The sequence below is a fragment of the Streptomyces sp. NPDC014870 genome (assembly GCF_043081505.1).
GTDB lineage: Bacteria > Actinomycetota > Actinomycetes > Streptomycetales > Streptomycetaceae > Streptomyces.
In genome coordinates this window covers 1-57,671 of sequence record NZ_JBIBWQ010000003.1, presented here as the reverse complement: position 1 = coordinate 57,671, position 57,671 = coordinate 1, and the positions used below count along the sequence as shown (strand labels likewise).

General features: G+C 72.2%; 38 protein-coding genes, 6 tRNA genes, 1 rRNA gene and 1 riboswitch (1 of these 46 running past the window's edge). Of the genes, 27 read left to right on the top strand and 18 right to left on the bottom strand.

The genetic code is table 11. The features are described 5' to 3' along the window. On the bottom strand, nt 1-138 hold the 5' end (the start) of the coding sequence (locus ACF09C_RS08745; RefSeq protein ID WP_392090386.1) for a sulfatase-like hydrolase/transferase. It extends 1,284 nt beyond the left edge of the window; only the first 138 of its 1,422 coding nucleotides appear in the window; its start codon is at nt 136-138; its stop codon lies off the left edge, out of view. Between the two features lie 220 nt (nt 139-358). Beyond that, nucleotides 359-451, bottom strand: a complete 93-nt coding sequence (locus ACF09C_RS08740) for a putative leader peptide (RefSeq protein WP_361849886.1) — start codon at nt 449-451, stop codon at nt 359-361. 500 nt (nt 452-951) lie between these two features. Here ACF09C_RS08740 and purF point away from each other — a divergent pair, with 500 nt between their 5' ends. Continuing rightward, complete coding sequence (purF, locus tag ACF09C_RS08735) at nt 952-2,478, top strand: amidophosphoribosyltransferase (RefSeq protein ID WP_362426274.1); 1,527 nt, start codon at nt 952-954, stop codon at nt 2,476-2,478. A 34-nt stretch (nt 2,479-2,512) separates the two neighbouring features. After that, nucleotides 2,513-3,580 carry a phosphoribosylformylglycinamidine cyclo-ligase gene (gene purM / locus ACF09C_RS08730; RefSeq protein ID WP_392090382.1) on the top strand — a complete coding sequence of 356 codons (1,068 nt, stop codon included), beginning with the start codon at nt 2,513-2,515 and terminating at the stop codon, nt 3,578-3,580. A gap of 133 nt (nt 3,581-3,713) precedes the next feature. On the opposite strand, the gene ACF09C_RS08725 is transcribed toward purM, so the two are convergent. Continuing rightward, entirely contained in the window at nt 3,714-3,971 is a 258-nt protein-coding gene (locus ACF09C_RS08725; RefSeq protein WP_260230816.1) for a DUF3073 domain-containing protein, read from the bottom strand. A gap of 343 nt (nt 3,972-4,314) precedes the next feature. After that, entirely contained in the window at nt 4,315-5,409 is a 1,095-nt protein-coding gene (locus ACF09C_RS08720) for a Leu/Phe/Val dehydrogenase (RefSeq protein WP_392090380.1), read from the bottom strand. 159 nt (nt 5,410-5,568) lie between these two features. Here ACF09C_RS08720 and ACF09C_RS08715 point away from each other — a divergent pair, with 159 nt between their 5' ends. Beyond that, nucleotides 5,569-6,444: a hypothetical protein gene (locus ACF09C_RS08715; protein ID WP_392090377.1), complete on the top strand. Its 876-nt coding sequence runs from the start codon at nt 5,569-5,571 to the stop codon at nt 6,442-6,444. 548 nt (nt 6,445-6,992) lie between these two features. Then, nucleotides 6,993-7,199 carry a developmental transcriptional regulator BldC gene (bldC, locus tag ACF09C_RS08710; protein WP_003949541.1) on the top strand — a complete coding sequence of 69 codons (207 nt, stop codon included), beginning with the start codon at nt 6,993-6,995 and terminating at the stop codon, nt 7,197-7,199. Nucleotides 7,200-7,542: 343 nt separating this feature from the next. Here bldC and ACF09C_RS08705 read toward each other — a convergent pair whose 3' ends face one another. The 3 genes from ACF09C_RS08705 to hrpA all read right to left on the bottom strand — a co-directional run bounded on the left by ACF09C_RS08705 (nt 7,543) and on the right by hrpA (nt 12,024). Next, nucleotides 7,543-7,725 (bottom strand): DUF6274 family protein, encoded by a 183-nt coding sequence (locus ACF09C_RS08705; RefSeq protein ID WP_392090374.1) that lies wholly within the window; start codon nt 7,723-7,725, stop codon nt 7,543-7,545. A gap of 129 nt (nt 7,726-7,854) precedes the next feature. After that, nucleotides 7,855-7,928 (bottom strand) — tRNA-Asp (locus tag ACF09C_RS08700). 103 nt (nt 7,929-8,031) lie between these two features. Further along, complete coding sequence (gene hrpA, locus ACF09C_RS08695; RefSeq protein ID WP_392090372.1) at nt 8,032-12,024, bottom strand: ATP-dependent RNA helicase HrpA; 3,993 nt, start codon at nt 12,022-12,024, stop codon at nt 8,032-8,034. A gap of 139 nt (nt 12,025-12,163) precedes the next feature. On the opposite strand from hrpA, the gene ACF09C_RS08690 reads away from it, so the two are divergent. The 3 genes from ACF09C_RS08690 to ACF09C_RS08680 are packed head-to-tail and all read left to right on the top strand — an operon-like array spanning nt 12,164 to nt 14,175. Further along, complete coding sequence (locus tag ACF09C_RS08690; RefSeq protein ID WP_392090369.1) at nt 12,164-12,529, top strand: hypothetical protein; 366 nt, start codon at nt 12,164-12,166, stop codon at nt 12,527-12,529. A 57-nt stretch (nt 12,530-12,586) separates the two neighbouring features. After that, complete coding sequence (locus ACF09C_RS08685; protein ID WP_392090367.1) at nt 12,587-13,345, top strand: DsbA family protein; 759 nt, start codon at nt 12,587-12,589, stop codon at nt 13,343-13,345. After that, entirely contained in the window at nt 13,342-14,175 is an 834-nt protein-coding gene (locus ACF09C_RS08680; RefSeq protein ID WP_392090364.1) for a cytochrome c biogenesis CcdA family protein, read from the top strand. Before ACF09C_RS08685 ends, ACF09C_RS08680 begins: the two co-directional genes overlap by 4 nt. Before the next feature lie 98 nt (nt 14,176-14,273). On the opposite strand, the gene ACF09C_RS08675 is transcribed toward ACF09C_RS08680, so the two are convergent. From ACF09C_RS08675 to ACF09C_RS08665, 3 genes are all read right to left on the bottom strand, one after another. Next, nucleotides 14,274-14,347, bottom strand: a tRNA-Phe gene (locus tag ACF09C_RS08675). Between the two features lie 22 nt (nt 14,348-14,369). Next, nucleotides 14,370-14,443 (bottom strand) — tRNA-Asp (locus ACF09C_RS08670). A gap of 40 nt (nt 14,444-14,483) precedes the next feature. Then, a tRNA-Glu gene (locus ACF09C_RS08665) sits at nt 14,484-14,556 on the bottom strand. 104 nt (nt 14,557-14,660) lie between these two features. On the opposite strand from ACF09C_RS08665, the gene ACF09C_RS08660 reads away from it, so the two are divergent. From ACF09C_RS08660 to ACF09C_RS08625, 8 genes are all read left to right on the top strand, one after another. Continuing rightward, nucleotides 14,661-15,011 carry a metallopeptidase family protein gene (locus ACF09C_RS08660; protein WP_260230806.1) on the top strand — a complete coding sequence of 117 codons (351 nt, stop codon included), beginning with the start codon at nt 14,661-14,663 and terminating at the stop codon, nt 15,009-15,011. A gap of 243 nt (nt 15,012-15,254) precedes the next feature. Beyond that, the gene (locus ACF09C_RS08655; protein WP_392090361.1) at nt 15,255-15,782 is read left to right on the top strand and encodes a hypothetical protein; all 528 of its coding nucleotides are present in this window, start codon (nt 15,255-15,257) and stop codon (nt 15,780-15,782) included. Between the two features lie 248 nt (nt 15,783-16,030). Then, nucleotides 16,031-18,340: a DEAD/DEAH box helicase gene (locus ACF09C_RS08650; RefSeq protein WP_392090359.1), complete on the top strand. Its 2,310-nt coding sequence runs from the start codon at nt 16,031-16,033 to the stop codon at nt 18,338-18,340. A 246-nt stretch (nt 18,341-18,586) separates the two neighbouring features. After that, the gene (locus ACF09C_RS08645) at nt 18,587-21,670 is read left to right on the top strand and encodes an FG-GAP-like repeat-containing protein (RefSeq protein ID WP_392090356.1); all 3,084 of its coding nucleotides are present in this window, start codon (nt 18,587-18,589) and stop codon (nt 21,668-21,670) included. Nucleotides 21,671-21,928: 258 nt separating this feature from the next. Further along, nucleotides 21,929-25,099 (top strand): FG-GAP-like repeat-containing protein, encoded by a 3,171-nt coding sequence (locus tag ACF09C_RS08640; RefSeq protein WP_392090353.1) that lies wholly within the window; start codon nt 21,929-21,931, stop codon nt 25,097-25,099. Between the two features lie 127 nt (nt 25,100-25,226). Then, nucleotides 25,227-25,299: transfer RNA gene (locus ACF09C_RS08635), tRNA-Lys, on the top strand. Nucleotides 25,300-25,413: 114 nt separating this feature from the next. Further along, entirely contained in the window at nt 25,414-27,087 is a 1,674-nt protein-coding gene (locus ACF09C_RS08630; protein WP_392090351.1) for a DUF2079 domain-containing protein, read from the top strand. Nucleotides 27,088-27,125: 38 nt separating this feature from the next. Then, the gene (locus ACF09C_RS08625; protein WP_392090348.1) at nt 27,126-30,137 is read left to right on the top strand and encodes a LuxR C-terminal-related transcriptional regulator; all 3,012 of its coding nucleotides are present in this window, start codon (nt 27,126-27,128) and stop codon (nt 30,135-30,137) included. On the opposite strand, the gene sigJ is transcribed toward ACF09C_RS08625, so the two are convergent. Next, nucleotides 30,134-31,024 carry an RNA polymerase sigma factor SigJ gene (sigJ, locus tag ACF09C_RS08620; RefSeq protein ID WP_392090345.1) on the bottom strand — a complete coding sequence of 297 codons (891 nt, stop codon included), beginning with the start codon at nt 31,022-31,024 and terminating at the stop codon, nt 30,134-30,136. The two genes, ACF09C_RS08625 and sigJ, sit on opposite strands and share 4 nt — an antisense overlap. Nucleotides 31,025-31,315: 291 nt before the next feature. Between sigJ and ACF09C_RS08615 the strand changes: the two genes are divergently transcribed. The 5 genes from ACF09C_RS08615 to ACF09C_RS08595 all read left to right on the top strand — a co-directional run bounded on the left by ACF09C_RS08615 (nt 31,316) and on the right by ACF09C_RS08595 (nt 36,024). Next, nucleotides 31,316-31,795, top strand: a complete 480-nt coding sequence (locus ACF09C_RS08615; RefSeq protein ID WP_392090342.1) for a rhodanese-like domain-containing protein — start codon at nt 31,316-31,318, stop codon at nt 31,793-31,795. A 63-nt stretch (nt 31,796-31,858) separates the two neighbouring features. Then, a tRNA-Met gene (locus ACF09C_RS08610) sits at nt 31,859-31,932 on the top strand. Nucleotides 31,933-32,244: 312 nt separating this feature from the next. Then, complete coding sequence (locus ACF09C_RS08605; protein ID WP_392090339.1) at nt 32,245-33,414, top strand: PP2C family protein-serine/threonine phosphatase; 1,170 nt, start codon at nt 32,245-32,247, stop codon at nt 33,412-33,414. Between the two features lie 247 nt (nt 33,415-33,661). After that, a riboswitch (cyclic di-AMP (ydaO/yuaA leader) is annotated at nt 33,662-33,809 on the top strand. Nucleotides 33,810-33,820: 11 nt separating this feature from the next. Next, complete coding sequence (locus ACF09C_RS08600) at nt 33,821-34,909, top strand: M23 family metallopeptidase (RefSeq protein WP_392090336.1); 1,089 nt, start codon at nt 33,821-33,823, stop codon at nt 34,907-34,909. 143 nt (nt 34,910-35,052) lie between these two features. Further along, entirely contained in the window at nt 35,053-36,024 is a 972-nt protein-coding gene (locus ACF09C_RS08595) for an aldo/keto reductase (protein WP_392090334.1), read from the top strand. A 16-nt stretch (nt 36,025-36,040) separates the two neighbouring features. On the opposite strand, the gene ACF09C_RS08590 is transcribed toward ACF09C_RS08595, so the two are convergent. From ACF09C_RS08590 to ACF09C_RS08575, 4 genes are all read right to left on the bottom strand, one after another. Continuing rightward, complete coding sequence (locus ACF09C_RS08590) at nt 36,041-37,354, bottom strand: PrsW family intramembrane metalloprotease (protein WP_392090331.1); 1,314 nt, start codon at nt 37,352-37,354, stop codon at nt 36,041-36,043. A 157-nt stretch (nt 37,355-37,511) separates the two neighbouring features. Beyond that, complete coding sequence (gene trmB / locus ACF09C_RS08585) at nt 37,512-38,315, bottom strand: tRNA (guanosine(46)-N7)-methyltransferase TrmB (protein WP_392090328.1); 804 nt, start codon at nt 38,313-38,315, stop codon at nt 37,512-37,514. Nucleotides 38,316-38,447: 132 nt separating this feature from the next. After that, nucleotides 38,448-39,644 carry an L-2-hydroxyglutarate oxidase gene (gene lhgO, locus ACF09C_RS08580; protein WP_362427489.1) on the bottom strand — a complete coding sequence of 399 codons (1,197 nt, stop codon included), beginning with the start codon at nt 39,642-39,644 and terminating at the stop codon, nt 38,448-38,450. Between the two features lie 114 nt (nt 39,645-39,758). Next, nucleotides 39,759-41,207, bottom strand: coding sequence for an MFS transporter (locus tag ACF09C_RS08575; RefSeq protein ID WP_392090325.1), 1,449 nt, complete (start codon nt 41,205-41,207; stop codon nt 39,759-39,761). Nucleotides 41,208-41,839: 632 nt separating this feature from the next. On the opposite strand from ACF09C_RS08575, the gene ACF09C_RS08570 reads away from it, so the two are divergent. The 3 genes from ACF09C_RS08570 (at nt 41,840) to ACF09C_RS08560 (ending at nt 48,242) form a co-directional block, all read left to right on the top strand. Beyond that, nucleotides 41,840-44,005: an asparagine synthase-related protein gene (locus tag ACF09C_RS08570; RefSeq protein ID WP_392090322.1), complete on the top strand. Its 2,166-nt coding sequence runs from the start codon at nt 41,840-41,842 to the stop codon at nt 44,003-44,005. Between the two features lie 102 nt (nt 44,006-44,107). Further along, a complete protein-coding gene (locus tag ACF09C_RS08565) occupies nt 44,108-44,680 on the top strand; it encodes a Uma2 family endonuclease (RefSeq protein ID WP_392090320.1) in 573 nt (190 codons plus the stop codon). Nucleotides 44,681-44,909: 229 nt separating this feature from the next. Then, nucleotides 44,910-48,242 carry a BTAD domain-containing putative transcriptional regulator gene (locus ACF09C_RS08560; RefSeq protein WP_392090317.1) on the top strand — a complete coding sequence of 1,111 codons (3,333 nt, stop codon included), beginning with the start codon at nt 44,910-44,912 and terminating at the stop codon, nt 48,240-48,242. 79 nt (nt 48,243-48,321) lie between these two features. Here ACF09C_RS08560 and ACF09C_RS08555 read toward each other — a convergent pair whose 3' ends face one another. Together ACF09C_RS08555 and ACF09C_RS08550 are read right to left on the bottom strand one after the other, a co-directional pair. Beyond that, the gene (locus tag ACF09C_RS08555) at nt 48,322-50,334 is read right to left on the bottom strand and encodes a sigma-70 family RNA polymerase sigma factor (RefSeq protein WP_392090314.1); all 2,013 of its coding nucleotides are present in this window, start codon (nt 50,332-50,334) and stop codon (nt 48,322-48,324) included. Between the two features lie 248 nt (nt 50,335-50,582). Beyond that, nucleotides 50,583-51,416 carry a TetR/AcrR family transcriptional regulator gene (locus ACF09C_RS08550; protein ID WP_392091361.1) on the bottom strand — a complete coding sequence of 278 codons (834 nt, stop codon included), beginning with the start codon at nt 51,414-51,416 and terminating at the stop codon, nt 50,583-50,585. Nucleotides 51,417-51,818: 402 nt separating this feature from the next. Between ACF09C_RS08550 and ACF09C_RS08545 the strand changes: the two genes are divergently transcribed. Together ACF09C_RS08545 and ACF09C_RS08540 are read left to right on the top strand one after the other, a co-directional pair. Next, nucleotides 51,819-53,171 (top strand): NAD(P)/FAD-dependent oxidoreductase, encoded by a 1,353-nt coding sequence (locus ACF09C_RS08545; protein WP_392091360.1) that lies wholly within the window; start codon nt 51,819-51,821, stop codon nt 53,169-53,171. Nucleotides 53,172-53,276: 105 nt separating this feature from the next. Next, nucleotides 53,277-54,911 carry a SpoIIE family protein phosphatase gene (locus tag ACF09C_RS08540; protein WP_392090311.1) on the top strand — a complete coding sequence of 545 codons (1,635 nt, stop codon included), beginning with the start codon at nt 53,277-53,279 and terminating at the stop codon, nt 54,909-54,911. Nucleotides 54,912-54,936: 25 nt separating this feature from the next. Here the strand turns inward: ACF09C_RS08540 and ACF09C_RS08535 are convergent, their stop codons facing one another. Further along, on the bottom strand, nt 54,937-56,214 hold the full coding sequence (locus ACF09C_RS08535) for an MFS transporter (protein WP_392091359.1): 1,278 nt from the start codon (nt 56,212-56,214) through the stop codon (nt 54,937-54,939). A gap of 143 nt (nt 56,215-56,357) precedes the next feature. Between ACF09C_RS08535 and ACF09C_RS08530 the strand changes: the two genes are divergently transcribed. After that, nucleotides 56,358-56,924: a MarR family winged helix-turn-helix transcriptional regulator gene (locus tag ACF09C_RS08530; RefSeq protein ID WP_392090308.1), complete on the top strand. Its 567-nt coding sequence runs from the start codon at nt 56,358-56,360 to the stop codon at nt 56,922-56,924. A gap of 657 nt (nt 56,925-57,581) precedes the next feature. Next, nucleotides 57,582-57,671 (top strand): 16S ribosomal RNA (locus ACF09C_RS08525); the annotation flags it as partial.

Genomic DNA, 57,671 nt, shown 5'->3' with positions numbered 1-57,671 from the left:
CCGTTCCTCGGCGGCCGGGGCCTGCGCGGTCCCGGCCTGCGCGGTTCCGGTTCTGGCGCCGAGCGCGCCGACCGCGGCCGCCCCGACGGCGGCGCCGCCGAGGGCGCGTCGGGACAGGGGTGTCTTGGGCGTGGGCATGGAGGCTCCTTGGAAGGTGCGGTACGCGTGAAGGGAGTGCGGGCGCGCGAGGGCGCGTGGCGGCGCGGCCCGACCCGGACGGGGGCGTGGCTGGGCGGCGCGGAGTGCTGAGGGGGGTGGGGGCCGTTCCGCCTGGATCAGGCCGGATCAGGGCGTGGTGCCGGGAGCCGTGAGCCCGGCCCGACGAGATCCGAACGAAGGGGCCTAGGGCTTTCCGCCCCTAGGCGCAGCGACAGAGCGCGCCGGCGACACGGACCAGGTCGACGTGTCGGCGCGCCACGAGGGTGACCGAGCGGTCACGCAGAGGCTGCATGGGGCTGGAGCCTGGCCGAACCGGCCGACCGCTGTCAACGCCCGTCCCGCTCCCTGGGACGCCCGTCTCAGGAACGACCCGGGCCTGACCGAAGGTCGCCGGGCCTTGCGCAGCCGCCACCGGCCGGGCGCGCCTGTCGCGCGGCTCGCGGGGCGGCTCGCGGGCCGTGCCTTCCGCGGTTGCCGTGTCGCCGCCGTGTCTTCGCCCCAGGCGGAGGCGTCTGCGTACCCCGTCCCGACGCCGTTCCGGCACCCGCCGGACGCCCTCCCGTTGCGAACTCCGTCACACCCGGAGCCTCCCGGGCTCGCGGCTACCCGTCGGTAGCGCGTGTCGCGGTCCCCGTCGCCGGCCCCTCGGAGCCCTTCTGCCCCTTGGCCACCGAGGCCCTCGTGGGTAGCTCCGCCCAGCCTTGTTGATCAGCTCGTGCGATCACACCAATCGGGGACCCCGTCGAATTCCCCAATTCGGACCAGTGGTCGACCTCCCCTACACTCGGGAACGTGCCACGTGGTGACGGTCGACTCAATCACGATCTGCTTCCCGGTGAGAAGGGCCCCCAGGACGCTTGCGGCGTCTTCGGTGTCTGGGCTCCGGGTGAAGAGGTCGCAAAGCTCACGTACTTCGGGCTCTACGCCCTCCAGCATCGGGGCCAGGAATCCGCGGGTATCGCGGTCAGCAACGGCTCCCAGATCCTCGTCTTCAAGGACATGGGACTGGTGTCCCAGGTCTTCGACGAGACCTCTCTCGGTTCGCTCCAGGGTCATATCGCGGTCGGTCACGCCCGCTACTCGACCACCGGTGCCTCCGTGTGGGAGAACGCGCAGCCGACGTTCAGGGCGACCGCCCACGGCTCCATCGCGCTCGGCCACAACGGCAACCTGGTGAACACGGCCCAGCTCGCCGAGATGGTCGCCGACCTGCCCAAGCAGGAAGGCCGCACGACCCGCGTCGCGGCCACCAACGACACCGACCTGCTCACGGCGCTGCTCGCCGCGCAGGTCGACGAGGACGGCAAGCCGCTCACCATCGAGCAGGGCGCCGCGAAGATCCTCCCCGAGGTCCGGGGTGCCTTCTCCCTCGTCTTCATGGACGAGCACACGCTCTACGCGGCCCGCGACCCGCAGGGCATCCGCCCGCTGGTCCTCGGCCGTCTCGAGCGCGGCTGGGTCGTCGCCTCCGAGTCCGCCGCCCTCGACATCTGCGGCGCCAGCTACGTCCGCGAGGTCGAGCCGGGCGAGATGATCGCGATCGACGAGAACGGCATCCGTACCTCGCGATTCGCGGAAGCGAAGCCCAAGGGCTGTGTCTTCGAGTACGTGTACCTGGCCCGCCCGGACACCGACATCGCCGGCCGCAACGTCTACCTCTCTCGCGTCGAGATGGGCCGTCGCCTCGCCAAGGAGGCACCCGTCGAGGCCGATCTGGTCATAGCGACGCCGGAGTCCGGCACGCCGGCCGCGATCGGATACGCAGAGGCCTCCGGCATCCCGTTCGGCGCCGGTCTGGTGAAGAACGCCTACGTGGGCCGCACCTTCATCCAGCCCTCGCAGACCATTCGCCAGCTGGGTATCCGGCTGAAGCTGAACCCGCTCAAGGAAGTCATCAAGGGCAAGCGCCTGGTGGTCGTCGACGACTCGATCGTCCGCGGCAACACCCAGCGCGCGCTCGTCCGGATGCTCCGCGAGGCGGGCGCCGCCGAGGTCCACATCCGGATCTCCTCCCCGCCCGTGAAGTGGCCGTGCTTCTTCGGCATCGACTTCGCGACCCGCGCGGAGCTGATCGCCAACGGCATGTCCGTCGAGGAGATCGGCACCTCGCTCGGCGCGGACTCGCTCTCGTACATCTCCCTCGACGGGATGATCGAGGCGACCACCATCGCCAAGCCGAACCTCTGCCGGGCCTGCTTCGACGGGGAGTACCCGATGGAGCTCCCGGACCCCGAGCTGCTCGGCAAGCAGCTCCTGGAGACCGAACTCGCCGCCGGTCCGGCCGCCACGGCCGCCGCCGACGCGCTGCGCCGCCCGTAACACCCCCGTCGTACCGACACGAAAGTTCCCAGCCATGCCTGAGACCACCGGTGCCTCCTACGCTTCCGCGGGCGTCGACATCGAGGCGGGTGATCGCGCCGTCGAGCTCATGAAGCAGTGGGTGAAGAAGACCCAGCGCCCCGAGGTCCTCGGTGGCCTCGGCGGCTTCGCCGGCCTCTTCGACGCCTCCGCGCTCAAGCGCTACGAGCGTCCGCTGCTCGCCTCCGCCACCGACGGCGTCGGCACGAAGGTCGACATCGCCCGCCAGATGGGCGTCTACGACACCATCGGCCACGACCTGGTCGCGATGGTCATGGACGACATCGTCGTCTGCGGTGCCGAGCCGCTCTTCATGACCGACTACATCTGCGTCGGCAAGGTCCACCCCGAGCGGGTCGCCGCGATCGTCAAGGGCATCGCCGAGGGCTGTGTCCTCGCCGGCACCGCCCTCGTCGGCGGCGAGACCGCCGAGCACCCCGGCCTGCTCGGCCCGGACGACTTCGACGTCGCAGGCGCCGGTACGGGCGTGGTGGAGGCGGACCGTCTCCTCGGCCCCGATCGCATCCGTACGGGTGACGCCGTCATCGCGATGGAGTCCTCAGGCCTTCACTCCAACGGGTACTCGCTCGTCCGCCACGTCCTCTTCGACCGGGCCGGCATGAGCCTCGACCAGCGTGTCGAGGAGCTCGGCCGGACCCTGGGCGAGGAGCTCCTGGAGCCGACGAAGATCTACTCGCTGGACTGCCTGGCGCTCACCCGGACGGCCGAGGTGCACGCTTTCAGCCACATCACGGGCGGCGGCCTGGTCGCCAACCTGGCGCGGGTGATCCCGGACGGGCTGCACGCCGTGGTCGACCGTTCGACCTGGGCGCCGGGCGCGATCTTCGACCTCGTCGGCAAGGCCGGACAGGTCGAGCGCCTCGAGCTGGAGAAGACCCTGAACATGGGCGTCGGCATGATGGCCGTCGTCCCGGCCGAGTCCGTGGAGGTCGCCCTGGCCACCCTGGAGGACCGGGGTGTCGGGGCCTGGGTCGCGGGTGAGATCACCGAGCGCGGCGACCACACGACGGGCGCGGAGCTGGTCGGCGACTACGCGGTCTGATCCGGCACGGTGGGTGGGCACCGCCCCACCCACCGTCCCGCGCACACCTCGCGGATCCGCACGGAGACGCACAGAAACCCGGTCCGGGTGATCCGGACCGGGTTCGGTGTTGTTCAGCGCTCTTTTTAAGAGGTCAAGCGCGACGCCGGGACGACGCGTCGGGACCGGACTCGTCGTCCTCGTCCTCGTCGTCCGTGTTGTAGAGATCCGCGTACTGCGCGTACGGGTCGTCTTCCTCGTCGTCGTCCTCGAACGGCTCGCCATTCGGCGGCTGGCTCGAAGTCGAAGCGCCCAGCTCGTTGGCCAGACGCGACAGGTCAGTCCCGCCGCTGCTGTACTTCAGCTGGCGGGCGACCTTCGTCTGCTTGGCCTTTGCCCGGCCGCGCCCCATGGCTCGACCCCCTCGGTGACGGGGCTCGACGGCCCCAGAGTCTTGACACGCGTTCATGAGTCGGAACGGGCTCTCGGAGGAGAGACCGGTCCGTAGGGCTTCAACGGTACCTGCTTCCGTGGCCATACGGTACGCCGCACGCATCACATGCCTCGGTACAGAACCTTCGAGGAGCCCTGTCCTCGCTGGTCAATCGCGATTTTAACCTCTTCTTGAGGGCCGACCCGCCGACCGGGGTGAGTCATCTCTCGATTGGGGTGAACCTACAAGGTTCACCCCTCCGAGCCCCGCAGGGTCCCCGGTCGGGTCCGGCGGACCGGCCCCGTCAAGAATCGGCCACCGATCAGCCGCGGCGGGCGTCCGCCATCCGCTGCTCGGCGATCCGGTCGGCGGCCGCGGCCGGCGGGATGCCGTCCGACTTCGCACGCGCGAAGATCTCCAGGGTGGTGTCGAAGATCTTCGTGGCCTTCGCCTTGCACCGGTCGAAGTCGAAGCCGTGCAGCTCGTCGGCGACCTGGATCACGCCACCGGCGTTGACCACGTAGTCGGGCGCGTAGAGGATCCCGCGGTCGGCGAGGTCCTTCTCGACACCCGGGTGGGCGAGCTGGTTGTTGGCCGCACCGCAGACGATCTTCGCGGTGAGGACCGGCACGGTCTCGTCGTTCAGGGCGCCGCCCAGCGCGCACGGGGCGTAGATCTCCAGGCCCTCGACGCGGATCAGGGCGTCGGTGTCCGCGACGACCTTGACCTGGGGGTGCTTGTCGGTGATCCGGCGCACCGACTCCTCGCGCACGTCCGTGATGTACACCTCGGCGCCGTCCTCCAGGAGGTGCTCGACGAGGTAGTGGCCGACCTTGCCGACGCCCGCGACGCCGACCTTGCGGTCGCGGAGCGTGGGGTCGCCCCAGAGGGTCTGGGCGGAGGCGCGCATGCCCTGGAAGACGCCGAAGGCGGTGAGGACGGAGGAGTCGCCGGCGCCGCCGTTATCGGGGGAGCGGCCGGTGGTCCACTGGTTGGTGCGGGCCACGACGTCCATGTCGGCGACGTAGGTGCCGACGTCGCAGGCCGTCACGTAGCGGCCGCCGAGGGAGGCGACCATGCGGCCGTAGGCGAGCAGCAGCTCCTCGCTCTTGATCTTCTCGGGGTCGCCGATGATCACGGCCTTGCCGCCGCCGTGGTCGAGGCCGGCCATGGCGTTCTTGTACGACATGCCCCGGGCGAGGTTCAGCGCGTCGGCGACGGCCTCGGCCTCGGTGGCGTAGGGGTAGAACCGGGTGCCGCCGAGGGCGGGGCCCAGGGCGGTGGAGTGGAGGGCGATGACGGCCTTGAGGCCGGAGGCGCGGTCCTGGCAGAGCACGACTTGCTCGTGGCCACCCTGCTCCGAGTGGAACAGAGTGTGCAGTACGTCAGCAGCAGGAACGCCGGTCACATCGGTCACGGTGGTGACTCCCAAGTACGAAGCGGCGGTTACGCCGGCCCCTCCATGCGGGTGGTGGCGGGACCGGTTCGGCAGAAGGGTAAGTCCTACGCGGGCGTAGATCCGCCCCAGTGCGCAGGATCACCCCCTCCCGGAGTACCTCCGTGGAAGGATCGCGACATGTCGGTCGCCTCCAGGGTCCTCGTTCCGTACGCCTCCTATCTGCGCATCTACGAGCCTCTGGGGGCCTTCCCCGAGCCGGAGCGCGGGCACTGGGCGCGGTACGCCCGAAGAGACCGGACGCCGACGGCCCAGGACGAACTGCGTCGGTCGTTGGCGGACTTGCTGCCGACGCCGCCGGTCCCGGTGCCGGTCGAGGAGAGCTCGGACGCGTTCGTCGCCGAGGTCGACGGGGTGGTGGTGGTCTGCCCGTGGCGGACCCGGATGCGGGCCCTGCTGGCCGTGGAGGAGCTGGGGCGGCCGCGGGACGCCGAGCCGGGGCGGCCGCCGCTGCCGGCGCCGGTGCTCGACGCGATGCTGCCGCCGGTGGTGCGCGCCCAGGTGGCGGCGGACCACGAGCGCTGGCGGGAGCGGAACCCGGACGCCCGGCCGTGGATCCGTACGGCGGTCTGGCAGGTGCCGGTGCGCTGGTTCACGCTCTTCTCGGACGAGGAGCGGGAGTACGTGCCCGGGGACCGGGCGCGGGGTGTGGCGCCGGTCATGCGCTACCGGACGCCGATGGTGCAGGCGCGGCGGCGCCTCGCGCGGGCGCTGCGGGCGCTGCGGGAGGCGATCGACGAGGGCCCGATGACCGAGGGCCTGGTCGAGGTGGGCCGGTGGCTGGAGGAGTTCCATCCGCGCTCCCTGGTGGAGCTGGACTACGGCGGCCTGGTGCACGCGATGTCGGCGGAGCGGCTGGCGGCGGACCGGTCGGCGGCCGACGCGGCCGAGGGGATCGCGGCGCTCAGGGACGGGGACGGGGAGGCCGCGAGCGAGGCGTACGGGCGGCTCGCGGAGCGCTGGCGGGAGATCCGAAACCTGCAGTTCGCCAACTGACCATCGACAGGACATGCCGGCCTGATGTAAATGATCATTAAGCGGCTTGTGTGTCCGGCGGGACGTTGGTGGGTGGACGTCGGGACGTAGGTGGGGAAAGTGTTGGGACGTAGGTCCCGATCCGGGCCTTTGGCTCAAGCGTGACGGACAGCACTTACTGCGCCCTTGCGTCCTTCACCCTCCCTCGTGCCAAAATAGGACAAGGAGTCCGGGGAGGGTTCCTTCCGTCCAACTATGGGCGGAACGCTCAGCATTGCACTCTATGGGGGGTCTGAGGACTCCTGATCGCTCTGTGACTGATCGTCACAGTGGCGTGACTGTCCGTTATGGCATGGTCCATCGACTTCCGCCGCTGATGAACACCTGCGAGGGCAATTCCATCGGTTTGGCCGACGTGGCTGGACGGATGGTGTAGTTGTAGTGCCGAGGACAAGCCGTTCGTCCTATAACCGACTCGGCCCGCTTCTGCCATTTCGGGCAACGCGGGCCAAGGTGCAGAATTTAGAGGAAAGAACCGAGATGGTTCGGTTCTCCCGAGGAGGCCGCTCATGACCGCTCGCACCCCTGATGCCGAGCCGCTGCTGACCCCCGCCGAGGTTGCCACGATGTTCCGTGTGGACCCGAAGACGGTGACCCGTTGGGCCAAGGCAGGAAAGCTCACGTCCATCCGCACGCTGGGTGGACACCGCCGCTACCGCGAGGCTGAGGTCCGCGCCCTGCTCGCGGGCATTCCGCAGCAGCGCAGCGAGGCCTGAGGTACGCGCAACACCCTGTAGCACCGGGCAATTCCGGGTCCCCCAACCTGGACCGCCCACCCAAGCTCTGCCGACCAGGCGCCTGCCCCAACAGGCTCTTCGTCATCGATCGCGCTGGACTCCGCCGGGTCCAGCGCGATCTTTTTTGTGCCGGCTCCCAGCCCCTGAAGTGCGGTGCAATTGCACATATTAAATGGGGCTCATGTAGGGAGGGTGTAAGCGCGGGGGTGTGTGAAACGTTTTCGGTGACTCCCGTCACACTGGCGAGGACTTGCCAAAGCGCGGCGAAGCACTGTCCAAGTACAGCCTGCCACTGCCGGGGTGGTCGCCAACGAGCCGTTGGTCATGGGCCGGTGGGACTTTCGTCCTCGGTCTCCTCGCCGGCCCGGTCCAGCTCCATGGCGAGCCGCTGGAGGCGGTGGCAGACCGAGCAGTGGCGGGTGAGGTGTCCGTGGCGGGACGCGGCCGCCAGATGGGCGCGCAGCAGCGCCCGTATCTCGTGCCTCGCTGCCGACGCCGCGGCCATGCGTGACCACCTCCGGTCCGGGCCCCCATTTCCCTGATGTCTGGGGTACCGGGGTCCGGGCGACGCCGTCAATACACCGGGCGGAAACGAAGAAGACCCGCACCGTTCGGTGCGGGTCTTCTCGGAAAGCGATCCTGACGGGACTTGAACCCGCGACCTCCACCTTGACAGGGTGGCGAGCTAACCAACTGCTCCACAGGACCTTGCTTCGCAGCCCTCAGCGGGGGCTGCGAAGAAGACTGTACAGCAGGTCAGAGGGTCTGGTCGAACCGGCGCAAGGCGACACCCCCTGGGGGCCTGCCCCGACTACGGCGCGGCCGCGTCGATCGCCTTCACGATCCGCTTGTCGGAGACCGGGTGCGCCGTGCCCAGGGCGTGGGCGAAGTAGCTGACCCGGAGCTCCTCGATCATCCAGCGGATGTCGGTGACCTCCTTCGGCACCGGGCGTCCCTGCGGGAGCTGTTCGAGCAGCCAGGCGTACTCGTCGAGCATCTCGTGGACCTTCTCCATGCGGGTGGTGTCCCGCTGCACGCCGGTCGGCATCTGCTGGAGCCGGCGGTCCACGGCCACCAGGTAGCGCATCAGGTCCGGCAGCCGCCTCAGCCCCGTCCTGGTGACGAAGCCGGCGGGCATCAGCCAGGCGAGCTGCTTGCGCACGTCCGCCAGGTTGTTGATGAGCGCCGGGCTGTTCGTCGCCTTCAGCCGGCGCTCGCAGGCCTGCCAGGCGGCCAGGATCTGCTGGACCTGGTCCACGGTCCGCATGGTGGTGTCCACGAGGTCGGCGCGGACCTTGTCGTACAGCTTCCGGAAGGACTCCTCGTCCCAGACCGGGCCGCCGTGGTCGGCGATCAGCTTGTCCGCCGCGGCGGTCGCGCAGTCGTCGAAGAGCGCCTGGATCGAGCCGTGCGGGTTCCTGGAGAGGGCCAGCTTCTGCTGGTTGGTGAGCTTGTCCGAGGCGAACTTCGCCGGGTTCACCGGGATGTTCAGGAGGATCAGCTTCCGCGTCCCCTGCCACATCGCCCGCTCCTGCTCGGCCTCCGTGTCGAAGAGCCGTACGGAGACGGTGTCGCCCGCGTCCACGAGCGCCGGGTACGCCTTGACCCGGTTGGCCGGCATGGGGGTCCCTCCTGCTCGAACGGAGCTGAGAGCTTGGGGGAGGGTCTCGAAGACCTTCGTGAGCGTGCCGATGGTCCAGTCGGTGAGCCCCGTGCGCTCCAGGGACTGCCCGGAGCCGTCAGGGCCGCTCGTGGCGGCCGCGGCGGCCTTGGAGAGGGCCTGGCGGGCCTTGGGGCGCAGCTTCAGCTTCAGCGCCTCCAGGTCCTTGTCCTCGGCCAGCTTGCGGCGCCGCTCGTCGACGATCCGGAAGGTGATCTTCAGGTGGTCGGCGATCCGGGACAGGTCGAAGTCGTCCGGGGAGACCGGGACGCCGACCATCCGGTGCAGCTCGCGGGCGAGCGTCACCGGCAGCGGCTCCTGGAGGGGGACGGCCGAGTCAAGGAAGCGGGCCGCGAAGTTCGGCGCCGGCACGTAGTTGCGGCGGATCGGCTTCGGGAGCGAGCGGATGAGCTCGGTGACGATCTCCTCGCGCAGGCCCGGGATCTGCCAGTCGAAGCCCTCGTCCGTGACCTGGTTGAGCACCTGGAGCGGGATGTGGACGGTCACGCCGTCGGCGTCCGCGCCCGGCTCGAACTGGTACGTCACCCGGAACTTCAGCGGCCCCTGCCGCCAGGAGTCCGGATAGTCGGCCTTGGTGACCCCGGCGGCCTTCTCGTTGATGAGCATCTCGCGCTCGAAGTCGAGGAACTCCGGCTCCTCGTGCCGCTTGTGCTTCCACCACGAGTCGAAGTGCGCTCCGGACACCACGTGTTCGGGGACACGCTTGTCGTAGAAGTCGAAGAGCGTCTCGTCGTCGACCAGGATGTCCCGCCGCCTGGCGCGGTGCTCCAGCTCCTCGACCTCGGTGAGGAGCTTGCGGTTGTCGGCGAAGAACTTGTGGTGCGTGCGCCAGTCGCCCTCGACGAGCGCGTTGCGGATGAACAGGTCGCGGGAGGCCTCGGGGTCGATCCGCCCGTAGTTCACCTTGCGGTCGGTGACGATCGGCACGCCGTAGAGGGTGACCTTCTCGATCGCCATCACGGCCGCCTGGTCCTTCTCCCAGTGCGGCTCGCTGTACGTCTTCTTGATCAGGTGCTGGGCGAGCGGCTCGATCCACTCGGGCTCGATCCGCGCGTTGACCCGCGCCCACAGCCGCGAGGTCTCCACCAGCTCGGCGGACATGATGAAGCGCGGGGGCTTCTTGAAGAGCGCGGAGCCCGGGAAGACCGCGAACTTGGCGCTCCGGGCGCCGAGGTACTCGTTCTTCGCGCCCTCCTTCACGTCCTTCATGCCGATGTGCGAGAGCAGACCGGCGAGGAGCGAGGTGTGGACGGACTGCTCGGGGGCGTCCTCCTCGTTGAGGTGGATGCCCATCTGCTTGGCGACCGTCCGCAGCTGGGCGTAGATGTCCTGCCACTCGCGGATGCGCAGGAAGTTCAGGTACTCCGCCTTGCACATCCGGCGGAAGGAGCTGGAACCGCGCTCCTTCTGCTGCTCGCGGATGTACCGCCAGAGGTTGAGGAAGGCGAGGAAGTCGCTCGTCTCGTCCTTGAAGCGGGCGTGCTGCTGGTCGGCCTGGGCCTGCTTCTCGGCGGGGCGCTCGCGCGGGTCCTGGATGGAGAGCGCGGCGGCGATCACCATGACCTCGCGTACGCAGCCGTTCTTGTCGGCCTCCAGGACCATGCGGGCCAGGCGGGGGTCGACGGGCAGCTGGGAGAGCTTGCGGCCCGCCTGCGTGAGCCGCTGCCCCTTCTTCCCCTCGCCGGGGGACTTCTCCGTCGTGTCGATCGCGCCCAGCTCCTGGAGGAGCTGCACGCCGTCGCGGATGTTGCGGTGGTCCGGCGGGTCGATGAAGGGGAACTTCTCGATCTCGCCGAGGCCGGCCGCGGTCATCTGGAGGATGACGGACGCCAGGTTGGTCCGCAGGATCTCGGCGTCCGTGAACTCCGGGCGGGAGAGGAAGTCGTCCTCGGAGTACAGCCGGACGCAGATGCCGTCGGACGTACGGCCGCAGCGGCCCTTGCGCTGGTTGGCGCTGGCCTGGCTGACCGCCTCGATCGGCAGCCGCTGGACCTTGGTCCGGTGGGAGTAGCGGGAGATGCGGGCCGTGCCCGGGTCGATCACGTACTTGATGCCCGGGACGGTCAGCGAGGTCTCGGCCACGTTCGTGGCGAGGACGATCCGGCGGCCGGTGTGGGCCTGGAAGACGCGGTGCTGCTCGGCGTGGGAGAGCCGGGCGTAGAGGGGGAGTACCTCGGTGTTGCGGAGCTGCTTCTTCAGCAGCGCGTCCGCGGTGTCGCGGATCTCCCGCTCGCCGGAGAGGAAGACGAGGATGTCGCCGGGGCCCTCGGCCTGCAGCTCGTCGACGGCGTCGCAGATCGCGGTGATCTGGTCGCGGTCGGCCTCCTCCGAGTCCTCCTCCAGGAGCGGGCGGTAGCGCACCTCGACCGGGTACGTACGGCCGCTGACCTCGACGATCGGCGCGTCGCCGAAGTGGCGGGAGAAGCGCTCGGGGTCGATGGTCGCGGAGGTGATGACGACCTTGAGGTCGGGGCGCTTGGGCAGCAGCTGGGCCAGATAGCCGAGCAGGAAGTCGATGTTGAGGGACCGCTCGTGGGCCTCGTCGATGATGATCGTGTCGTAGGCGCGCAGCTCGCGGTCCGTCTGGATCTCGGCGAGCAGGATGCCGTCCGTCATCAGCTTCACGAAGGTCGCGTCGGGGTTCACCTGGTCGGTGAAGCGGACCTTCCAGCCGACGGCCTCGCCCAGCGGGGTCTTCAGCTCCTCGGCGACCCGCTCGGCGACCGTGCGGGCCGCGATCCGGCGGGGCTGGGTGTGGCCGATCATGCCCCGGACGCCCCGGCCGAGCTCCATACAGATCTTGGGGATCTGCGTGGTCTTTCCGGATCCCGTCTCACCGGCGACGATCACGACCTGGTGGTCGCGTATCGCCTCCAGGATCTCGTCCTTCTTCTGCGAGACGGGCAGCTGCTCGGGGTACGTGACCGCGGGCATGCGGGCGGCCCGGCCGTCGACGCGCTCCTTGGCCTTGCCGGCCTCGGCGGCGATCTCGTCCAGGACGGCCTCACGGGCCTCGGGCTTGCGGATGCGGCGGGCGCCCTCGAGGCGGCGGCCGAGCCGGTGGGCGTCCCGCAGCGAGACCTCGGCCAGGACGGACTGGAGGGCGGCGAAGGAAGTAGACATACGGAATCCAGGATCGCACCCCGGGCGGAGAACGGGCGAACCGATTTCCCTGCGGTGCGACGGGTGGGGCGACCCGTGGGGTGGCCGTGGGGCGACACGTAATATTTCGGGCACGTCGAGCCGAGAGGTCCCCCGCCCCATGTCCCGCACCGCCCCCACCGCCCGCGCGCTCGCGGCGCTCGCCGCGCTGGTGGGCGTGGTCCTCGGGCTGCTGGGCTGCGGCGGAGGTACGGCGGCGGTGGCGGCGGAGCCGTCTCCCGTGGTGGTCGCGGGGAGCGCCTCGCCCGGCTGCGGCCAGGGCACGAGCCTCGACGGTGCCGCCCGGCCGGCCACCCCGCCGCGTCCGAGCGGCTTCGGCGAGCTGCTGCCCGTGCTGGCCGGGGAACGGGCCGCCGGGACCGGGGCCTGGGGCTGTGACCAGGACATACGTGAGCTGCTCCCGGGGCCGGAGCCGCCGGAGCTCGTACCTCCGTCACCTGTGGAGCTGTCGATCCTGCGCGTCTAGAGGACTGGCCGTCCGCGTGTCGTCCACCCTCTTCTCCCTGTTCAGGAGCGTTTCCGCATGTCCAAGTCCAAGCCGATCATGATCATCTCCGGGGTTGCCCTGGCCGCCGTGCTTGCCGGGGTCGTCTCGTTCACCGCGGGTGCGCCCGACTCCGGCGGCTCGTCCGGTTCCTCGGCCGCCGCCGAGGTCTCCGCGGAGCCCGGTGGGCCCGTCTACCCCGAGCTGGAGGCCTACGCCCGCCGCGACGCCGCCGACAAGCTCGCCCTGGGCCGGGCCGACGCGCCCGTGGTGCTCATCGAGTACGCCGACTTCAAGTGCGGCTACTGCGGGAAGTTCGCCCGGGACACCGAGCCCGAGCTGATGAAGAAGTACGTCGACAACGGCACCCTGCGTATCGAGTGGCGGAACTTCCCGATCTTCGGCGAGGAGTCCGATGCCGCTGCCCGGGCGTCGTGGGCGGCGGGGCAGCAGGGCCGGTTCTGGGAGTTCCACAAGGCCGCGTACGCCGAGGGCGCCAAGGAGAAGGGCTTCGGCAAGGACCGGCTCGACGCGCTCGCGAAGGAGGCCGGGGTCCCCGACCTCGCGCGGTTCGCCAAGGACACGGACGGCGCGGCGGCCCGTGCGGCGGTGAGCAAGGACCAGGAGCAGGGCTACTCGCTGGGCGCCACCTCCACCCCGTCGTTCCTGGTCAACGGGCGGCCGATCGCCGGCGCGCAGCCGATGGAGACGTTCGTGGAGGCGATCGAGGCGGCGGCGAAGACGGCGAAGACGGCGAAGGCGGGGAAGTCGGCGAAGCCGTCCGAGGCCGGCCGATGACCTCCGACATCGGCTATCTGGCCGCCTTCCTCGGCGGCCTCCTCGCCCTCCTCAGCCCGTGCAGCGCCCTGCTGCTCCCGGCCTTCTTCGCGTACTCCATCGACTCGACGAGCCGGCTGCTCGCCCGTACGGGCATCTTCTACGCCGGTCTCGCGACCACGCTCGTCCCGCTCGGCGCGGCCGGCTCGTTCGCCGGGCGGCTCTTCTACGGCCACCGGGACCTGCTGGTGGCCGTCGGAGGCTGGACGATCATCGCGCTCGGCGTCCTCCAGATCCTCGGCATGGGCTTCGCCTCACGCAGGATCGCCGAGGTCAGCGGCCGGATCCGCCCCACGACGGCGGTCTCCGTCTACGCCCTCGGCCTGGTCTACGGCCTCGCCGGCTTCTGCGCGGGCCCGATCCTCGGCAGTGTCCTGACGGTGGCGGCGCTGAGCGGCAGCCCGGCGTACGGCGGCCTGCTGCTCGCGGTGTACGCGCTGGGCATGGCGGTGCCGCTGTTCCTGCTGGCGCTGCTCTGGGAGCGGTACGAACTGGGCCGGCGGCGGTGGCTGCGGGGCCGTACGGTCCGGGCCGGCCGGTTCGAGCTGCACACGACCTCGCTGCTGTCGGGGTTGTTCTTCGTGGTGCTCGGCGCGGTCTTCCTGCTCTTCGACGGCACGACGGCCCTGCCCGGGCTGCTGTCGGTGGACGACTCGTTCGCGGTGGAGGAGCGGGTGGCCTCGGTGGGCCGTTCGGTGCCGGACTGGGCGCTGCTCGTGGCGGTGGTCGCCGTGGTCGCGGTGGTGCTCGCGGTGCGCGGGTGGCGCGGACGGCGGGGCCGGGAGGCCTGACGGGGCGGGGGTACGGGCTGAGGCTCGTACCCCCTTCGTCGTATCGTCCGCGCGTACACGAAGAAGGCCCCGTTCTTTCGAACGGGGCCTTCTCTTTGTGGCTGGGGCCGGGGTCGAACCGGCGACCTATCGCTTTTCAGGCGATCGCTCGTACCAACTGAGCTACCCAGCCACGAAGCTGTTTCCAGCTTCAGCGACTCTGACGGGACTTGAACCCGCGACCTCCACCTTGACAGGGTGGCGAGCTAACCAACTGCTCCACAGAGCCAAGCTTGTGCGCGATCACTAGTCTCGCACACGGTACTGCGTGCCCCCAACGGGATTCGAACCCGTGCTACCGCCTTGAAAGGGCGGCGTCCTGGGCCACTAGACGATGAGGGCTAGAGGCTCACCTGCGCGCTTCGCAGCGCGTCGGGGACGTGAGAAGCATATGGGATGGCGGCCGCTATCGCCAAAACGGTTTCACCTGGGGGGACAATGGCCGGGTGCTGGAGATGACGCGCGAGGAGTTCGAGGAGCTTGTCGCCGAGGCCCTGGACCGGATCCCGCCGGAGCTGACGCGACTGATGGACAACGTCGCGGTGTTCGTCGAGGACGAACCCGCGCCGGACGACCCGGAGCTGCTCGGGCTGTACGAGGGGACTCCGCTGACGGACCGGGGCGAGTGGTACGCGGGGGTGCTGCCGGACCGGATCACGATCTACCGGGGGCCGACGCTGCGGATGTGCGAGTCGCGGGAGGACGTGGTGGCGGAGACCGAGATCACCGTCGTCCACGAGATCGCCCACCACTTCGGCATCGACGACGAGCGGCTGCACGCGCTCGGCTACGGCTGACGGCCGGTCCGCCGGGCGCGGTGCGATCGGTGGGCGGCCATCGGGGTCGGTGATCGGGGCAGTGCTTGCCGCGGGGGCGTGTCCCTTGCGGTGCAAAGGGAGTTGGGCAGCGAAACGCGGTCTTCCGCCCGCTGTTCCCACCCTTTGTGTCCTGGAGGTGCCTCCGTGCGCCAATTGCCCACCCGTGTGCGATGGGTCGCGACCGCTCTGGCGGTGGCGGCCTGTGCCGGTCTGAGCGGCTGCATGAGCGTGAGTGACGAGGGTGCGAAGCCGGCGCCCAGCAAGTCCGCGGGGAAGCAGGGGGAGGACGCCGGCTCCGGCGAGGGCTCCGGCGGCTCCGGCGGCCATGGCGGGACCGGTCGGGGCGCGGCCGGGAAGAGCGGGCCCGACGCGGCCGGGGCGGGCACGGAGTCCCCGGTGCCGAGCGACTCGCCGTCGGCCTCGGGGGAGCCCCCCGTGGAGGCTCAGGCGGGCGGGGCATCGGGCGGCAAGCCGAAGCCGGCCGGCCAGGAGCCGGGCGGTCCCGGCGGCGGGTCGGGTGGGCCGAGCGCGCCGGGTGGCGAGGTCACGCCACCGGTCGATCCGCCGGAGCCGACGCCCGAGCCGACCGTGGAGCCGAGCCCGAGCCCCACTCCGGAGCCGACGCCCGACCCGACGGACTCGCCGACGGCGACGCCGGGCGCGGACACCCACATGGGTGCCATGCGGGCGGCGGACGGGCCGGGTGCGCCGGTGGAGCCGGAGGCTTCGCCGCAGGTCGGACCGGCGTGAGGGCCGGTGCGGGGCCCCGTGCGAAGGCGGGTGCGAGGGCCGGTGTGACGCAGTCCGGTTTGCCATAGGTGGGGGAGGGTGCGTATGGTGGTAGATCGTTTGATCCCATTGCCCGGCGCCGACACAGAAGAGCGCCGCGTGGCGCGTACTCTCCCTAGCCGTGGCTGGACCGCATTGAGGCGGTCGATTTGCGAGATTCACGGAGTTGACGGGCGCGTGCCGAGACTCCGGAAGGTTTCGCATTTCGCATGTCCATTTTCAGTCCTGACCACGCCGTCATGCCCGAGAACGACGAGATCGTCGAGGCCGTAGAGGCCACCGAGCTCGTCGAGAACGTCGAGACGGTCGACAACGACACCGACGCCGACAACGACATCGACGCCGCTGAGGCCGAGGCCGAGGCCTCCGAGCCCACCGTCACCTTCGCCGACCTGGGCCTGCCCGAGGGCGTCGTGCGCAAGCTCGCGCAGAACGGTGTGACCACCCCCTTCCCGATCCAGGCCGCGACCATCCCGGACGCCCTGGCCGGCAAGGACATCCTCGGCCGTGGCCGTACCGGCTCCGGCAAGACCCTCTCCTTCGGTCTGCCGACCCTGGCGCAGCTCGCCGGCGGCCACACCGAGAAGAAGAAGCCCCGCGCGGTCATCCTCACCCCGACCCGTGAGCTCGCGATGCAGGTCGCGGACGCCCTCCAGCCGTACGGCGACGTGCTCGGCCTGAAGATCAAGGTCGTCTGCGGCGGTACGTCCATGGGCAACCAGATCTACGCCCTGGAGCGCGGCGTCGACATCCTCGTCGCCACCCCGGGCCGCCTGCGCGACATCATCAACCGTGGCGCCTGCTCCCTGGAGAACGTCCAGGTCGCCGTCCTCGACGAGGCCGACCAGATGTCCGACCTGGGCTTCCTGCCCGAGGTCACCGAGCTGCTCGACCAGGTTCCGGCCGGCGGCCAGCGGATGCTGTTCTCGGCCACGATGGAGAACGAGATCTCCACGCTGGTCAAGCGCTACCTCGTCGACCCGGTCAGCCACGAGGTCGACAGCGCCCAGGGCAACGTCTCGACGATGTCCCACCACGTCCTCGTCGTGAAGCCGAAGGACAAGGCGCCGGTCACGGCCGCCATCGCCGCCCGCAAGGGCCGCACCATCATCTTCGTCCGCACCCAGCTTGGCGCCGACCGGATCGCCGAGCAGCTCGTCGAGGCCGGCGTGAAGGCGGACGCGCTGCATGGCGGTATGACGCAGGGCGCCCGTACCCGCGTGCTCGCCGACTTCAAGGACGGCTACGTCAACGCGCTGGTCGCCACCGACGTCGCCGCCCGCGGTATCCACGTCGACGGCATCGACCTGGTCCTGAACGTGGACCCGGCCGGTGACCACAAGGACTACCTGCACCGCTCGGGCCGTACCGCCCGTGCCGGCCGCTCCGGTGTCGTGGTCTCCCTCGCGCTGCCGCACCAGCGCCGCCAGATCTTCCGCCTGATGGAGGACGCGGGCGTCGACGCCTCGCGCCACATCGTGGGCGGGGCCGGGGCGTTCGACCCGGAGGTCGCCGAGATCACCGGTGCGCGTTCGCTCACCGAGGTCCAGGCCGACTCCGCGAACAACGCGGCCAAGCAGGCCGAGCGCGAGGTCGCCGACCTCACCAAGCAGCTGGAGCGTCTGACGCGCCGCGCCGCCGAGCTCCGCGAGGAGGCCGACCGTCTGGTCGCCCGTTCCGCGCGTGAGCGGGGCGAGGACCCGGAGGCCGCGGTCGCCGAGGTGACGGAGGCCGCCGAGGCCGAGGTCGCCGCGGCCGTCGTCGCCGCCGAGCCGGTCCAGGAGCGCCGCGAGGAGCGCACCCCGGCGTTCCGCGACGAGCGGGGCAACTACGAGCGCCGTGACCGCGGTGACCGTGGTGACCGCGGTGGCTTCCGCCGGGACGACCGCGGTGGCGACCGTGGTGGTTTCCGTCGGGACAACGACCGTCGTGACGGCGACCGTGGCGGCTTCCGCCGTGACGACCGTCCGTCGGGTGGCTTCAACCGTGACAACCGTGACGACCGCGGTGGTTTCCGTCGGGACAACGACCGTCGTGACGACAACCGTGGCGGCTTCCGTCGCGACGACCGTCCGTCCGGTGGCTTCAACCGCGACGACCGTGGCGGCCGTTCCTTCGAGCGTCGTGACAACGACCGTCCGTCCGGTGGCTTCCGCCGGGACAACGACCGTCGTGACGACAACCGTGGTGGCTTCCGTCGCGACGACCGTCCGTCGGGCGGCTTCAACCGTGACAACCGCGACGACCGTGGCGGCTTCCGTCGGGACAACGACCGTCGTGACGACAACCGTGGTGGCTTCCGTCGCGACGACCGTCCGTCCGGCGGCCACCGCGGCAGCGACCGCCCGTTCAACCGCGACCGTCGCGACGACCGCCCCTCGGGCGGCTTCCGCTCGGGCGGCGACCGCCCGTACGGCCGCCGTGACGACCACCGCGGCGGCGACCACCGCGGCGCCGGCTCGACGGGCGGCTCCTTCGGCCGCCGCGACGAGAAGCCGCGCTGGAAGCGCAACGGCTGACCTGGCGTGACACGCTGATCGCTGAACAATGAGCAGGGCCCGTACGACACTTCGGTGTTGTACGGGCCCTGCTTCTTTGAACGGGTTCGAAACCGGGTTTCGGTGGTTCGGCGCGACTGTTAGCATCGGCGCGTTCGCACGGGGGTTCGGTGCGGCCAGGGGGGCCGCGGACCGAGTTCTGTTCAGCACAGGCGCCGCCGTCTCCCCGTGCTCTTTCTGCTTTTCATGCCTCAGGGGAGGACACGAGTGCTTCGTAGCGCTCTTCTACGCCATTCCATCGCGACCGTCACGGCCGCGACCCTGCTCGCGGGCATCGGCCCGCTGGCCACCACCGCAACCGCCGCCGATGCCCCCGGAGTCGTCTTCCCGGGCGCCGTCGCGCAGCAGCCGCGCACGGTCGTCCCGCTCGCCGCGGGCGCGACCGGCTACCTCCGCTACGACCAGGGGCGTGGCCACTTCTGGAGCTCGTACGCGGGGGACTACTCCACGCCGCTCACGGTCGAGGAGGAGGGCCCGGAGGCGGACGGCCGCTACGGCGCCGGCATCGACGGCTACGCCATGTTCTCGCCGGACTGGACGTCCACGAGTCATCTGGTCCGTGTGGTCGACAAGATGGTCGGTGGCAAGACCGCCCACTTCTACATCCCGAAGACGCATCGGTACGTCGGCGCGTACGGGACCACCGTGGTGACCTTCACCCAGGCCACTGTGTCCTCTCCGCGCGTCTGGCACCTGCTCCGGCTCGTGAACGGCGCGCTGCAGGACACGCCGATCACCGGCTGGCCCGCGGGCGCGCTGCCGCCCGCCCACCCGATCGCCGGTACGGCGGACGGCGTCCTCACCACGTACGAGGTGGCCGGCGCCACCCGTACCGCCTGGATCGACCTCGCGTCGGGGCAGGTACGCCCCCTTCCCGAGGACGCGGCCGGCCAGCCGGTGTCCACCGTGATCGGCCCGAACGAGATCGTCGCGTGGGCCAAGGACGGCAAGGCCCGCTTCTACGCCAAGGGCGAGGCCGGGGCGTCCGGTCCGCTCACGCCGACCGCGACGACCGAACTGCCCCACAGCGAGGGCGACGCGCTGCTCGGTCTCGTCGGTGACCGGCTGATCGTCGGCCGCGTCTCCGGCCAGGGCTCCACGGCCCCGTACCGCGTCGTCTCGGTGCCGCGCGCCGGCGGCGAGGAGACCACGCTCTTCGCGCACGGTCGCGCGCAGGTGCTCGCGACGCCGGACGGCGGGCTGCTCCTGGTCGCCGGGGCGTCGGGCGACGCGCTGAGCCTCCAGCGGCTCACGGTCGACGGGGACGGCACCGCCTCCGCCAAGCTGGTCGACGTCACCCCGGTCACCTCCAAGCCGCGGAAGCTGACCTTCAGCCACGGGCAGCTCGACTCGCTGGAGCGGAAGCCGGACGAGACCAACACCTTCCTCTCGCGGACGGTGTCGGTCACGGGTGCGCTCACCGGGGGCCCGACGCAGGACCGCGGGACCTTCGGCTTCGATCTCAGCGGGTGCACGGACGAGAACATCTGCCAGGACAATCTCCCGACCGGCGACGGACGTCTCGTCGCCCAGGGTGACTTCGGCGGTGTCCCCGTGGTCGTGGAGGAGGGCGCGACCTCCGGGCGGCCGGTGACCACCGAGCTCACCAACGTCCAGGTCCAGGACGTCTCGGGGCGGTACGCCTTCGTCGGCGGATACACCGAGTCCGGCGACTGGGTGACATCCACCGTCGACCTGGACACGGGCAAGCGGCTTGCCACGCTCAACGTCCCCTCCTTCAACTGGGACCTGCAGGGCGACACCCTCTGGGCGTCGGGCAGTGTGGCCGGGACGGTCCTCGGCTACGACGTCCGGACCGGTGCGGTGAAGCGCACGGTCGACCTCGGCTCGGGGTGCCGCGCGGAATCGATCAAGGTCACCGCTCGCTGGCTGAGCTGGGACTGCGCGGGACAGGTTCCCAAGGGCGGCGTCCACGACCTCGACACCAACGTCAACAAGACGCTCACGGAGCCGTTCTCCCAGCTCGGCGACGGCTATGTGGTCCGGCAGAACGGCCGGGACGTCACCGTCACCGACTTCCGTGGCCCGGCTCCCGTCCTCAAGGCGACCTACCAGGTCTCGGAGGACAACTTCGAGCACGGCCCGTGGGCCGTCGACACCGCCACCGGCCGCCTGGCCTTCCAGGACAACGCCGCCGGTGACATCCGGGTGGTCGACCTCGGTGTGCCCGCCTCGCCGCTGGCGAAGATCGACGCCGACGTTCCGGCGACGCAGGCGGTCAACGGCGGCAAGGCGCCCTGGAAGCCCCGCTGGTGGCTGACCAAGCCCGCCGCCTCCTGGTCCCTGTCGCTCAAGAGCGACAGCACGGGCTCCGTGGTCCGGACCCTCTCGGGCGGCGAGGCGCGAGGCGTCGTCAAGCCCGCGTGGGACGGCAAGGGCACCGACGGCAAGCTCGTCGCGGACGGTGCGTACACCTGGACGCTGACCGCGAAGCCGGCCGACGGCCAGGGCGCGGACCTCGTCCTCACGGGTGGCGTGAAGCTGACCGGTTCCGTGCCGGCGTGGCGGGACATGGCCGGCGACGACCGTTTCGGCGATCTGCTGGTGATGGACTCGGTGGGTCTGGTCTCGCTGTACAAGGGCAACGGCTCGGGTGGTGTGTCGGCGCGGGTTGCCGGTACGGGCGCGAAGTTCCCGACGACGGCGGTGCCGGTTCCGGCCGGTGACCTGAACGGTGACGGCTGCAACGACGTGTACGTGCGCGTCGGTGACGAGCTGCGTGCGTACCGGCCGGGCTGCGGCGTGATCGTGTCGGCTTCGTCGCCGTACACGTCGGTGGGCAAGGGCTGGGGGCAGTACGACGTGCTGACCTCGTCGGGTGACGTGAACGGTGATGGTTTCAAGGACCTGATCGCGCGTCAGGCTTCGACCGGTGACATGTACTTCTACCCGGGTACGACGGACCACCGTCTGGGTGCGCGGGTGAAGATCGGTACGAACTGGAAGCTTTACGGGAAGATCGTCGGTGCCGGTGACCTGAACGGTGACGGGCGGGGCGATCTGCTCGGCATGGACGCGTCGGGTGTGCTGTGGCGGTACTACGGCACGGCGAACGGTGGTGTGACGGCCCGGGTGAAGGTCGGCGCCGGCTGGGGTGGCTACTCCTCGCTGGTGGGCGTGGGTGACATCACCGGTGACGGTCGCTCGGAGCTCCTTGCCCGGGACACGACCGGCAAGCTGTGGCGGTACACCAACCTCGGGAACGGCCTGTACGCGGGCCGCGTCATGATCGGCACGGCCGGCTGGAACGCCTTCAAGGGCCTGTACTGACGCGTGGCCACGCGTGACGCATGACGCGTGACCCTGTGGTTCGGGGCCCGTACGGCGGATGTTCGCCGTACGGGCCCCGGTTCGTTGAACGGGTTCGAAAGCGCGGGGTATCGGGCTGCCGGGTGTCGGTGGCGGCTGTTACTGTCGGGCCTGTTGACATGGGCGGGAAGCGTCGGCCGGGGGGCCAGGGGCCGCGCACGGTGGTCCGGCTTCCGCCCTGTCTCCTCAGCTTCAGGATTTCCCGGGGAGGGACCCTCGTTGGCACGCTCTTCACGCGCGCGTGAGCGTCGCGCGCTCACGGCCGTCGTCGCCGCCGCGCTCGTCGCCACGGTGATCGGTGCGACGCCGGCCACCGCCGTACCGAACGCCGTACCGGCGGCCCTGCCCGCCGCCGTACCGCCCGGCGACCAGCTGGACGTCACGCCCAACTGGCGGACCGTCCCGCGGCAGGCGACCGTCAAGGCCGTCAGCGGCAACGGCTACGTGCACGAGACCGAGGACGCCGACGAGCACTCCGGCGGCGAGCAGTTCTGGACCGACTTCGCGACCGGCGCGACCGTGTCCCTCGGGTACGGCTCCGGCAATCCGGCCTTCGCCGAGACCGGAGTCGGCGGGCGGTACGCGTACGTCCAGCGTGGCGCGGGCGTCCACTACATCCGCGACCTGGCCGCCGGCACCGAGCAGCCGCTGACCCTGCCTGAGGACGCGAGCCTCCGGGGCCTGCTCGGCGACACCCTGCTCTTCCAGCAGTACGTGTCCGAGGACGCGTTCGACGAGACCACGGGCTACTACCTCCGCCGCGTCGGGGACGCCACGGCGACCAAGATCCCCGTCACCGGCTTCCCCGCGGGCGCCGACCTGCACATGGCGCGGCTCGTCGCCGGCGACGACACCGCCGCCGTCCTCCGCTTCGGACGGACCGGTGACCCGTACAACCCCACGCACCTCGGCGTCGTCGACCTGCGGACGGGGCAGATGACGGTGATCGAGACGCCGACCTCCGTCGGGCAGAGCATTCTCGTCGCGCCGGTGGCCCTGAGCGCCGACCGGATCGCCTGGGTCGACGGGGGCCGTAAGGTCCACGTCCGGAAGCGGTCCGACCTGAGCGTCGACGAGCGGGCGGCGTTCGAGCTGCCCGAGGGGCTGAGCCGCGAGCGCATCGGCCTCGTCGGCGACTGGGTTCTCGCCGTGAGCGAGGCCAGTGGCGTCGACGCCTCGCTGAACCGGCGACTCGTCGCGCTCTCTCCCGAGGGCGTCCCGCAGACGCTCCTGGAGAAGGCCGAGTCCGAGATCAACCAGATCGTCGGCGGGGTGGGGGGCGCCGCCGTCGTCGGCGGTTCCTCCGCCACCGACTGGTCGCTGCTCAAGGTCGTCCCGGGCAAGGGCGGCGCGCCGGCCCTGGAGAAGCTGCGCAGGATCGAGCCGCTGGCGACGGAGGTGCAGTCGCTCGCCCTCGGCGCGGGCCGGCTCTCCACCCTGGAACAGGACGGCCAGAGCGGCCGGGGCTTCTTCGCCCGGACCCTGCCGGTCGGTCCGATGCACACCGGCCAGTCCGAGCCGGTGTCGGTCGGGTCCGAGGCGCAGCTGGAGTCCACGACCCCGCTGTTCGACTCCGGTGACGGCCGTACGGTCCACCTGGCCACGAGCTTCTCCGGCCTGGAGGTCGTCGGGCGGCGCTCCGCCAAGGAGTCCACCCGGGTCGCCACGGGCAAGAACACCGGCTGGCTGACCGACGCCTCCGGCCGCTGGGCGGTCTTCCAGAGCGGGCGACCGAGCTTCCCCGGCACCCTGGTCACGGGCGAGGAGACCCTGGTCGTCGACCTGGACGCCGCGCCCGGCGCCCAGCCGGTCGTCCACAGGCAGTCGCAGACGGCGGCCGCGCTGCGCGGCGAGACGCTCTTCACCGGTACGGCCACGCCGGGGCAGGTCGCCCGCAAGAACCTGGCCACGGGCAAGGACCTCGGCCCGCTCGCGACCGGCGCGAACTGCGTGCCGACGGAGCTCCAGACGGCGGGCCGCTGGCTCTACTGGGCCTGCGCCCAGTTCTCCCAGCAGGGCGTCGTGGACCTCCAGAAGGGCACGAAGGTCACGCTGCCCGCGACCTCGTCCCGGGGGAGTCTGCTCGGCGACGGCTTCCTCGCCTACCAGGGGTCCGGTTCGTACCTCCGGCTGATCGACTTCACCTCCGGTACCGCCGCCGCGCCCCGCGTACTGGTGGACTCCGAGCCCGTCCAGGGCGCGCGCCGGGAGGCGTGGACGGTGGACCGCTTCGGTGGTGCCGTCGCGTACAAGGACGCGGAGAACCGGATCCACGCCCTGTGGACGAGCGTCCCGACCTCGGACCTGACGGCCACGGCGACGAGCGCCCCGACGGCCGCCCGTGCGACGGACGGCTGGAAGGCCGCCTTCTCGCTGTCGAAGCCGGCCTCGTACTGGCAGCTGACGGTGAGCCGGAGCGTGAGCGGCGCGGTGGTCCGTACGTACAGCGGCAACGAGACGCGCGGCCGGATCGCCGTCGGCTGGGACGGCAAGGACGCCTCCGGCCGGCTGGTCACCGACGGCACGTTCACCTGGACGCTGACCGCCAACACGGCCGACGGCGAGGGCCGCGACCTGTCGGCCTCGGGACGGATCTCCGTGACCGGGGGCCGGGTCCTCGGGTGGCGGGACATGGCCGGTGACGACCGTCTCGGCGATCTGCTGGTGATGGATTCGGCGGGTCTGGTGTCGCTGTACAAGGGCAATGGCTCGGGCGGTCTGGCCGCGCGGACCAACGGCACGGGGGGCAAGTTCCCGAACACGACGCTCCTGGTGCCGACCGGTGACCTGACCGGCGACGGCTGCAACGACGTGTACGCGCGGGTCGGCGACGAGCTGCGTGGTTACGAGCCGGGCTGCGGCCGGATCGTCTCGGACCACTCCGGGTACACGCTGGTCGGCAAGGGCTGGGGCCAGTACGACGTACTGACGTCTTCCGGTGACGTGAACGGCGACGGGTTCAAGGACCTGATCGCCCGCCAGAAGTCGACCGGTGACATGTACTTCTACCCGGGTACGGAGGACGCCCGCGTGGGTGCGCGGGTGAAGATCGGTACGAACTGGAAGCTGTACGGGAAGATCGTCGGTGCCGGTGACCTGAACGGTGACGGGCGGGGCGATCTGCTCGGCATGGACGCGTCGGGTGTGCTGTGGCGGTACTACGGCACGGCGAACGGTGGTGTGACGGCCCGGGTGAAGGTCGGTGCCGGCTGGGGTGCGTACAACGCCCTGGTGGGTGTGGGCGACCTCACCGGTGACGGTCGCGCCGAGCTGATCGCCCGCGACACGACCGGCAAGCTGTGGCGGTACACGAACCTGGGCAACGGCCTGTACGCGGGCCGCGTCATGATCGGCACGGCCGGCTGGAACGCCTTCAAGGCCCTGTACTGACGGACCCCGTCCCCCGGAGCCGTCCCCCAGGGGGCGCTCCGGGGGACGCTCCCGTGGGGCGGGGCCGTGTCGGATACCCGATCGGTTCCTGGGAGCGATACGGCTATGCTCGGGGGTGTTGTGCCGAGGGCCATTAGCTCAATTGGCAGAGCAGCGGACTTTTAATCCGTTGGTTGTCGGTTCGAGTCCGACATGGCCTACGTGTGGCGGGCGGGGGAACACCCTCGGACCCGCGGGGAGCGCCTCGACCGGTTTCGCCGGGCGGGGCGCTTCGTCATTGGCAGTTGGCCGGGGCGGCACGTAGCTTTCGGGGCATGAGTGCCCCACCGATACGCGAGCCCGAGCAGGTCGCAGACCCCGAGGCCGCGGACGGTGAGATCGCGGACGGTGAGATCGCGGACGGTCGGATCGCGGACGCTGAGATCGCGGGCCGGTCCCAGGTCGTGGCCCCGCGCTTCACGGACCTTCCTCGGGTGCGCGGGGGCGTCACCGTGCTCGTCTGCTTCCTCGTGTGTTTCGCGCTCGGGCTGCAGTCGTGGACGGCGCTGCGGGTGACGGGGTTCGATCTCGGGATCTTCGACCAGGCCGTCCGGGCGTACGCGCACTTCGAGCTGCCCCGGTCGCCGATCAAGAGCGTCCACCATGAATTCCCGCCGGACTTCACGCTCCTGGGTGACCACTTCACCCCGCTCCTGGCCCTGCTGGCCCCGCTCTACTGGCTCTGGGACGACCCGCGCTCGCTGATCCTCGCCCAGGCGCTGCTCTTCGCGGTGGGCGTCCCGGTGGTGCGCCGGATCGCGCTCCACTGCTTCGCCGGCGCGGCCCCCGCCGTCGCGCGCCGGGCGGCCGATGCGAGCGGGCTCGTGTACGCGGTGGGCTGGCCGCTCCTGAACTCCTCGTACACCGGCTTCCACGAGGTGGCCTTCGCCGTACCGATCACGCTGCTCATGCTGGAGCGTGGCCTGGCGCGGCGTTACGGGGGCGCGGCGCTGTGGGCGCTCGCGCTGTGCCTGGTGAAGGAGGACATGGGCCTGGTGGTCGGGGCGTTCGGTCTGGTGCTCGCCGTACACGCGCACCGCGCCGGGCACACGGCCGGCCGGGCGGCGGGCCTCGTGCTGCTGGTGGGCGGACCGCTGGTCGTCGCCGTGGTGGTCGGCTGGTTCCTCCCCGCCATGGGCAGCCCGCCCGGCTACTACTGGAGCTACGACCGGCTCGGCGCGAGCGGCGGGGAGGCCCTCCTGCGGGTGCTGACCGAACCGTGGGTGGTGGCGGAGGTGGCGGTCACGCCGTTCGTCAAGGTGCTGATGCTCGCGTGGATCCTGGGGACGCTCGCGTTCCTGCCGGTCGGATCGGCGACGCTGCTGCTCGCGGTGCCCCTGCTCGCCGAGCGCATGCTGTCCGACAACCCGAACCACTGGCCGGTGGTCAACCACTACGACGCCTTCCTCTGGCCCATTCTGCTCACCGCCGCGCTGGAGACCCTCGCGCGGCTGCACCGCAGGAACCGGGGCGCCCGGCTCGCCGTCGTCGGCGCGCTCACGCTGAGTACGGCCGCGGCCCTCGTCGCGGGCCTGGGACTGCCGTTCAACCCGGGCTCCTGGCAGCCCCGCCCCGACAAGCGTGCGCTCGCCGCCGCCGCCGAACTGATCCCGGACGGTGCGACGGTGGAGGCCGACAACACGGTGGCCCCGCGCCTGACGTCCCGTACCCGCGTCGTCCTCGTCGACGCCACGCCCCGCGGGGCGGACTGGGTCCTGCTGCGGGTCAACGACCGCACCTTCCCGTTCGCGTCGCTCGGCGAGCAGCGCCGGCGGATCGACCTGCTCCTCGGCCACGGGTACGAGCAGGTACGGAACGAGGACGGTGCGGTCCTGCTGCACCGCGTCCGGCACGTCCCGATCCCCGGCATGCGCGTACCGGGCCCGGACAGCACGCCGGTGCGCGAACAGGTGCCGTCCGACGTGGGGCGCAATCCCTTCTTGCGGTAGGCGCACCGCAGTTGGGGTCCGGGACCGATAATGAGACCGTGAACAGTCCCGTGATCTCGGCCCGGGAAGCCGACGTGCTCGCGCTCCTCGGGGAGCACCTCAGCAACGCGGAGATCGCCGCCCGGCTGTTCATCTCCGTCCGCACCGTCGAGTCGCACGTCTCCTCCATGCTGCGCAAGCTGGAGGTGCCGGACCGGCGCGCGCTCGCCCGGTACGCGATCGAACGCGCCCGTGCCGAGGCCGAGGAGGCGTCCGGCTACGAGGAGCGGTCCTTCCGTGCTCTGCCCGCCCCGTTGCCGGCTCCGCTGACCGCCTTCATCGGGCGGGTGCGTGAGCGACGGGAGTTGGCCGAGGCCGTGCGGGCGCACCGGCAGGTGACCGCCGTCGGTCCCGGTGGCGTGGGCAAGACGCGGCTCGCGCTCGCGGTCGCGGTGGACGTCGCCGACGAGTTCGCCGACGGGGTGTGGTTCGTCGACCTGGTCCCGGTCACGGAGGAGAAGCGGGTCGGCGCGGCCGTCGCCACCGCGCTGGGCGTGGGCGAGCGGCCCGGCGGCGGGATCGACGACGCGGTGCTCGCCGCCCTCGCGGACCGGCAGGCCCTGCTCGTGCTCGACAACTGCGAGCAGATACGTGACGGGGGCGTCGCGCCCTTCCTGGAGCGGCTGCTGACGGCCTGCCCCCGTGTACGGGTCCTCGTCACGAGCCGGGCACGATTGCTGGTCCCCTTCGAACGGGCCTTCTCCGTACCGCCGTTGTCCCGTGACGGCGGCGACGACTCGGACGCCGTGGCCCTGTTCCTCGACCGGGCGGGCGCCGTCGGCGCGTCGGCCGTGGTGGGGCTGCTCACGGATCCGGCGGTACGGGCCCGGGTCGTCGCCCTGTGCGAACGGCTCGACGGCATGGCCCTCGCGATCGAACTCGCCGCCGCCCGCTGCGCCACGCTCGGTCTCGACGGACTCACGGCCGGTCTCTCCCAGCAACTGCGCCTGCTCGCCGGTGGCCCCCGCGCCACCGACCGGCACCGCTCGGTACGGGCCGTCCTCGACTGGAGCCATGACCTGCTGGAGCCGGCGGACCGGGCGCTGTTGCGCCGGGTGTCGGTGTTCGCGGTGCCGTTCACGGCCGAGGCGGCCACCGAGATCGCCACCGAGATCGCCACCGAGATCGCCGTCGAGGTCGCCGTCGAGGTCGGCGTCCGGGCCGCGGGCGCCGTTCCGCTGGACGCGCTTGACGTGGCCGACGGTCTCGGGCGGCTCGCCGAGCAGAGCCTGCTCGCGGTGACACCGTCCGAGACCGGGACGCGGTACCAGGCGCTGGAGACGATCCGCCAGTACGGGACGGAGCGGCTCGCCGACGCCGACGAGCTGACCGCCGTCCGCACCCGGCACGTCCGCTGGTGCCTGGCCCGCGCGGCGGAGCTGGCGGTGGTGGAAGGCGACGGCACCGACCGCGCCGAGGGCCACGACGGCATCGAGGGCCACGACGGCGGTGCCGACTGGCGCGCGCGGTTCGACGCCGTGGCGGACGAGCTTCGTGCCGCCCTCGGCTGGTCCGCCGAGCGCCCTGACAGGCGTGCCGACGCCCACGCCCTCGCGCTCTCGCTGGCCGGCGCCGCCTTCACTCGCAACCTGCTCGGCGAGGCCCAGCAACGGTACGAACAGGCCGCCACCGTTGCGGGCGTTGCGGGCGTGGCAGAGGGCTCCGAGGCCGATGCCCTTCGGCAGGCCGCCGCTGTCGCCGGGTGCCGCAGGCTCGGCGACGACATGCTCCGCCTGCACCGGGCCGCCGCCGAGGCCGCCCGCCGCGCCGGGGACACCGCGGGGGCCGGGCGGGACCTGGCGGCGGCCGCCACCGTCGCGTACCGCTTCTCCAGCGAGTTCACCCGCCTTCCGTCCGTCGACGACGTGACCGTGCTGCTCAAGGAGGCGGGCGAGGCGGCCGGTGCCGACCCTGCGGCGGAGGCGGCCGTCGCGCTCGCGGAGGCGGCGGTGCTCGCGGACGCGTTCGGCGCCGTCCAGGGCGGCACCGACAACACGGCGGCCGAGACGGTCGCCCGCGCCGAGCGGGCCGTGGCGCTCGCGCGCCGCACGGGCGACCCGGTCGCGGAGTCGGCCGCCCTCGACGCGCTCTCGGGCGCCCAGTGCTGGGCCGGGGAGCCGTTCGCCGCCGCCGCTGCCGCCCGGCGCCGCATCGACCTGCTGACGACGGACCTGGAGGCCCGTACCCCCACCCGTACCAGCGCCCGTACCCCCGCCCGTACGCACGAGTTGATGGACGCGCTCGCCATGGCCGCCGGAACCGCCCTCGGCGTGGGCGACCTGCCGGGTGCCCGCCGCTGGGGCCGGCGGCTTGCCCGCCACCCGCTCCTCGCCGAGGTGGGCCACCACGCCATGTCCTGGCTCCTGGTCGCGGACACGTTCGCCGGTCACGGCGACGAGGTGCTCACCGGCAGCGCGCGGTTCCTGGACGCGTGGGAGCGGAGCGGCCGCCGCCGCTCCTTCTCCCTCGGCCCCGCCGCCGCGTCGGTCGCCCTGGTCCACGGCCTGCGCGGTGACGACGACGCCCGTGCGGAGTGGCTCGACATCGTCGACCGGGCGGGTACGGGTGAGGAGTACCGCCATGGCTACGGCGCGGTCCTCGACGCCCAGCTGCTCCTTCACCGGGGCGACCCGGACGCGGCCCTCGACCGGGTCGCGCCCGAGCCGGATCGGGTGTGGAAGTGGGTTTCCTGGATCTGGCTGCACTGGTACGTGACGCTCCGGGCCGAGGCCTCGGTGCTCGCCGGCCACCCCGACGCCGGTGCCCGGCTGGCCGCGGCCCGCACGACGGTCGCCGGGAACCAGGTCGCCTCCGCCCACCTCGACCGGACGGAGGCGCTCCGCGACGGCGACCTGCCCCGGCAGCTCACGGCCGCCGCGGCGTTCGAGGCCGCCGGCTGCCGCTACCAGTCCGCCCGCACCCTGCTCCTCGCGGGCGGCGACCACGCGATCGCGGGCACGGCCGCCCTGGCCGCCCTCGGGCTCGGGCCTGATCCAAACGAAAGACCCTAGGACGCGCCGACGCCCAGCGCCTCCAGCCGCTCCGGGTCCGCGATGATGTCGATCTGCGTGATGCGGTCGCCGACGATCGTGAAGGCCATGAGTCCGGCCACGCGGCCGCCGTCCACCAAGGAGATGACGCCCGGCGCACCGTTGACCAGCACCTCGCGGTACTCGCGGCGGAAGCGGGCGAACGTGAGCGCCTGGTTGACCACCGCCTCGGCGCCGCGCACCACCTTCGAGAGCGCCGCGGCCGCCTTGCCGCCGTCCGCCCGCAGGAGCACGTCCGGGTCCAGGACCGCGAGCAGGCCCTCGAAGTCACCGCCCTGCGAGGCCGCCATGAAGGCGCCGACGACCTCGCGCTGGCGGGTGAGGTCGGGCGCCGGGCCGGGCGCCGCGCTCTGGACCCGGCGGCGGGCCCGGCTGGCGAGCTGGCGCGTCGCGGCCGGCGTGCGGTCCACGATCGGGGCGATCTCGTCGAAGGAGACCGCGAACATGTCGTGCAGGACGAAGGCGAGCCGCTCGGCCGGGCCCAGCGTGTCCAGGACCACGAGCATCGCGAGGCCGACCGAGTCGGTCAGCAGCGCCTCCTCCTCCGGGTCGCTGTGCCCACCGTCCGCGCCGCGCACCAGCGGATCGGGGACGTAGTACTCCAGCGGGTCCTCGCGGCGCGAGGCGCGCGAGCGCAGCATGTCCAGGCAGACCCGGCCGACGACGGTGGTGAGCCAGCCGCTCAGGTTCCGTACGTCACCGATGTCGGAGCGGCTGAGCTTGAACCACGCCTCCTGGACGGCGTCCTCGGCCTCGCTCAGCGAGCCGAGCATCCGGTAGGCGACCGCCTTGAGATGGGTGCGGTCGGCATCGAAGCGCGCGGCCAGGAGGTCCTTGTCGTCGTCCATCGGTGCGTCATCTCCCTCGTCGTAGCTCGTGGTCGTAACTCGTAACTCGTAACTCGTGGCTCGTCGTTCGTGACTGGTATCGCCGGCGCGTGGCTCGCCGGAATCGCCACGTGGCCTTATGACCATGACGGACGGCGACCCCGTGACGTGACACGTCCGCGGCCCCGAGACGTCCGCAGCGTGAGATCCCCTGCCGTCCCCCGCCGAACACCCGGATTTTCCCGGCGGAGCGGTCCCACCGCCGGGATCTGCCACTTCAGCGCCGTGATCGTCAACCGTAGATTTTCATGCATGACGACAACCGCGCAGGTCAACGCCGTACTTCGTATCCCGCCCGCCGCTCCCGAGGCCGCGGCCGCGTACTTCTCCGCCAGCCTCGCCTTCCACGCCGACGTCTCCGATGTCGCGAGCGCCGTCGCCGCCGGCGGCGACCTCGGTTTCGTGGTCCTCGACTCGCGCTCCACCGCGTCCTGGGACCAGGGCCACGTCCCCGGCGCCATCCACCTGCCGACCGCGCTGATCGCCGAGCAGGCCGAGCAGCTGCTCGACAAGTCCGTCCCTGTGGTCACGTACTGCTGGGGCCCCGGCTGCAACGGCGCCACCCGCGCCGCGCTCGCCCTCGCCCAGCTGGGATTCCAGGTGAAGGAGATGCTCGGCGGCTTCGAGTACTGGGTCCGGGAGGGCTTCGCTTACGAGACGTGGGAGGGCCCCGCGAAGAAGGACGCGGACCCGCTCACCGCCCCGGTCGACGCCGAGGACTGCGGCTGCTGAGAGCTCGGCCGGGAAAACGGATTAGGGGATCGGCGCACCATGCCGTAAGGTCGTATTCACCGACGCGGGGTGGAGCAGCTCGGTAGCTCGCTGGGCTCATAACCCAGAGGTCGCAGGTTCAAATCCTGTCCCCGCTACTCAGTAGCAACGAAGGCCCGGATCCAGTCAATGGATCCGGGCCTTCGTCGTTCCCGACGTGGAAACCCGTGTCCCCCACATGGCCGAGCGGGGGTCGCCGAGCGGCGCGGCTCCCGCCACCCTGGGGAGGGCGCGGTACCGTCCGTCGCCGTGCCGTGTACGGACCGGGCAGGAGACCACAGGTGGGGCAGGGGCAGGGCCAGGGGCAGGGGCAGGAACAAGGGCCTGACCGGGGGCACGTGCGGGGGAAGGGACCGGCGCGACCGTCGGTGAACGGACCGTCGGTGAACGGGCGGGGGAACGGACCGTCGGTGAACGGGCGGGGGAACGGGTCGGCCAACGGGCTCTCCCCCCGGGTCCGGCGACGGCGGGCGGAGCGGGCGCGCCGCTTCATCCGGGCCCTGCCGCCGCTGGTGATCGTCGGCGGGATCGTCTTCGACCTGTCCACCCCCGCCTCGTACACGGCCTCCCCGATGTTCGCCGCCGCGCCGCTCATCGCCGCGCCGTTCTTCTCCATGCTCACGACGCTGCTCACCGGCATCGCCGCCGTCCTCGCCAGCATCGGGCTGCACGTCTACAACGACACCGTCAACGACATCCCCGCCCTCACCGAGACGCTGACCGTCGTCACCGTCTCCGCGCTCGCCCTGCTGATCAACCGGGTCGTGCGGCGCAGTGGCGAGCGGCTCGCCTCGGCGCGGGTGATCGCCGAGACCGCGCAGAAGGCCGTGCTGCCGACGCCCGCCGAGCGGATCGGCGGGCTCCAGGTCGCGGCCCGCTACGAGGCCGCGCAGGCGGACGCGTTCATCGGCGGCGACCTCTTCGCCGTCCAGGACACGCCGTTCGGGGTCCGGCTGGTGGTGGGGGACGTGCGCGGCAAGGGGCTCGACGCGGTGGAGGCGGTCGCCGTCGTGATCGGCGCCTTCCGGGAGGCGGCCGAGCAGGAGTCCTCGCTCGAGGGGGTCGCCCAACGCCTGGAGCGGGCGCTCGCCCGCGAGGGCACCCGCCGCGACGGGCTCGACGCCTTCGAGGGGTTCACCACCGCCGTCCTCGCCGAGATCCCGCGCGGGGAAGGGCGGGTACGTGTCGTCAACCGGGGGCACCCCGAGCCGTTGCTCCTCCACGCGGACGGGGCCCTCGCGCATCTGGAGCCGACCGAGCCCGCGCTGCCGCTCGGCATGGGAGAGCTGGCCGCCTGGCCGGACCGGGCCGACGAGGCCGCGTACCCGCCGGGCGCCACGCTGCTCCTCTACACGGACGGGCTCTCCGAGGCGCGCGACGCCTCGGGGGCGTTCTACGAACCGGCCGAGCGGCTCGCCGGGAGGATCTTCCCGGGCCCCGAGGAACTGCTCGACGCGCTGGTCGACGACGTGCGTCGGTACACGGGCGGGGGCTCCACCGACGACATGGCGCTGCTCGCCGTGAGCCGGCCGGGAGCGGGCCAGCCGGAACGGCGCCGGACGATGCCCGTGGTGCCGTGACCCCTGCCGTCACCCCGCCCTGACGGCCGCCGTGACCTTGCGTAGTGGAGGGGTTCCGCTCCGATAACAATTGACGAACCGTCATGTGTTGTGGCGCGGTAAGAGTTCGTACTGAAGCGGGCTCAAATCGGGCTGTACCAGCTCAATCTCGGGAATGATCAACGGGAACAGCTTGGAATCGGCCCCCCGTGTCTATTAACGTTCGATAACGCAGCGCGGTCGTCCCAGTCGTCGCAAGAGACGGCACCGCGCGCGTGCGCCGAATCCTGAAAGGGAACCGGGGAACCACCACTTGGGGTGAATCGGGCACCTTCGCACCTGTGCGGAACCGCCCGTAGGAGACCTTCCTGCTCCGAACCCGTCAGCTAACCCGGTAGGCGAGAAGGAAGGAAAGGAGCACGCCTCCGTGGCGTCCAACACCCCTGCCCCCGAAGGTCTTTCTGACGGGTTCCACGCGTTCGGCGCCCGCGGCGCCGCCGGGACGGACGACGACGCGGCGACGTGGGGGGAGTGGAACCCCACCGAGGACTCCCTGCGTCAGCAGTCCCGTTCGGGTGGCCGCCACCGCGTCGTGAAGCAGCGCTCCGGCTTCGCCCGGTCCTCCACCGTCCTCGGTGTCGGTGTCATCGCGGCCGTCGGCGCGGGCGGCATGGCGACCGCCAAGGAGAAGCCCCCGGTCTCGATATCGCTGCCCGACCTCAACCTGCCGGACGCCTCCGAGCTGCCCGGTGTCGGCGAGCTCATCTCCGACGGCGACGGCGGTTCGGACTCCGGTACGACCAACCCGCAGCCCCTCACGGCCACCCTGGCCCTGCCGGCCGACGGTGTCGAGAAGGCCGGCGGCGCCCAGACCGCCTCGGCCGCCGACGCCGGCGAGGCGCTGCGCGCCCGCATCCTCCAGCAGGCCGAGCAGCAGCAGGCCTCCGCCGACGCCGCCGAGAAGGCCGCGGCGGAGAAGGCGGCCGCCGAGAAGGCCGCCGTCGAGGCCGCCGCCAAGGCGGACCAGGCCGAGAAGGAAGCGGCCGCGGCCAAGAAGAAGGCCGAGGAGGAGGCGGCGGCGAAGGCCGAGGCGGAGCGCCTGGCGAAGCTCGCCGCGAGCTACTCGCTGCCCACGTCCTCGTACACGATCACCTCCACCTACGGCCAGTCCGGCTCCATGTGGTCCTCCGGCCAGCACACGGGTCTCGACTTCGCGGCGCCCACCGGCACTCCGGTCAAGGCGGTGCACGGTGGCACCATCAAGTCGGCCGGCTGGTCCGGCTCGTACGGCTACCGGATCGTCCTGGAGCTCGAGGACGGCACGGAGGTCTGGTACGCGCACCTGTCCTCGATGACGGCGAGCGTCGGCCAGACCGTGGGCACCGGCGACACGATCGGGCGCGTGGGCGCGACCGGCAACGTGACCGGACCGCACCTGCACCTCGAGGTCCACACCGCGGGCGGCGCGGGCATCGACCCGGCGGCCTGGCTGGGCAGCAAGGGTCTCTCGGTCTAGGGCCTGTCCGGCGGATCAGGGCCGGATAGGCCCTGGGGACCCCCTGGGCCCCCTGAGCCCCCGACTCCGGCAGTCCTGGCGGCACCCCCCCGACGTCAGGGCTGCCGGAATACCCGGTCCCGGGACGGTCGTTGTACCGTCCCATGACCTCACTTCGCCCGCTGGGCACCTCAGACCTCAACGTCTTCCCCCTCGCACTGGGCGGCAACGTCTTCGGCTGGTCCGCCGACGAGGAGCAGTCCTTCGCGGTCCTCGACGCCTACACCGCCGCGGGCGGCAACTTCGTGGACACCGCCGACATGTACTCGGCCTGGGCCGAGGGCAATCAGGGCGGAGAGTCCGAGACGGTCATCGGCAAGTGGCTGGCCTCCCGCGGCAATCGCTCCGAGGTGGTCATCGCGACCAAGGTCGGCGCGCACCCCCGCTACAAGGGCCTCGCCGCGACCACGATCAAGGGCGCGGTGGAGGAGTCGCTGCGGCGGCTCGGGACCGACCACATCGACCTGTACTACTCGCACTTCGACGACCCGACCGTCCCCGTCGAGGAGATCGTCACCGCGCTCGACCAGCTGGTGCGGGACGGCAAGGTGCGCGCGGTCGCCGCCTCCAACATCGCGCCCGATCGGCTCCAGGCGTCCCTCGACTTCGCCGAGGCCGAAGGCCTCGCCCGGTACGTCGCCCTGCAGCCGCACTACAACCTGCTGTCGCGCGACACCTACGAGGGTGAGCTGCTGGCCACCACCGAGCGGGCCGGGCTCGCGGCCGTCCCGTACTTCGCCCTCGCGTCCGGCTTCCTCACCGGCAAGTACCGCGCCGGGAAGACCGTCGACAGCGTCCGCGCCGAAGGCGCCTCCGCGCACGCGGAGACCGAGCGGGGCCGGCGGATCCTCGCCGCCCTCGACACCGTCGCCGCGGCGCACGACGCGGAGGTCGCCACCGTCGCCCTGGCCTGGCTCGCCTCCCGGCCGACCGTCGCCGCCCCGATCGCCTCGGCCCGTACGGTCGAACAGCTCCCGGCCCTCGTCGCGGTGGCCGATCTGCGTCTGACCCCGGCGGAGCTGACCCTCCTGACGGACGCCTCCGAGCCGGACGCCTCCGAGCCGGACGCTTCCTGATCCGCTGGGTCGGTCACTAGCTCTGGTACGGGTTGTAGCCGCCGTAGTCGAGGTACTGCGGCGGCGCCCAGGCCCGGCCCGTCGCCCGCGCCGCGTACGTGAGCGCGGGTGACGCGACCGGCTTGCGCTGCCACAGGTGGTGGAGGAGCTCCTGCTCGCGCGCCGTGAAGTCGGGGTCCTGCGCGCCGCGCTGGGCGCGGTGGCGCAGGAAGGCGAGGGTGGTCGCGAACGCCTCGTACTCCCCGACGGCGATGGCGGCCGGCGGGCCGTACGTGCGGCGGGCGAAGTCGCGGGCCACCGAGCGGGCCCGCATCGAGGAGAGCGCGAGCGGCTCGGCGGGCGAGAGCCAGCCGGCCGCGGCGTACGCGGGGAGCTGACCGGATATCGTGCGCAGCTCGCGCTGCCTGCTCCATATCGCGAGCCAGGTCAGCAGGCCGAAGGCGGGCACCATGAGCATGCCGTAGATCAGGATGAAGCCGAGCGGCCCGAGGATCGTCACGGAGCCGTTCCACAGCGCGTGCATGATCATGGCGAGGAGCAGCCCGGCGAGCGGCAGCAGGACCCGGCGGGTCCGCAGGAACCTGCGGCGGGACGTGGCGAGGGCGGCGAACGCGAAGCCGAGGCCGGTGAAGACCGTGAACAACGGGTGCGCGAACGGCGACATCACGATCCGTGCGAAGAAGGTGGCCGCTGTCGTGCCGAGGCCGCCGGAGCCGAGGTCCTGGTCCTCGCCGAAGGCGTTGCCGAGATAGAGGATGTTCTCGGTGAAGGCGAAGCCGGTGGCGGTGAAGCCCGCGACGACGACCCCGTCGACGAGGCCGGTGAAGTGCCGTCGGCGGAAGAGGAAGATCAGCAGGATCGCCGCGGCCTTGGCGCTCTCCTCCACGATCGGGGCGACGACCGCGGCGCCCCAGGACTCGGCGGAGGCCGGGTCGGCCGTGGCGGTCGCGATCCAGCGCACCGCGAAGGAGTTGGCGAGGATCGCGACGAGCGTCGCGGCGCACGCACCCCACGCGAAGGCGAAGATCAGGTTCTTCCACGGGCCCGGCTCGACCCGGTCGAGCCAGCGGAAGGCTGCCATGAGCAGCGGCACGGGCAGGACCGCGAGGCCGAGGCCGACGAGGAAGCCCTCGGTGCCGGTCTGTTCCCGGACGATCGCGAGGATCACGAGCGCGCAGATGGCGAGCACGGTGAACACGGCGATGGCCCGGACCACCTTGCTGCGCCAGAAGGCGCGACGAGGCCTGTAGCGCCACTGGGCGCGGTCCGGAACGGCCGTGAAGGCCGGCTCCTCGGTGTCCCTGGTGGGGACGGGAACGTGGTTCGACACGTGATCGACCCTAACGAGGCGGACTGACACCTGCGACGGAGTTCTCCGACAACAGCCGTTCCTGTGGAAAACCGGGCCGGTCCGAGGTCGCTCCGGGCTGATGCGGTGCCGGTCCGCGGTCGCTCCGGTGCCGGTCCGCGGTCGCTCCGGGCGGCGGCTACTTCCTGCGGAAGAGCAGGTCGTGCACGACATGCCCCTTGTCCAGGCCCTGTCCCTCGAAGCGGGTCAGGGGGCGGAACTCCGGGCGGGGCGCGTAGCCGCCGTCGGGCACGGTGTTCTCGAAGTCGGGGTGGCCGGAGAGGACTTCGAGCATCTGCTCGGCGTACTCCTCCCAGTCCGTGGCGCAGTGCAGCACGGCGCCGGGCTTCATCCGGGTCGCGAGCAGCGTGAGGAACTCGGGCTGGATCAGCCGCCGCTTGTGGTGGCGCTTCTTCGGCCAGGGGTCCGGGAAGTAGACGCGGCAGCCGTCGAGGGCGTCGGCCGTGAGCATCTCGCGGAGCAGGATGATCGCGTCGCCGTTGGCGACCCGGACGTTCTCGAGTCCGCCGCGGTCGGCGAGACCGAGCAGGTTGCCCTGGCCGGGGGTGTGGACGTCCACGGCGAGGATGCCGGTGCCCGGGTCGGCGGCGGCCATCTGGGCCGTGGCCTCGCCCATGCCGAAGCCGATCTCCAGGACCACGGGCAGGCCGCCGAACATCTCGTCCAGGTCGAGGACCCGCTTGCCGTCGATGTCGAGGCCCCAGTCGGGCCAGCGCTTCAGCATGGCCTCCGCCTGCCCCGTGGTGACCCGGCTGCGGCGCGGCTGGAAGCTGCGGATCCGCCGCTCGTGGTGCGACCCGGCGGGATCGGGCAGCGGGCCCTCCCCGGCGGCGAACCTCTGGCTGCCCCGCCGGAAGGCGGGCTGCGGCTCGGGCTGGAGCTGGGGCTCGGGCTGGGTGACGGTTTCACGGGACTCAGACACAATGCGCCCCATTCTACGGTCCCGGTGTCCGAGGGGGCTTTCCGCGCGAAGGCCCCACGGGCGGCCGCCCGTGGGAGGGCATGGGAGGGCATGGGAGGGCAATGGGAGGGCAATGGGAGGCTTGGGAGAGCGCTACAGCAGGGCCAGGGCCCGGGACGCCACCTCGCGGCCGATCGGCAGCGACGCCGTCGCGGCCGGCGACGGCGCGTTCAGGACGTGCACCGTCCGGTGCGCCTCGCGGATCAGGAAGTCGTCCACCAGCGTCCCGTCCCGCAGCACCGCCTGCGCCCGCACCCCCGCCGGAGCCCTGCGCAGATCCGTTTCCTCAACGGCCGGCAGCAGCCTGCGCACCGCCTCCGTGAAGGCCCGCTTCGACAGCGAGCGGCGCAGCTCACCGGCTCCGTAGCGCCAGTGCTCCCGGGCGATCTGCCACGCGCCGGGCCACGCCAGCGTCCCCGCCAGGTCGCCGGGCCGGACGACCGACCAGTCGTACCCCTCCCGGGCCAGCGCCGGCACCGCGTTCGGCCCGACGTGGACACCGCCGTCGACGCCCCGGGTCAGATGGACGCCAAGGAAGGGGAAGGCCGGGTCGGGGACCGGATAGACCAGGCCCCGGATCAGCGAAGGGTCGGCCAGCTCGTAGTACTCGCCGCGGAAGGGCACGATCCGCATGCCCGGCTCGTCGCCCGCGAGCCGCGCCACCCGGTCGCACTGCAGCCCCGCGCAGTTCACCAGGACCCGCCCGCGCACCACCGTCCCGGCCGCCGTGCGGACGGCGACGCCCCAGGGCCGCCGGTCGACGGCGGTGACCTCGGAGCCGTACAGGATGCGCGCCCCGGAGGCCTCGGCGAGCTGTTCCGCCACCGCTCCGTAGTCGCAGATCCCCGTGGTGCCGACGTGGATCGCGGCGAGGCCCCGCACGTTCGGTTCGTACTCGGCGATCTGGGCGGGGCCCAGTTCCCGCACCGGGATGCCGTTCTCCCGGCCGCGCTGCACGAGCGCGTGGAGCCGGGGCAGCTCGTCGCGGCCGGTGGCGACGATGAGCTTGCCGGTGACCTCGTACGGCAGTCCGTACTCGGCGCAGAACTTGACCATCTCGGCCGCGCCCTTGACCGCGAACCGTGCCTTCAGGGAGCCGGGGCGGTAGTAGATCCCGCTGTGGATCACCCCGCTGTTCCGCCCGGTCTGGTGGCGGGCCGGGCCGTGTTCCTTCTCCAGGACGGTGACGCGGGTGCCGGGAGCGGCGCGCGTCAGGGCGTACGCCGTCGACAGACCGACGATCCCGCCGCCGATCACGAGCACGTCGCAGTCGACGTCGTGCGTGTACACCTGCACCACCTCCCACCCCGATAGTGCACTGGCCCACTGACAGATCGGCTAAACCCCCTGGGACACGCGTGACGCGCCACTCCGGCCGGCGCGGCACGCCATGTCATCCCGCGTTCAGGCCGGGGTCATCAGGAGTGGCCGTGCCCGCTCCCGCAGCTCCATGACCCTGGGCTCGTCCCCGTACGGTTCGAGCCGGTGCAGCAGGTCCCGTACGTACTCGGTGGTGCGGGCGGACGAGATCCGTCCGGCCACCTCCACCGCGCGCGTGCCGGCCGCGCAGGCCGCGTCCAGGTTGCCGGACTCCAGTTCCGCGACCGCCGACACGACGAGCCGCAGCCCGTGCGACCGGACGAACTCCTCCGTCGGCCGGGACAGCGCCTGCTCGGTGAAGCGGCGCACCTGGCGGGGCGCCTTCAGGTCCCGGTAGCACTCGGCGGCGTCGGCGCAGAACCGGTCGTACGAGTAGAAGCCCAGCCAGGACGGGTCGGCGTCGCCCTCCCGCGAGCGCTCCAGCCATCCCTCGGCGGCCTTGAGCGCGGCGGCCGCCGCGGTGCCGTCGCTCGCCTTGGCGTGCGCGCGGGCCTCGACGAGCCGGAAGAAGGACATGGTGCGGGCGGTGGCCAGGCCCCGGTTGCGTTCCAGGGCGGCCTGGGCGAGGTCGACCCCTTCGTCGGCGAAGCCCCGGTAGGTGGCCTGGAGGGACATGGAGGCCAGCACGTATCCGCCGAGCGGCACGTCGGCGGCGGCGCGGGCGAGCCGCAGCGCCTGGATGTAGTACCGCTGGGCGGCCTCCTGCTGGCCGGTGTCGAAGGCCATCCAGCCGGCCAGCCGCGTCAGCTCGGCGGTGGCGCCGAAGAGCGCCCGCCCGACCTCGTCCGAGTACGAGCCGAGGAGCAGCGGCGCCGCGTCGACGCGTAAGCACTCCGGGACCATCGAGGAGCGCCAGTCGCCGCCGCCGTACTTGGAGTCCCAGCGGCGCGCGTCCTCGGCGGCCTCCCGGAGCTTGGCGACGTCGCTGTGGCCCACGCGCGCGTGGGGGCCGGTCTCGGGTCCCTCGCCGGCCGCCTGCTCGTCGGCCGGTTGCACCACACGCTCGACGGAGGAGTCGGCGGGCGTTATCAGCCACCGGGAGGCGGGGGTCGCGTATGCGCTGACCGCGAAGGACCCGGCCAGCGACTGCCAGATCCCGCCGCCCCCGGCCCGTCGGCCGGCGAGATCGAGACGGTAGAGCTCGGTGGCCGAGCGGACCGCCTCGCCCACGTCGCGGGGGAAGGCGAGCCCGACCTCGGGCGCGGGGTCGGCGTCGGCGAGTCCGATCTCGTGCAGGGGTACGGGCCGGCCCAGCTTCTGGCCGATCGCGGCGGCGATCAGATGCGGCGCGGCGCCTTGGGGCACCATGCCCTTCGACACCCAGCGGGCCACCGAGGTCTTGTCGTAACGAAGCGTCAGCCCGCGTTGTGCGCCGAGGTCGTTGACGCGCCGGGCGAGGCCGGCGTTGCTGATTCCCGCGAGGGCGAGAACCGTGCCGAGCTTTTCGTTCGGCCCGCGTTGCTCCCTGGACATGACGCCACCCCTCGACACCCAAGACGGCCGCCACGACGCCGGGCATAGGCGTGCGGCATTCGTAAACACAGCGTAGTTCGCCGCATCCCGACCGTTAAGGGGCGGAGTTCCGTATGGCGGGATTGTTGTGGGAACAGACGGATGGCCGACAGATGGCGTAGCGGCGTCGGCGGATCCCGCGCCGTCCGGCGTGCGCGGCGCACTCGCGGCGCACCCGTGGGGCGCCTTGGGGCGCCTTGGGGCGCATGCTCCGGCTGTGTGGCCGTGCGCCTGGCCGTGCGCTCTCGTCCGGTCGGCGCGGGAGCGCTTCCATGAGTCCTGCGTGGGTCGGCCCACCCGGCTGTGGACCGGTGGGCTGGGGGATACCGCCGCCTCGTTCCCCGCGGGCGGCGGACGGCTCCGGGAGGCGGACACTGCCTCCCGGACTGCCGCCGGCCCGGCGGCTCCGTCGGGGTCTCGGGCGGCGCCGGATCCGCGCCATTGAGAATGGCCGAATGACGACCGTGGTCCCACTGGTGCCAACTGGCCCATGCCAGGGGCGCATTCGCATCCGGGCGCGCGCCCCCGGAGCCCCCTCCGTGCGCTGTTGTCGTGGCAGCATGTTCCTCCACTGAACCGACGTGGAGGCGCCGATGCGATGGCTGGTGGGCTGGAGCAGTGTCGCCGCGGGCTTCGGTACGACGGTTACCTCCGGTACAGCCGCTGCGGGGCACGCGGGGGCCGCGGGGCACGCGGGGGCCGTCGGGGACCCGGCCTCCGAGGGACGCACGGTCCAGCCCGTGGGCGCCCAACTCCTCTGGGGCGACCCCGATCCGCTCTGGGCGGTCGGCGACTGGCGCCCCGACGAGGTCCGCGTGATCAGTGTCGACGCGCAGACCCGCCTCGCGGTCCTGGGGTGTTGCGCCGCCAGTGACGAGGAGCTGCGGGTCGGCCTGCTCACCGCGCGCGGCGGCGCGCTGCGCCATCTCACCGCGTGGGCGGGCAGCTACACGGCGGTCGTACGGGTCGGCCGCCGCGTCACCGTGACCGGCGATCTGGCGGGCGCGCGGCCGGTGTTCCACACCCCGTGGGCGGGCGGCACGGCGTACGCGACGGCCGCCCTGCCGCTCGCGGACCTCGTCGAGGCCCAACTCGACATCGGCCACCTCGCCGCGCTGCTCGCCTGCCCGGAGACTCCGGAGGCGCTGCGCGACTCGACCCCGTACGAAGGCGTGAAGCGGGTGCCGCCCGGGCACGCGCTGATCCTGCGCGAGGGTTCGCGGGAGATCACCGGGTACGAAGCGGTGGCCTCGCTCGCCGTCGCGGCGGCCGAGGTCGAGCCGCGGCGGGCCGTGGAAGGCGTACGGGACGCGCTGGTCGACGCCGTGCGGGCCCGGCTCACCGCGCCCCGGCACGCACCCGAGGCACCCCTGCCCGACCCGGGGCCCGTGCCCGGCATGGGGCCCGCCGAGCGGAGGGCGGCCCGGGGCGGCGGCCCGGCGCCCGGCATCGGCGCGGACCTGTCCGGCGGCAGCGCCTCCGGCACGCTCGCGCTCCTCGCCGCCGGCCTGCCGGGGGTGCCCGGGACGATCCTCGGCCACGGCACCGGCGCCGGGGAACGGCTGCTCGCCGTCACCTTCAACGACCTGGCGACCGGCGGAGGTTCCGACCGCGAGGAGGAACTGGAGCGGGCCCGGACGATCGCGGCCAACCCGCGCCTGCACCACGTGGTCGTGGCGGCGGGCACGGAGGCGCTGCCGTACGCGGAACTGGAGGGGCCGCTGACCGACGAGCCAGGCCCCTCGCTGGTCGTCGCCGACCGGCACCGGCGGCGGCTCGCCGGCGGCAGCGCGGACCACTTCACGGGCCTGGGCGCGCGCCAGGTCCTCGACGCCCACCCGGCGCGCCTCGCCGACCTGCTGATGGACCGCCGCCGCAGACCCCTCCTCCGGCCGGTGACGGCCCTGGCCAAGGCGTCGGGCGCGTCGGCGGGTTCGATGCTGGTCCCGCTGACGGTCTACCGCGCGGCGCGCCGCCTCGCCCGTACGCCGTACCGGTCGGGCCTCGAGGCGGCGGCGCGGCTGCTGCTCGACGCGAACCGGCCGGGACCGGGGGCCTACGGGCCGGTGGAGGCGTCCCTGTCCGCCCTGACCTGGTCGCGACCGGGTCCCGCGGCGCGCTGGCTGACGGGTGAGGCGCTGGCTGAAGTATCGGTTCGCCTGACCCGGGCGGCGACGCTGCCGACGTCGGTGCAGCGGCCCGGGGAGGCACGCGCGCGTGCGGCGCTCGCGCGGGCCGCGGCCGACCACCGCGTCCTGGAGCAGGCGGCCGAGATCCGCGGCCAGCGGCTGCACGCGCCGTTCCTGGACAACCAGGTCGTACGGGCCTCCCGCGACCTCCCCGAGTCGCTCCGGGTCCAGCCGGGCGCCCGCGCGTCCGTCCTGCGCACCGTCCTCGCGGGCGCGGGCGTCCACGACCTCCCGGCGGGCTGGGGCGCGCCGAACCCGGCGGTCCCGACGGCGGCAGTCCGCGCCGGCCTACGCGCCGCGCTCCCGCACCTCCTCTCCCTCTTCGACGCCCCGCTCCTCGCCGACGCGGGTCTGATCGAGGCCCGCGTGGTCCGCAAGGCCCTCCACGCGGCGGCCGACGGCGACCCGATCCCCCTGGACGGCCTCGCCGACCTGATCTCCACCGAACTCTGGCTCCGCCGCCTCCTCGCCCGCCGAGGCTCCTGCTGGACCGGCTCGGCGGCCCCCCGCCAGCGCCAGGCGGTGGTGGGCCCCCTGGTACCTGCGACCAGGAGATCGCTTCCGGCGTGAGGTGGCCACCCGCCAGACCTCTCGTTCAGGTGAACATCCCCGGCCGGCGCCCCGACCCGTCGCCAGGGCTGCCACCCTGGGCGCCGGGCGGGAGGAGCATTCATGTCGTCGTGGTCGGCCGACTCCACGAACGCGGCGGTGGAGCAGGCGTTCCAGAAGCTCAGCGCAGCGGAGCCCGAGGGGTGGCGCGTGGAGTTGATCCGGGGCCAGATCCACGTCACGGAGATCGGCGACGGACAGCACGCGAGCATCGTGGCGGAACTGAGGGACCAGCTGTTCGAACGGAGCCGAGAATCGGCCCTGAGCTGTTACGGCGCCATCGGGCTCGACCTGCCCGGCCCGTCGGGCGGCACAGATCACGTCGTCCCCGATCTCACCGTCGCCCCGAAGGGCAGCCACCGCGACCGACTCGTGTGGCACGCGCCCGGCCCCGTGCTCCTCGTCGCCGAGGTGACCTCAGCGTCCACCGCGGGCCGCGACCGGGACCAGAAGGCACGCGGCTATGCCGACGCGGGAATCCCGCTCTACCTGTTGATCGACCGCGAGGCGGACGAGGTGGTCGTCCATGCCGAGCCGCTGGACGGCGGCTACGCGGCGCGGACCGTCCACAGGGTGGGGACGGTCGTGGCCCTGCCGAGCCCTCTCGGGTTCGAAGTCGACACCTCGGAGTTCTGAGCGCGACCCCGGCGTAGCCCGGAGGACCCCCGTCGCACCCGGCATCGCCCGCACCTGCGCCGCCCCGCCGTACCCCGAGCCGCCCCGCCGCCTCCCGAGCCGCCCGCCGCACGCCGCGCCGCCCCGCAGTGCGCCCCCGCCTTGCGCCTGCAACCCGGACGCCTGGCCCCGCGCCACGCCCAGGTAAACCCCGAGGCGTCGCGGCTCGCCCCCGGCGACAATGGCGCGCGTGCGGTATCTGATCCTCGGTTCCACCCTCGCGCTCGACGCCCACGGCACGCCCCTTCCCCTGGGCGGGGCCCGGCTGCGGGCGTTGCTCGCCGCGCTCGCGTCGCGCGGAGGACGGGCGGTGACCGTCGGCGAGCTGGTCGACGACGTGTACGGCGACGAACCCCCGCACGACGCCCCCGCCGCGCTCCAGGCCCTCGTCGCGCGGCTGCGCCGAAGCCTCGGGCGGGAGGCCGTCGAGTCCGTGCCCGGGCCCGGCTACCGCCTCGCCGCCGAGCCCGACGACATCGACCTGTACGTCTTCGAGCGCCACGTCCGCGACGCGGGCGCCCGCCTCGACGCCGGCGACCCCGACACCGCCGCCGCGCTCCTCCGTACCGCCCTCGCCCTCTTCCGCGGCCCCGCCCTCGCCGACCTGCCCGAGCACGCGCGCGTGCGGCCCGAGGCGCAGCGGCTCGCCGCCCTGCGCAGGCGCGTCGAGGCCGATCTCGCGCGCGGTGCCGTCGACGGACTCGTACCGGAGCTGACCGAGCTGACGGACGCGTACCCGTACGACGAGGGTTTCCGCGCCCAACTCGTGCGCGCCCTGCGGGCCGAGGGCCGGCAGGCCGACGCCCTCGCCGCCTACGAGGACGCCCGCCGCGCGCTCGCCGACGGGCTCGGCACCGACCCGGGCGCCGAACTCACCGCGCTCCACCGCGAACTCCTCCACCCGACACCGTCCCCGCCCCCGCAGCCGCAGCCGCACGAGACCGGGAACATCCGGCCCCGCCTCACCTCCTTCGTCGGCCGCGAACCCGACCTCGCCGCCCTCCGCGCCGACCTCACCCGCTCCCGCCTCGTCACGCTCACCGGCCCAGGCGGCTCCGGCAAGACCCGCCTGGCGGAGGAGGCCGCCCTCGCCGCCGCCACCGACACCACCGCCGCCATCGCCGCCACCGACACCGCCGCCGACGCCACCCCCGCCTGGCTCGTCGAGCTCGCGCCGCTCGACGACCCCGCTGCCGTACCCGGAGCGGTCCTCTCCGCGCTCCGGCTCCGTGAGACCAACCTGATCACCCGCGAGGGCCAGAACCCCCAGGACGACCCCACCCACCGGCTGATCGAACACCTCGCGCCCCGCTCCCTCCTCCTCGTCCTCGACAACTGCGAGCACGTCGTCGACGCGGCCGCCGCCCTCGCCGAGACGCTCCTCACCCACTGCCCCCGACTGCGGATCCTCGCCACCAGCAGAGAACCGCTCGGCGTCCCCGGAGAAACGGTCCGGCCCGTCGAACCCCTGCCGCCCGCCCCGGCCCACCGCCTCTTCGCCGAACGAGCCCGCGCCGTCCGTTCCGACCTCGACCTGACCCCGCCGAGCACCACCCCGCCGGACACCGCCTGGCCAGGCACCACCGGGCCGGACCGCACCGCACCATCGGCCCTCGCCGCCACGGACGCCGCCACCGACGGCCTGCGGGCCGTGGACGAGATCTGCCGCCGCCTCGATGGCCTCCCCCTCGCCATCGAACTGGCCGCCGCCCGCCTGCGCCTGCTCACGCCCCGCCAGATCGCCGACCGGCTCGACGACCGCTTTCGCCTCCTCACCTCCGGCAGCCGTACCGTCCTGCCCCGCCAGCAGACCCTCCGCGCCGTCGTCGACTGGTCCTGGGAGCTTCTCGACGCCGACGAACGGACCCTGCTCCGCAGGCTCGCCGTCTTCGCCGGCGGCTGGGACCTGGCCGCCGCGGAGGCCCTCGTCCCGAACGCCGCCGAGACGCTCGGCGCGCTCGTCGACAAGTCCCTCGTCGTCGCCGCCCCCACCGACGACGGCGAGATGCGCTACCGGCTCCTGGAGACGATCCACGAGTACGCCGTCGAGCGGGCCGCCGAGCGCCCGGAAGTCCGCGTCGCCGCCGAGGCCGCCCACACCGCGTACTTCACCGCCCTCGCCGAGCGGGCCGAACCCCTCCTCCGCTCGGGCGAGCAGCTCCCCTGGATCCGGCGGATCGAGTGCGACCTCGACAACATCCGCGCCGCCCTCCACCGCACGACCGTCACGGCCCCCGACGAAGCCGCCGCCCACCGGCTCGTCTTCGCCGTGGGCTGGTTCTGGTGGCTCCGCAACTACCGCACGGAAGGCCTGGTCTGGACCGAGCGCGCGCTCCTGCTCGGCGAGGACCCGGAGGATCCCGAGGACCCCCGCTTCTGGCCCCGCATGCGGCTGCGCATGCTGTCCTTCTTCCTCGTGGTGGAGAACCGCACGGCCGCCGACCTGCGCGACGATGCCGAGGGCCTCGCGCTGGTACGGCGGGTGCGCGACGCCTTCGCCGACCGGCCCGGGCCCGAGGCGGCCCGTTTCCCGGGACTCCTGTGGCCGTTCACCGCCTTCCTCACCGAGGGCCCCGACGTCCTGCGCGAGCTGCTCGACATCGCCGTCGACACCTGCCGCCGATACGGCGGTGAGTGGGAGATCGGCGTCAGCATGATGTTCCGTACGCACCTGGTGATCGACATGCCCGGCGACATGGGCGGCATCGACGACGACCTGGCCGAACTGCGCGTCCTCTCCCGCCGGGTCGGCGACCGCTGGATGCGGGCGCAGGTGGCGAGCGCGGCGGGCGAGGCGCACATGATCAGGGGCCGGTTCGCGGAGGCGGCGGAGGCGTACGAGGACGCTCTCGGCCTCGCCCGGGAGGTCGGCGCGCACGCCGAGTCCCCCTTCCTGATCGCCAGGCTCGCCGAACTCGCCTACCGCGCCGGTGACATGGAGGCCGCCGAGAAGGGCCTGACGGAAGCCGAGGCGGAGGCCGCGTACCACCGCATCGAGGACACCGAGGCGTTCCTGCGGTTCATGCGGGCCGTCCTCGCCCTCTACCGCGGCGACGTCCGTGCCGCCCGCACGCATCTGGACGCGGCGAACGAGTCGGTCCTCACCGGCACACCGCCCCCGCACTTCACCGCCGCCGTGGCCGGGTTCTCCGCGCGCGTGCTCGCGGACGAGGGCGGCGGTACGACGGCCGTGGCGGCGGCGGTCGACGCCCTGCGACTCGCCCGGGAGGCCCAGTGCTCCCGCTTCGTCATGGCCCAGCTGGGGGAGTGCCTGGCGAGCGTCCTCAGCCTGAGCGGAGCCGCCCCGGTCGCGGTTCGGGTCCTGTCCGCCGTCGACACCTGGCGGGCCGCGATCCCCCGCTCGGTCCCCGAACTCCGCGAGACGGAGACCGTGATGACCCGGGCCCGCGCCGAACTGGGCGAGGCCGCCACCGCGAGCGCCTGTGCCGACGGTGCCCGGCTGACCCTCGACGAGGTGATCGCCCTGGCGGACGCGTACCTGGCGGAGGACAGGACCAGCTGATCCGTCGCGAGCTGCTCAGTCAGGAACGGCCGGCTCGGGAACGGCCGGCTCGGGAACGGCCTGCTCAGGAACGGCCCGCTCAGGAGCAGCTGATCCGCGACTGTGCCCAGTCCGCGACCGCGACACGGCCCCACGGTGAGGTCTCCTCCACGACCAGACGGAGCGTCGTGCGGCCCGAGATGTCGACGTGGACCGGGACCGCCGGGTCGCCCGCTTCGACGACCTGCGAGCGCCAGAGCCGCTCACCGTCTCCGTAGACGGAGAAGCGGACGCCTCCGACACCGATCGGTGCGGTCAGGTCGTCGACGCCGACGAGCGCGTCGTAGCTGGTGCACTGCCGGTTGAGGTCGATCACGAGCGCGGACGGCGCGTGCACGCTCACCCCGTGCCCGTACCGCGTGCCGCCGATCGCCAGGCCCTGGCGCTGCCACATCCAGCTGCTGTCGCCGAGCCGGACCTCGGGCTTCGTGCCGTCGCCGAAGACGCCGTAGTCCAGCTGGTTCACCTGGTACACGACCGGCGGGGCGGGCGGCGGCGTGGGAGTCGGCGTCGGCTTCGGAGGTGTGGGCGTGGGCGTCGGCGTGGGCTTCGTCGGCGTGGGAGAGGGAGTGGGCGTGGGTGTCGGGGTCGGCTTCGGAGGTGTGGGCGTCGGGGTCGGCTCGGGTTCCTCGACGACCGGCGGGGCGGCCGGCGGCGTGGGAGTCGGGGTCGGCTTCGGCGGCGGCGTGGGCTCCGGCGGTACGGCGGGGGCGACGGCCGGCGGCGTGGGCTCGGGCTTCGCGACCGGCTGGGGATCCCCGGAGAGCGCCCAGACCAGACCGGCGGTCGCGGCCACGGCCACCGCCGCCGCGATGCCCGCCTTCGCGGGCGCGCCGAGCCCTTCGGCCGCCGCCGCGGAGGACGCCCCGGCCGTACTCGACGAGCCGGCACCCGTCGCCGCTCCTGTGGCCGCGCCCGTCGCGGCGGCGGCCGCACCGGCGCCCGCGGCGCCCACGACCCCGCCCGCCACGACACCCGCGGCCTTGAGGGAGAACCCGGCGGCGAACCAGCCGATGACGGCGATCGGCAGCAGCGCGGGGATCCCGGCGTTCACATGCTCCAGCTCACCGGCGGCGAGCCGGCACTTGGCGCACTCCTCCAGGTGCTTGCGCAGCCCGCGCTCGGCCCGCATCCGCAGACCGCCGCGCGCGTACGCGCCGAGTCGGTCGGCGTACCGGGCGCAGTCGCCGCCCGCCGTCAGGGACGTACTGACGTGCGCCTGGAGGTACGCCTGCTTGAGGCCCTCACGGGCCCTGCTGGCCAGTACAGCGGTGGCGTTGGCGGTCAGCCCGAACAGCGGTGCGACCTCGCTGGGCGACTCCTCCTCGACCGTGGTGTGCCAGAGCACGGCCTGCCAGCGCTCGGGCAGTGACCGGAACGCCTGCATGGCCAGCGACTGTTCGGCCTCGTGCATGGCGAGGACGTCGGCCCCGAGGTCGAGCGTGTCTTGGTCGGAGACCTCGGAGGAGCGGGCGGCCTGCGCCGCGAAGACGGCGAAGTCGTCGACCAGGTGCTCGCGCTTCTGCGTACGCGTCCAGTTCGCGGCGACCCGCCGGACCGTGGTCAGCAGATAGGCCCGGACCGCCTGCTCGGGGCCCGCCCCGCCGCGCACGGCCTGGAGCGTGCGGGCGAACACCTCCGCCGTCAGGTCGTCGGCGGTGTGCGCGTCCCGGCAGCAGGTCCTGGCGTAGCGGCGCACGGCCTCGGAGTGGCGACGGAACAGCTCCTCGTAGGCGCTGTCGTCGCCGCCCCGCATCCGCTGGACGAGATCGGCGTCGGAGGGCGGCAGTTCGACCGGCGGCGGGAGGACGGTGTCGGGTCTGTCGGGCTCGTCCGCCCTGTCAGGTGCGGGACGCGCGGCCCCGCCCTCACGCTGCTGCGGAACACTCGGCTCGGCCGATCCCGAAGCCGAAGCCGTTCCCGAAGCCTGGGCCTTGGGCCCGCCCGTGGAACCTCCGGGCCCGCCCTGACTCGGCACCTGCCGCGCGGGAAGGTCCCCGGTCTCCGTGCCACCGCCGTTGTCCAGCGGCTCGTCCCGACCGTCACCGCTCATCGCGGAAGCCCCCGTATGCACGCCCAGAACCGAACACCGGGCAAGAGTGCCACAGAGCGCCGACGCGCTGAACTTCCCCGTCCACTTACCACTCGTCCGGGGCCACTTCCGGTATCCGGGCGTAACCGATCACTCGTTCGTGCCATGCTCGACGGTCCGCCCGGCCCAACGGAACCGAACAACCCCGCACCCGAACCGGCCCGACACCCGAACCGGCCCCGCTCCTCCGCCCTCGCCCCCCTCGCGCGCTATCGCGAGCGGAGGCCCTCCAGCAGGATGTCGAGGAGCCGGGCCGAGGCGGCCGCCTGCTGCGCCGCGTCCGGCAGCGCGGGCGCCGCCGTGGCTATGACGAGCAGGACATCGGCCACGGTCACGTCCGTCCGCAGCTCGCCCGCCTCACGGGCCCGATCCACGAGCCGCCCGACGACCTCCAGGAGCTCCGCCGCACCGGTGTCGTCCTGCTCGCTCCCCGGCACCGCGCGCGGCGCGACCACCCGCTGCTCGGACGGGTCCGCGAAGACCCGCTGGTGCGGCACCCGCGCCTCGTCCTCGGCGCTCCGCGCCGGCAGCAGCAGCTCGTCGGCGTCCACGCCCACCCGCAGGATCTGCGGCGGCAGCAGGCGACCCGCGCCCGAGGCCACCGAGGTCCGCAGGAAGCGCGAGAGCGCCGACCACGGCTCGTCCTCCTGCCCGAGGGCGGTGCGCGCCTGCTCGGTCAGCCGGGCGGTCTCCTCCTCGGCTATCCGGCGGACCAGCACGTCCTTGCTCGGGAAGCGGCGGTACACCGTGCCGACACCGACCCGGGCACGCCGGGCCACGTCCTCCATCGGCGCGCCGTAACCGAGTTCGCCGAAGACCTCGCGCGCCGCGCGCAGTACGTGCTCCAGGTTGCGCTGGGCGTCCACGCGCAGTGGCGCCGACCGGCCGACGGACCCCGTCGGCCCCGCTCCGATGCCCGCACCGGACACCGCACCGGCACCCGGGCCCGACACCGCGGCGGCACTCGTGCCCGCACCACGTCCGTCGAACGCGCTGTCCGTCGTGTCGACGACAGCCTGCCACCGAGAATCCTGCATGTGCATAAGCGTTCCCCCGCTCATGATGTCTCCCCCCGGAGACTCCCCGCCCTGACACGGGGTCGACCCACTGTGCGGCGCTCTGGTCTGTGCGCCACGGGCCGGTACCCCGACGAGGTACGAACATAGTTGAGACGAGGTCAATTCAGAAGGGGGAGTTCCGTACGGTGCGCCCCCCGATCGGAGCAAGGGCCTGAACTCTCCCGATTCCGTTCCCCCGCGCCACCCCCTGCGCCTGCTCTGACCTGCGCGTTCCCCACTGTACCCACCCTCTGCGCCACCCCGCGCCCCCGCGCACCTCCGGTCACACAATTTGTCGAGCCTGTGGACAAACCCCGGACGGGGGTGCGTCATGGGACAGTGACCGAACCTGTGCGCATTCTCGTTGTCGGCGGTGGCTACGTCGGGATGTACACCGCGCTGCGCCTGCAGCGGCAGCTCAAGACCGAGCTCAGAAGCGGTTCCGTCGAGATCGTCGTGGTCACGCCCGAGCCGTACATGACGTACCAGCCGTTCCTCCCCGAGGCGGCCGCCGGCTCGATCTCCCCGCGCCATGTCGTCGTCCCGCTCCGCCGCGTCCTCGACCGGTGCCGGATCGTCATCGGCGAGGTCCACGCCGTCGACCACGCCAAGCGGACGGCGACCCTCTCCACCCTCGCCACCGAGGAGGAGGGCACCGGTACCGAGCAGCTCACCTACGACGAACTCGTCATCGCGCCCGGCTCGATCTCCCGCACCCTCCCGGTCCCCGGCCTCGCCGACTACGCCATCGGCTTCAAGACCGTCGAGGAGGCCATCGGGCTGCGCAACCACGTCATCGAGCAGATGGACATCGCCTCCTCCACCCGCGACCCCGGCCTGCGCGACGCCGCCCTCACCTTCGTCTTCGTCGGCGGTGGCTACGCGGGCGTGGAGGCCCTCGCCGAGCTGGAGGACATGGCCCGCTACACCGCGCGGTACTACCACAACATCAAGCCGGAGGACCTGAAATGGGTCCTCGTCGAGGCCTCGGACCGGATCCTGCCCGAGGTCGGCGAGAAGATGGGCAAGTACGCGATCCGCGAGCTGCGCGGCCGCAACATCGACGTACGCCTGGGAACGCGGCTCGACTCCTGCGAGGACCGGGTCGCCGTCCTCAGCGACGGCAGCCGCTTCCCGACCCGTACGGTCGTGTGGACCGCGGGCGTGAAACCCGCGCCGGTCCTCGCCGCCACCGACCTGCCGCTCGACGAACGCGGCCGGATCAAGTGCACCGCGCGCCTGACCGTCGAGGGCGTCGAACACGCCTGGGCGGCCGGCGACGCCGCCGCCGTCCCCGACATCACCGCGGAGGAGCCCGGCAAGCAATGCGCGCCGAACGCCCAGCACGCCGTACGCCAGACCAAGGTGCTCGCCGAGAACGTCGCCGCCGCCCTGAGCGGCGGGCCGCTCAAGGAGTACGCGCACTCCTACGCCGGCTCGGTCGCCTCGCTCGGCCTCCACAAGGGCGTGGCCCACGTCTACGGGCGCAAACTCAAGGGCTACCCCGCCTGGTTCATGCACCGCGCCTACCATCTCAGCCGCGTCCCGACCTTCAACAGGAAGGCCCGCGTCCTGGCCGAGTGGACCCTCTCCGGCCTGTTCAAGCGGGAGATCGTCTCGCTCGGCTCGTTGGAACACCCGCGCGCCGAGTTCGAACTCGCCGCCGCGCCCCCGCCCCCGAAGAGGGGCCCGAAGAACGGCCCCGACAACGGGACCGCGGACGGGCCCAAGCCGGGCTGACACCGATGTCAGTGCGGTCGGTCACACTGGACGTGTGACCATAGGTGGGCTCACACCTGCACAGAGTGACTCAGCACGGCCAACAACCACGAGGCATACAGATCCGTGAACTTCACCCGTTGGAGCGCCCGACTCCCCGGCACGCAGCGCCGCACGGCGGCGCGGGGGACCGAAGGCTCCGTGCCCGCGGCCCGCGGTGAGTACGAGCAGCAGCCTGAGCACCTCGCCGCCGAGGCCACCGAGGTCCCCACCCTGGAGGACTTCTCCGTACGGGAGATCATCGGCCGCCTCCCCGGTCTGGTCGCGCTCGCGCACGGCCCCGAGCACCGCATCGCCTACGTCAACGACGCCTACGCCGCCGCCTTCGGCCCCCGCCCGGCGGGCGCCACCGTCGCCGACGCCTGCCCCGAGGCCGAGGAGCTCGGTCTGCTGCCGCTCATGGACCAGGTCCTGCGCAGCGGAAAGCCGAGGACGGTCAAGTCCCGCAAGACCCAGGACGGCGGCTCGTACACGGTCACCTGCCTGCCGATCGACTCGGCGCGCTTCGAGGGCGGCGGCGTCCTCGTCCACGCCTCCGACGTGACCGACCACGCCGAGGCCGCCGAGCGGCTGCGCGCCAGCGAGCGCCGGCACCGCGAGACCGCCGTCACCCTCCAGCGCTCCCTGCTCCCGCAGGAGCTGGAGCAGCCCGACGACCTGCGGATCGCCGCCACCTACCAGCCCGGCGGCACGGACGCGGCCGTCGGCGGGGACTGGTACGACGTCATCACCCTGGGCGCGGGCCGCACCGCCCTCGTCATCGGCGACGTCATGGGCCGCGGCGTGCGTGCCGCCGCCGTCATGGGCCAGCTCCGCACCGCCGTCCGCGCCTACGCCCGGCTCGACCTGCCCCCGCACGAGGTGCTCCAGCTGCTCGACGGCCTCGCCGCCGAGATCGACGCCAGCCAGATCGCCACCTGCGTCTACGCCGTCCACGACCCCAACGAGGGCAAGCTCGTCTACGCCTCCGCAGGGCACCTCCCGATCCTCGTCAGGGACGAGGACGGCACGGTCCGCCGCGCCGAGGACCCCACAGGACCCCCGCTGGGTACCGGCGGCTGGCTGCACACCTCCGGCGCGATCGCCCTGCCGCCGGGCTCCACCGCCGTCCTCTACACCGACGGTCTCGTCGAGCGGCGCCGCGAGGACATCGACGAGGGCGTCGCCGCCCTGGAGCGCGCCCTCTCCGGGGCCGTCGGCACCCCGCAGGTCGTCTGCGACCGGCTGCTCCGCTCGCTCGGCGTCACCGCCGAGCACGACGACGACGTCGCCGTCCTGGTCGTCCAGCACCCCTCCCGCAAGGGAGCGGACGCGGAGCTGTTCCACAACGCGGCCCTGGAGCTGCTCGGTGGTGTCGAGGCGGCCCCACGCGCGCGTGCGTTCGCCTCGGGCGTCCTCTCCAGCTGGCGCTTCCCGGTCGAACTGCGCGACCTCGGCGTCCTCGCCACCAGCGAACTGGTGGCGAACTCCCTGAAGCACGGAACCCCGCCCATGCGCCTTCGACTGCGCCGCACGGATCGGCGGCTGATCATCGAGGTCACGGACGGGGACGACCATCTGCCGCGCCGCCGCAGGGCGGAGACGGAGGACGAGGCGGGCCGCGGGATCTCGATCATCGCGACGATCGCCTCGTCCTGGGGCAGCCGCCGCACACCGGGCGGCGGCAAGGCGGTCTGGTGCGAGTTCGCCCTGCCCGACTAGGACAGGGCTCGCGGGGCGCCCCGGCTCACGCCGGGACGCTCTCCTTCTCGGGAAGGTGCTGCGCCACGACCCGCGAGGTCCTGGCGGCGAGCCACGGGTGGTTCTGCGCGGGCGTGAGCTGCTTGCCCAGACGCACCGCGAGGAACGTGATCCCGAGCGAGAAGAGCACGAAGGTCACGATGTACGGACCGTGCAGCGCGGCGCCCATGGGCCCGCCGACGGCCGGACCGACGGCCAGCGCGAGCTGCTTGACCAGCGCGAACGCCGAGTTGTACTGACCGACCATCGACTCCGGCGCGAGGTCCGCCACCAGCGGCGCCACGGTCGGCGAGAGCATCGCCTCGCCGAGCCCGAAGAGGGCGTACGTGGAGACGAAGGCGGCGGTCGCCATCGCCTGGCTGCCGTGCCCGAGCCCCGCGTACCCGGCGATCACCCACGCCACGGCCCAGATCAGACCGACGGCCGCGATCACCCGCGTACGGCGCCGGCGCTCGACGAACCTCAGCACGACGAACTGGGCGACGACGATGACGGCCGTGTTGGCGGCCAGTGCGATACCGAGCGTCGACGGCTCGATCCCGGCGGCCTCGGTGCCGTACGCCGCGAGACCCGACTCGAACTGCCCGTAGCAGGCGAAGAAGAGGACGAAGCCGAGGACGCACAGCTGCACCATGGCCTTGTGCCCGAGCAGCGCCCGGACGCCGCCCTTCGACGAGTCGGCGGGCCGGGTGTCCTGCAGGGCGGGCGAACCCGGCATCCGCACGGTCATCACGATGGCGCCGAGGACGAGGAACATCGCCGCTTCGATCGAGAAGAGCAGCAGGAAGCTCCCGGGCCGGTTCACGTCGACGAGCTGGCCGCCGATCAGACCGCCGACGCCGAGCCCCAGGTTCTGCAGGAAGAACTGCATGGCGAAGGACCGGGTGCGGGTGGTCGGCTCGGAGCACCAGACGATCATCGTCGCGAGCGCCGGCTGCATCACGGCCGTACCGGCGCCGAGCAGCGCCGCGGAACCCACGGCGGCGGGCACGCTGCCGGAGAGCCCCATGCCCAGTGCGCCGAGCGACGCGAGGACGGCGGCGACCAGAAGAACAGGCAGGGGACCCCGCCGGTCGATGGCGCGTCCGCTGAACGGCAGGACGACGAGTGCGGCCATGGCGAAGACGGCGAGCACGATGCCCGCCGTGGTCGCGCCCAGGTCCCGCACCTGAGCGACGTACACATAGAGGTACGGAACGGTGAAGCCCAGTCCGAACGCGCTCAGCGCGCTGCCTGCCTGGATCCGCCGCATCGCTGCACCCATCGCCTTGGTCACGGTTCACCCACCTCGATCAGGGCTTCAGGCCTACAGTCCTGAAGCCTCAAGACTTCAACAGTAAAATTAGATCCTTAACAATACACATGGAAGGACTTCAACGCCAACGAGGTCCGTGGGATACTCGGCGCATGAGCGACACCCCCGAGCAGTCCGGCCCGCAGTCACCGCAGGAGCCGACCCTTGACGAGCAGATCGCGGCCTACCAGCGCGAGTACCGCGACCTGGACCCCCAGGTCGAGAAGGTGGTCTCCGCCCTCGGCCGGCTGAACCGCCGTATGAACGTCGCGTACGGCCGTCAGGTCGCCGACCTCGGCATCAGCAACGCGGAGTGGGAGGTCCTCAAGACCCTCGTGCTCTCCGGCGCCCCCTACCGCCTGGGCCCGGGCGAGCTCGCGAAGCGCCTCGGCCTGACTCCGGCCGCCATGACCCACCGCATCGACCGCATGGCGGGCGAAGGCCTCGTCACCCGCGACCGCGACGAGACCAACCGCGTCCGCGTCATCGTGGAGCTGACGGACGAGGGCCGTACGAAGTGGCTCGAGGCGATGCGCATGGCGACGGACTTCGAGGAGAAGCTCCTCCAGGACCTCACGGGCGAGGAGCGCGCCGGCCTCGGCGACATGCTGATCCGCCTCCTCCGCAGGGTCGAGCACACCCAACCGGACGCGGGCGGCCGCCTCACCGACCTGGACTGAGTGGTCCCAGCTGAGTGACCCCAGAGGTCACGGAGGCGGGGGTTGACACGCCCCCGCCGTATCCGTAGTGTTCTCCGAGTTGTCACGGGGCCGGAACGGTTCTGCGACAGCCACTCCCGCCGCTTGAAGCGGCACCTCAACTCAGCACGATCTCCCGACCGGGACGAATTTCGGCATGCCGAAATTCATTTCGAAAGACTCGATTATGAGTCGCCCGGGAAATCCGCTAGAGTTTGAGCGTCGGAACGGCCCAACAGCCGGGAAGGCAACCCACTCTGACTGGGAATCAGGCCCGAAAGGATCTGATAGAGTCGGAAACGCAGGAAGGCCGAAACGGGAAACCGAAGAAGCCGGAAAGCACCGAGGAAATCGGATCGGAAAGATCTGATAGAGTCGGAAACGCAAGACCGAAGGGAAAAGCCCGGAGGAAAGCCCGAGAGGGTGAGTACAAAGGAAGCGTCCGTTCCTTGAGAACTCAACAGCGTGCCAAAAATCAACGCCAGATTAGTTGATACCCCGTCCATCTTCGGATGGTCGAGGTTCCTTTGAAAAAGTCCACCCTCCGGGGTGGCACACAGCGAGGACGCTGTGAACGACCGGTCCTATTCCGACCGATCGTTCCGCTCTCGTGGTGTTCAACCGGATTACCGGTAAACATTCACGGAGAGTTTGATCCTGGCTCAGGACGAACGCTGGCGGCGTGCTTAACACATGCAAGTCGAACGATGAAGCCCTTCGGGGTGGATT

What these genes read in the sequence shown, in the direction of transcription:
- ACF09C_RS08550 (WP_392091361.1), bottom strand. Translation starts at nt 51,416, where the DNA reads ATGCACATGCAGGATTCTCGGTGGCAGGCTGTCGTCGACACGACGGAC.
- bldC (WP_003949541.1), top strand. Translation starts at nt 6,993, where the DNA reads ATGACCGCTCGCACCCCTGATGCCGAGCCGCTGCTGACCCCCGCCGAG.
- ACF09C_RS08595 (WP_392090334.1), top strand. Translation starts at nt 35,053, where the DNA reads ATGACCTCACTTCGCCCGCTGGGCACCTCAGACCTCAACGTCTTCCCC.
- ACF09C_RS08545 (WP_392091360.1), top strand. Translation starts at nt 51,819, where the DNA reads ATGTACACCGCGCTGCGCCTGCAGCGGCAGCTCAAGACCGAGCTCAGA.
- ACF09C_RS08690 (WP_392090369.1), top strand. Translation starts at nt 12,164, where the DNA reads ATGTCCCGCACCGCCCCCACCGCCCGCGCGCTCGCGGCGCTCGCCGCG.
- ACF09C_RS08570 (WP_392090322.1), top strand. Translation starts at nt 41,840, where the DNA reads ATGCGATGGCTGGTGGGCTGGAGCAGTGTCGCCGCGGGCTTCGGTACG.
- ACF09C_RS08740 (WP_361849886.1), bottom strand. Translation starts at nt 451, where the DNA reads ATGCAGCCTCTGCGTGACCGCTCGGTCACCCTCGTGGCGCGCCGACAC.
- ACF09C_RS08615 (WP_392090342.1), top strand. Translation starts at nt 31,316, where the DNA reads ATGACGACAACCGCGCAGGTCAACGCCGTACTTCGTATCCCGCCCGCC.
- ACF09C_RS08630 (WP_392090351.1), top strand. Translation starts at nt 25,414, where the DNA reads ATGAGTGCCCCACCGATACGCGAGCCCGAGCAGGTCGCAGACCCCGAG.
- ACF09C_RS08575 (WP_392090325.1), bottom strand. Translation starts at nt 41,207, where the DNA reads ATGTCCAGGGAGCAACGCGGGCCGAACGAAAAGCTCGGCACGGTTCTC.
- ACF09C_RS08565 (WP_392090320.1), top strand. Translation starts at nt 44,108, where the DNA reads ATGTCGTCGTGGTCGGCCGACTCCACGAACGCGGCGGTGGAGCAGGCG.
- ACF09C_RS08530 (WP_392090308.1), top strand. Translation starts at nt 56,358, where the DNA reads ATGAGCGACACCCCCGAGCAGTCCGGCCCGCAGTCACCGCAGGAGCCG.
- ACF09C_RS08680 (WP_392090364.1), top strand. Translation starts at nt 13,342, where the DNA reads ATGACCTCCGACATCGGCTATCTGGCCGCCTTCCTCGGCGGCCTCCTC.
- sigJ (WP_392090345.1), bottom strand. Translation starts at nt 31,024, where the DNA reads ATGGACGACGACAAGGACCTCCTGGCCGCGCGCTTCGATGCCGACCGC.
- ACF09C_RS08705 (WP_392090374.1), bottom strand. Translation starts at nt 7,725, where the DNA reads ATGGCCGCGGCGTCGGCAGCGAGGCACGAGATACGGGCGCTGCTGCGC.
- ACF09C_RS08535 (WP_392091359.1), bottom strand. Translation starts at nt 56,214, where the DNA reads ATGGGTGCAGCGATGCGGCGGATCCAGGCAGGCAGCGCGCTGAGCGCG.
- ACF09C_RS08715 (WP_392090377.1), top strand. Translation starts at nt 5,569, where the DNA reads ATGTCGGTCGCCTCCAGGGTCCTCGTTCCGTACGCCTCCTATCTGCGC.
- purM (WP_392090382.1), top strand. Translation starts at nt 2,513, where the DNA reads ATGCCTGAGACCACCGGTGCCTCCTACGCTTCCGCGGGCGTCGACATC.
- ACF09C_RS08555 (WP_392090314.1), bottom strand. Translation starts at nt 50,334, where the DNA reads ATGAGCGGTGACGGTCGGGACGAGCCGCTGGACAACGGCGGTGGCACG.
- hrpA (WP_392090372.1), bottom strand. Translation starts at nt 12,024, where the DNA reads ATGTCTACTTCCTTCGCCGCCCTCCAGTCCGTCCTGGCCGAGGTCTCG.
- ACF09C_RS08685 (WP_392090367.1), top strand. Translation starts at nt 12,587, where the DNA reads ATGTCCAAGTCCAAGCCGATCATGATCATCTCCGGGGTTGCCCTGGCC.
- ACF09C_RS08650 (WP_392090359.1), top strand. Translation starts at nt 16,031, where the DNA reads ATGTCCATTTTCAGTCCTGACCACGCCGTCATGCCCGAGAACGACGAG.
- ACF09C_RS08655 (WP_392090361.1), top strand. Translation starts at nt 15,255, where the DNA reads ATGAGCGTGAGTGACGAGGGTGCGAAGCCGGCGCCCAGCAAGTCCGCG.
- ACF09C_RS08725 (WP_260230816.1), bottom strand. Translation starts at nt 3,971, where the DNA reads ATGGGGCGCGGCCGGGCAAAGGCCAAGCAGACGAAGGTCGCCCGCCAG.